Source organism: Brucella pecoris, assembly GCF_006376675.1.
GTDB classification, from domain to species: Bacteria; Pseudomonadota; Alphaproteobacteria; order Rhizobiales; family Rhizobiaceae; genus Brucella; species Brucella pecoris.
The window spans coordinates 1-56,535 of sequence record NZ_VEWK01000005.1 but is presented as its reverse complement, the minus strand read 5'-3'; the positions used below and the strand labels follow the sequence as shown (position 1 = coordinate 56,535).

Sequence of the window (56,535 nt, the reverse complement as noted above, 5' to 3'; positions counted from 1 at the left end):
GCACTCCAGACATTCGCTGCAACCTTCCCGAAACCCGGTGCACCATTGCGAGATAGACAGATATAGCCGGTCCATGTGTGTTCGACATTGACGCCGTGGAGCATCGGGAACCGCTCGTCGAAAAGGCGCTGATGATCCTGACGGATCGAAGCGCGACGCATATCCGACTGGCGCATACCAGGACAGAAATGGATATTCTGCCGGATGAGAATGCGACGATCATTGGTATAACGCATCGTGATGCCTGCAAAGGCGTTGGCAGGCGTGGATCCCCATGACCCGATATTGCCGAGAACAGCTTGTTCCTTTTCAGTCAGAGGTCTGGTGAAACTGGCATGAGCCGCAAAATTCAAAAGTCGGCCCTTCCAAAAGCCAAAGCGCATCGCGAAGCCATTCACTGCTACAATCGCCTTCGGGGCGGTGACAGTTCCGTCAGCGGTTCGCAGAACGACCTCGGCACCGAAATCAGCCTCCAGCACCGGTGATAATTCATAGAGCGTCACATTCTCCGGCAAGGTGTCACCCAATCCGCGATTAAGCGCAGCCGGATTAATCAGAACCGTGCCTGGTGTATAGATAGAGGCGGCGAAATGTGGTGTGCCGAGACGCTTGGTCGTTTCCTTGCCGTCCAGCCATTCATAAGGTTCGTTCAGCGTCTTCAGCATTTCCAGCGTCGGCTGTAAAATCTCTTCCGCGCCGCGCTCCGAAGAAGCTGTGTGATATTTGCCGTCTTCACTCCAGTCGCACGCAATACCATGCGCTTTAACGCTATCGCGCAAGGAGCCGATACCTGCGCGGGCTAACCTCAGATAAGCATGACTTTTTGCAAGCTCTTCCAGAGACGACCCCACATTGTGCGGGAGATCGATGGCAAAGCCTGAATTTCGCCCTGACGATCCTTCACCAAGCTGCTGCCCATCCAGCACGACGATCTTCGCATCCGGCTGCAGCTCTGCAAGACGACGGGCAGCACCAAGCCCGGCAAACCCGGCGCCGATGACAACGAAATCCGCGATGACATCGCCACGCAAGGACGGCTTTGGTGCGCGTGCCGGCAGAAGCGCGCTCCAGCCATTTGTCTTGTCATCCTGCGGCAGTAATCCGATCTTCTTCATGGTCTGCTTTCAAGCTGCTGCGCCCAATTGGACGGATAAAGGCTGTAAAATACCAGCGCGTTTTCAGCGAAATAGGTAAGCGCTGTCCCGGAAGGCAGCCAGATCGTATCGAAACGGCCCGCTTGCAGTGTCTCCCGCGCGGTTTCAATCGAGAGCTTTCCTTCAAGCACAAGGATGAGCTCGTCATACTGTACCTGCCAGGGAATACGCGCATTGTTGAAACGAGCAAAGCCGCCCGCAAGTTTGCTCCTATCCTCGACGCCAGCCACTTCAACGACATTCGCCATTTCAGGGAAGGCAAAGCGAGGCTGAAACTCCAAGGATGAAAACTGCATCACCCGGGGTGCTGTTTTAAAATCTTCCGCCAATGCCTTCTCACCCGCCAAGCCAACAATTTTGCCTGAAACACGCACTGTAAAGTACATAAGTGTCCACAATATGCAATCATTTATGATCGCGGACTCAGATTTTTGCTTCTCGGCCTGCAGAAGAAGAAGCACTTCATCTTTCAGGTATGCAAAAAATAATTTATTATCAAATACTTACGGAAATTAACCGCTCTCTCCGTTGCAAACCGCATGGGCGAAAGGACAATCATCCCTGTCTATGGGCAGAGCATCAAGATATAATATCGGAATGATCTTCCTGACGACGCGCCGCCGCTTTTTCAAGGGCAGCCATGTCTTCTGGAGTCGGCTCTATCCCGGAAAAGGTTTTGAGATAGTCCCTTACCCGATCCATTCGCATGGGAAGCGTCTCCTTCATCTGCAGCGTAAAGTGACCGATCTGCGTGAAGTAAAGCACTCTGGCACGCGTGCTCGCCTCATTTTCAGGATAGCCGAAGCGCGCAAACATGCGCGTGAGCGCCTCCATACGCTGGCGATCAGACTCATCCACGACCGAACGAATGCGTGGCTCGTGACGCCCCCAGAAACGCACCGCAACATCGAGGTCAGGCTCGAAGAGATTGTCATCAATCCAGCATTCGAAAACATTGCAGACCGCCTTGTTGATCGTTGGCGCAGGCCGCATGGCGCGCTCGATAATTGGCCCGGTATTCTTGCTCAACCAGTGATCCAACAACTGATCCTGCAAGTCCTGAATGCTTTCGAAAAACCAGTAGAAGCTTGAGCGCGAAACGCGAAGCTTCTTCGCCATCACCTGGATCTTGACCTGATCAATGCCTTCGCCGATCAACGTCTCCTTGGCAAGATTAAGCCAATCTTCCTTGGTGGAGCGACCACCGCCAGCCTCTTCCTGCAAATCGACCTGCTTCATCGTTTTAATTCCCCACCCAACGGCCGCGGGCCCCGAAATGAATTGGCAAGAACCCCAGACCCACAATGCATTCGATCTAACTCTATCAAAAGTGAAGCCGTAAAATCATCATAACGTATCAGACTTAATTCAGACCCCAGCGTGACGATAGACTTTCGCCGCAGGTCCGATTGCGTGACCAGAGTCAAATTCGCGCTACTGTTTCGTTTATCGTACACCAGATAATCCGTCCATACATAAATGTATGCACATTCATCGCTTACAAGATCGAAGACATATCGCCACGCGTCGTTTAGAAACCTCGCTTTCTTTCTGTTAATATATTGATATTACTATATATATCTCATCCTACGATTATAAGAATAATATTAGAAGACACCAAACTTAAAACAATAAAAAGCCGCCCACGAGTTTTGTACTGGACATAAGTGAACATGTATGTTTAGGTCAATCAACACCTATCAAGAAAATGGGAACGGCAGTCCCGCCAAAAGTCGAGCTCTCCAAAACCTGGCTTCGCATTTTCGCGCGGGCCTCGATGCGTGAGCTAGTGATCTGGTTTATTGCACGGGGGAGAGGGCAATGGGCGACACATCTAATGATCATTCGCTGCTATCGAGCGGCTTTAGTCGGCGCAACTTTCTGAAAGCTTCGATAACGACGGGTATCGGACTGACATTTGGACAATGGCAAACCGGGGCAGCCTTGGCGGATGAAACGCCCAAGCGAGGCGGTCACCTCAAGCTTGGACTGAGCGGCGGAGCGTCAACAGACTCTCTTGATTCCGCCACCTACATGCGGTTTCCTGGCTCAGCGCCAGATTTGGCCGGATGTATCGAAGCCTTCAAAACAGACCAGATGAAGCGGCTTGAACACATCCCATTTGATGAAAATTTTTATGAAAATCCGGCCAGAATATTAAACCGCGTCCGATAGAAAGCGCAGTAATAACCACCGGAGGCAATCGCATGAACACTATATTTGCATATACTGTGCGTCGTGAAAGCTTGAAATGGGCTGTCGCTGTTGTCGTTGGACTGTCAGTGTCATTGTGCCTGACGGCGGGCGCCGAAGCCAAGGACACCCGCAAGCAGAACAACGCCACGGTTTCCGTTTACCTCGCCAAGTACAAAGCGAATAGTGAAGCTCGCTTCAATAAGCCTGCATCGGCCAGGGTCATCAAGGTATCTGCCTCGCAATATGCGACCGGTACGCCCTATGTGTGCACACCAAGCGGCTTTGGGCAGAAATCCCGCTGCTTCATCCGCGATTAGTGGATTGAATTTGACGTTTGAACCCCAACCAACTGAAACGCTGTTTCAAACGTCAACTTCGAAAAATCCACTCGCTTCATAAACTTGCTAGAGCATTTCCTGTTTTGATTGAATCATTGGAAATGCTCTATCTGTTTGTTTTTACGCATGTCTTTATCCCGAAACCGGTTCCCACTTTCGGGAGACATGCTCTAGCGATCATCTCGCTTTGGCTTTCATATGCGCCAGTCCCGTGCTTATAAGGTCACCTCTTACGAGCTTGGCGGCCTCATCGGTCGGGCGCGGGGGATTGTTGCGGAAGACGTACCAGTCACCGCCCACCGAGCGCTTCTGATAGATGACGCCATCTTTCTCGCGATGGATGAAGCAAGTGGTATCGCCGCCGCCACTCATCTTGTTGACCCAGTAAGCCTGCAGGCAGAGCTTGCCGCGGTTGGTAGCATACCAGCGGCCCTGTCCGTAAGACCACGCCCTGCCCTTCTGCGACCAAGTAATGAAACGGTGCTTCTCGGCAGAGAAGAAGCCACCGCCGTCCTTCCATTTCCAAGTCTTGCCCGAATAAAGCGCCTCAAGCGCTTCGGCTGATAGTGGCGACGCTGCAGCAGCCTTGATTGCGGTTGCGTCCTCGGTTTTCTGCTGCGGCGCCGCATCGGCTGCTCCGGCCAGAAGAAGCACAGACAGCGCTGCGCTTATGGTTCTCAAATTGATCGAAAACATTGTCGTGTTCCTGTTCAGACGTTAGAGCATGATCCGACCGGGCTGAGATGAATGCCGGCCGGGCTATGCTTCCAGTAAAATCCCGGAGCGCCGATCTGATCGAGACGCAATCGAGCTTTCGGATCAATCAAGCGGATGGTTCGCAACCCTCCAGTCAGGCCGTCCGACACCGCGCGGCCACGGATAGACTTCTCGGTCGTTAAAGTAGACGGTCGCAGACAGAGCCGGAAATTCGGGTTGCGGCTTGTTGGTTTCCTGTGCCCAGGCGCGGACATAGGCATCGCTTCCCTCATAGCCAAGCTCAGCGACGACAATCGGCTTCTTGAAGCCCACTACCCGGTCGTATCCCGGCTTTGCCCGTTCGACGAAAGTGGATGCGCGTCCGAGTTCCAGCATATCGTAGGTTTCGTAGCCGAACACCGACAGGCCGATCACATCGACATAGCCATCGCCTGGATAATAGGCTTCAAGCCCGGCATCTCCCTTCGGCGACCACATATATTTGGCGTTCGGCAGGGACTTCCGGCAAACATTGACCACATGCTGATAGGCGCGGATATAGCTCGGCGCCGACCAATAGGACCAGGTGAACTGGCCTGTCTTGTCGTCCATTTCCTGTGCCCAGCGAATGGTAACAGGACTTTTCAGCTTCGAAGCAGCCGAGCAGACAGCGGCCATGTTTGTATCATAGTGACCACGCACGACGCCGCTCAGGAGATCATCCGGCGCAACACGCCAGTCGCGGGCCCATGACCACGGTTCCACTGTGATCAGCAGTTCGCGGCCTCGTTCCTGCGCATAGGCATCCGCGGTCGAAAGGCTCGTCAAATCCACATCTTCCCAGGGAAGGAACAGATGCTCGATGCGGGAATTGGGATCGTTGGTGAAATCCCCGTGCGGATCATAGGCCCCGAATTTTATGGATTGCGGGGTTATGACCGGGCGTTTGTCGTGGAACATGTTTCGGGTATCGACATTGGCACCCGAAACGCCGCTCGCCGCATAAACAGCAGTTGAAAGCAGTGCGCTGCAGAGAATAGCTGTAGCAATCTTGTATGAGTTTTTCATCGCCGCCTCCTTTATTGTGTGGGCGATTGGGAAACGGGCAACGCCAGATTCAGCGCCTCCGTTTTCGGCGTTAAGGCTTCGATGGATACGAGCTTGCGCGCCTCGTCATTTTTGTTTCCGCTAGCATGGCGGAAGACATACCAGACACCGTCAGGCTCTCGTTTCTGGTAGATCGTCCCATCGGCGATACGGTGGGAGAAACAGGTCTTGTTCGGAAAAATCCCCTGATCCATATGCCATTTCGCATCGAAACACATCTGGCCGGACCAGGTGACCCTCCAGCGGCCTTCAGCCCAGGCCTTGCCCTTTTCGCCCGCGACGCGGGCTGTGAAACGGCGGTTCAGGCTTTCCATCCGGCCAGCACCATCGGCCCACTGCCAGTTCTTGTCGCGATAGAGTACATAAAGCTCGGCAGGCGTCATCACGCGGGCCCCGTCAGGCAGGCTGTCCTTGGTGACCGATGCTGCACTGGCCGGAGCACTCAGCCCGGCAAGCACGACAAAGAGTGTCAGAAGGCGTTTGCCCCGATCTGGCCGGGACCGTTGGCCATCACACATCAAATGTTTCATTTGAACCTCCCACGACCTTCAGGTTGCGCGCACCCGCCAAGAGTTCTTGCGATTGACGGGTGCGCGCGTGCGGCAGAACATTTGTTGGTCTTATTTCCTGCCGCTGTTGAACGGGACGGCCGATTGTCGAAATCCGGAAACCCAGTTTCTCTGCAATCGGCGGTGAAAAGACATTGCGCAGGTCGATGAGTACGGCTTGCCGCATGGCCTGCTTCATCCGGACAAGGTCGAGTTTGCGAATGCTGTCCCATTCGGTCACGACCACGGCTGCATCAGCATTGCCAAGGCAGTCATAGGGATCGTCATGGAACTCGACGTCGCTGAGAAGGCGGCGCGCATTGTCCATCCCGGCGGGATCGTAGGCGTGAATGATGGCGCCGAAGCGCTGCAAGGTTTCGATGAGCGGAATGGATGGCGCGTCGCGCATATCATCCGTGTCAGGCTTGAAGGCCAAGCCGAGAACGGCAATCGCCCGCCCCTCGACGCTACCGCCCAGTGCATCCAGCACCTTTAGTGCCATACGGCGCTTGCGCGCTTCATTGACGGTGACCGTTTCCTCGACAATCCGCAGGGCAATCCCGTGATCCTGAGCGGTCCGCAACAGCGCAATCGTATCCTTCGGGAAGCAGGAGCCGCCATAGCCCGGTCCTGCATTGAGAAAACTGGTGCCTATGCGCTGATCCAGCCCCATCCCGAGCGCGAGCTCCGTGACATCGCTGCCGACTTCCTCACACAGGTCTGCCAGTTCGTTGATGAAGGTGATCTTGGTGGCAAGAAAGGCATTGGCCGCATATTTGATCAGTTCCGACGTGCGGCGCTGCGTGATGACGATCGGCGTTTTCCGGGCTTCAAGCGGCGGAGCGTAAAGTGCAACCAGCGCTGAACGCGCACGTTCATCTTCTACGCCGATGACGACGCGATCAGGCTCGAGGAAATCGCGAATAGCAACACCCTCGCGCAGAAATTCCGGATTGGATGCGACCGAGAAGGTGCCAGGTCTGCGCACAGAGCCGATAATCTTCTGCACGACATCGCCTGTGCCGACTGGAACGGTGGACTTGACCACGACGACCGTATTGTCGTCGATCAGCGGCGCAAGTTCGCGAGCGGCCATATAGACAAACGAAAGATCGGCATCGCCATGGCCGGCGCGCGCCGGTGTACCGACTGCGATGAAGACAAGCTCGGCCCCCTTGACGGCTTCCGTCAGATTGGTTGTGAAGCTGAGCCGGCCGAAAGCGAAATTGCGTTCAACCAGTTCGTCCAGCCCCGGCTCGTAGATCGGCACGATGCCGCGCTCCAGCCGGACGATCTTCTGGGCGTCCTTGTCGACGCAGACGACCTCATGTCCCCATGCAGCGAAACATGTGCCACTGACCAATCCGACATATCCCGTACCGATGACAGCGATCTTCATAATCGTCGCGCCTTTCCCGCTAGTTCGTTCCGCTAGTCGCATCCGTGCGCCAGCGTGGATTGAAAATTGTCCGGTGGAGATCGCGTCCGCCCACACCGGCACCGGCAACCGAGAAGCGATCATCAAATATCGTGAAGCTTTTCGTGCCCCAGCTCAGTGCCTCGATGCCGTCGCGTCCGCGTTCGACCGTGGTAACGCCAGTCAGTGCCACCAGCGCGGTAAAGCTGCATGCCAACACTGGTCGATAGAAGCGGCTCGTCATCCGCACGTGATTTTCGCGTGTGTGCTGGATCACGATCATCGCCATCAAGAAAAGGTAGGAACATGCATTGACGATGGCGAAAATGAAGAAGCCCCGCGTTTCATGGGCATCCCTGACGAAGAGTACCGGCAGGATGGAGAGACCGGAGATCAGCGCATAGGGAGCGATCACCCGCAGCGGCACCGGATCGACCTCGGATGAGCCTTTGGGCGTGACACGAAAATCGACAAAGGAACCGGTCAGCCAGTCGCGGAAGGCTGCGAAGGTGCCAGCCAGAGCCCAGGGCCACCGCGCCAGCAGGAACAGCATCGCTTCCCAACTGAAAATCCTGCCGTCGACCGGACGGAATGTCTTGCTCGACCGCCACCAGAATGCCAGCGCCAAAGTCACGAGCGATAGTGGCAAGAAATGCATAAGGAAGGCGGGATAGGTAACGCTGACGAAATTGTCGCCATAAGCCAGGATGGCTATCGGCAGAACGAATGCCAGCGCCAGAAAGAAGGCGTAGAGTGGATACCAGAGCTGCGAGAACAGAAACTGGAACTTAAGACGCAGCGGCAGCCGCCCGATCAGCTTCGGTGTATATTGCAGCAGGATCATCACAAGGCTGCGCGACCACTGGAATTCCTGCGTCACCAGATCGGCAAAGGTGCGCGGGCCATCGCCATGGGCGATGGCGTCCAGCGCATGAACACCGCGCCAGCCATGCGCATTCATGAACAGGGTCGTGGAATGATCCTCGGCCAGTTCCGGCCCAAGGCCGCCGATTTCCTTCAGCGCCGCCGTCCGCACGGCATAGTGCGAACCGATGCAGAGCGGAGCAAAGCCGCCGTTGTAACCGGCTTGCAGCGAGCCATGCATGCTGGCTTCCACATAGAGACGCCCACGAGCCGACCAGCTTTCATGCGCGTTGCGGTCGCAAATGCTCGGTGCCGAAACATAACCGACGGCAGGATCGGCGAAAGGCCGCAATATGTTGAAGAGATAATCCGGCTCAGGCACATGGTCGGCATCGAGCTGCGAGACGAAATCGTAGCGTTCATAGCCATAGTGATCATAGAAGAAAGCGAGATTGCCTTCCTTGCACCGGGTACGGCGCGGCCAGCTTTGCCGATGGTAATCGGCACGGCCCTTGCGCGTGGAAACGAACACGCCATGCTCACGGCACCAGGCGAGCGTCGAGGGCGACGGGTCTTCGTCGGCGAGCCAGGTATCATGCGGTACATCCTGCGCCAGCATGGCGCGCAATGTTTCAGCCACCACCTCGAAAGGTTCTGACGGGGCCTTGGTGACGACCATGGCAACCCGGCTTCCCGCAGGGATGCGAAGCGGACCCGTCGGGCGTGCCGCGTGGAAGAAAACGGTGATGAAGTAAAGCGGCAGGATCGTGATCCACGCCAGCAGCGCCGTCACCAGAATGGAGCCGAGAAGATTGTTGTGCTTTGCGCTGATGAACCACCATTGCCAGAAATAGGCGATAGCAAGCGCCCACAAGACAATACCCACCAGGTATTCCACCCGCTTGCGGCCGGTGAAGATGGGCGTAAGCAATGGTCCACTGTCGCCCATATCGCCATCAGGAGCTGGATGAAACACGCGCGTTTTCATGTCCGCATCTCCAGACCGAAGAAGGGGGCGGCTGTGCGGATAATCGTGTCGAGGTCGGAATGGAGCGTGCGAAAGCCAAGCTTCGCTGCGGCTTCTGCCGGATCGGCATAAAGGACCGGCGGATCGCCTGCGCGGCGTGGCCGCATTTCGACAGGCACCGTGCGTCCGGTCAGCCGGTCTATCGCATCCACGATTTGCCTGATGGATGTCCCGCGCCCGGTCCCCAGATTAAGGATGAGATTGTCGTCGCCATCGAGAAGGTGCTCGACCGCAAGCACATGCGCTCGCGCCAGATCGGCCACGTGAATATAGTCGCGGATGCAGGTGCCGTCCGGCGTATCATAATCGTCGCCGAACACTTCGAGACAGTCCGTCCTCCCTGCCGCAGCCAGCATGGCACGCGGTATCAGATGGGTTTCGGGATCGTGCTTTTCACCTAGTTCGCCATCCAGATCGGCACCGCAGGCATTGAAGTAGCGCAACGCCGTATAGGGCATGCCATAGGCTGCCGAATAATCGGCCAGCATATGTTCCGCGATCAGTTTTGTGCGGCCATAAGGATTGATCGGATTTTGTGTTTCGCCTTCGCGGATCGGCAGCACATCAGGAATGCCGTAGGTGGCACAGCTCGACGAGAAGATGACCGGGCGCCCGCCTGTCAGGCGGCTGGCTTCCAGAACGGATTGGATGCCGCCGACATTGTTGCGATAATATTTTGCCGGATCCGTGACAGACTCCCCGACATAGGCCGAGGCCGCAAAATGGATGATGGCTGCCGGATCAAAAGTCCTGATTGCAGCAATGAGCTGCTCTTGCGAAAGCGTGTCGCCTTCGACAAAATCACCCCAGCGCACGGAAGACCTGTGACCGGTCGACAGGTTGTCATAGACGACCGGCGAAAATCCGTTCTTATGCAGAAGCTTGGCCGTATGGCTGCCAATGAAGCCCGCGCCACCGGTAACGAGTATGTTCCGCCGGGTCATCTTGCCACCTCGAAAAGCTCACCCGAGGGTCTGGCCAACTGGCGTTCGAAATAGGCGATCGTCTGCTTCAGCCCTTCGACAAGTGCTATCTGTGGTTCCCAGCCAAGCTCGCGCTTTGCCAGCATGATGTCGGGACGCCGCTGGCGCGGATCGTCGGTGGGCAGCGGACGATAGACAATGCGCGACGCCGAACCGGTCAGCGCAATGATCTGCTCGGCCAGCTCGCGGACAGTGAATTCTCCCGGATTGCCGAGATTTACGGGCTTCTGAAGCTGGCTGTTCATCAACCGGCTGAAACCTTCGATAAGATCATCGACATAGCAGAAGGAACGGGTCTGCGAGCCGTCGCCATAGATGGTGATTTCTTCGCCCTTGAGGGCCTGTACGATGAAGTTCGACACGACACGGCCATCGTCGGGCCGCATGCGCGGGCCATAAGTATTGAAGATGCGCACGATACGGATATCGACGCCATATTGCTTGTGAAAATCGTAAAACAGCGTTTCGGCTGAGCGTTTGCCTTCGTCATAGCAGGACCGGGGACCGAAGGAGTTTACATTGCCCCAATAGGCTTCCGGTTGCGGATGCGTTTGCGGATCGCCATACACTTCCGACGTCGAAGCCTGAAAAATCCGGGCCTGATAATGCGCTGCCAGCTCAAGCAGATTGAGCGAGCCCATGACGCTCGTCTTCATCGTGTGAACCGGATCGGCCTGATAGTGCGGCGGTGATGCCGGGCAGGCCAGATTGTAGATCTCGTCTACAGGCAGATCGATCGGATGGACAATATCGTGGCGCACAAAGCTGAACGTGTCATAACGCAGCAGATTGCGGATGTTCTCGAGCCGTCCCGTCGAAAAATTATCGACACAAATGACGAAGTTTCCTTCATACAGAAGACGCTCGCAAAGATGAGAACCGAGAAATCCTGCGCCGCCTGCTACGAGAATACGCCGTGTTGCCATGCGATCCGCAGATATACCCGATGATCTGAAGTTTATACTCACGAGATCCTCCAACGCTAATACTTCACTTGCGCTATCTGGTAAAATGCAAAGCAATTCTGTCCGCACGTTCGAATTGAAGCGCACTGGTCAATGGTTCTTTGCTTGCTTTACTAGATGATTGAAGATAGCGGCGCCGGAGACATGAGTCGTTAGCGTAGAATCCGGAATCTTATCCTTGCGTCCATTTTTGACGCCATGCGGTACCGCTCGCTGACGAACCTATTCACAAGGTTTGATATGGATTGGCTTTTCCTCGGATAAGACCAGTCCCTGCGGCGTAACATAGTTTATGAATCGAGTGGATTTTTCGAATTTGACGTTTGAAACAGCATCTGCATCAGCCGGGATTCTAACGTCAAATTCAATCCACTAGCGCAGAATATCCGACAGACGCTTCTGCTCTTTATCGACACGCTCAAGGTTGAGACCCGCCAGCAGATCGAGAATATGGGTCTTCATCAAGACCGCAGCCTCGTCGCTCTTGTGCTTTTCAATCGCATCGACCAGCGCGTGATGCGCGTCGCACTGGCAGGTTGTCTCGCGCCGTTCCCAATAGAGCGAAATGATGAGCGAGGAACGCGGCAGCAGATCACCGACAAAACCCGCTAGGATCGAGTGCCCTGAAATCTCGGCCAGATGGGTATGAAAAAGTGCCGACAGCATGATAGCCTCGCTGTCGCGCCCGGCATGGAGCGCCTCGTGCTCATCGTGGAGATGCTGCCGCAACTGCCTGACCTGCTGGGGCTTGATGACCTTCGCCGCAAGTGAAGCCACCTCCGGCTCGATCAGCAACCGCGCCTCAAACACTTCGCGCGCTTCTTCGCGTGACGGCTCGGCAACGAAGGCACCCCGATTGGGTTCCAGACGCACAAGCCTGTCATGGGCCAGCGCCTGCAGGGCCGAGCGCACGAAAGCGCGGCTGACGGAATAGATCGTCGCCAGTTCGTCCTCCGGGAGCTTGGTGCCCGGAAGCAGACGATGGCTGACAACCGCATCGCGCAAACCGTTATAGACCGGAAGCCAGCGGAGATTCCCGCCGCCGTTTTGGTCTGTGATGTTCGTCTCAGCCAGGGTCATTGTCATCCAGTAGAAGCTATACAAATGGCAGATGCGATCAGGCGACACAGCATCCGCACATCCAAGTTTTTGCTCGCTTACATATCGAACACAGGTCCCACGAGTGTCAACAATTTCACCAACTTTGATGCACAAACTTCATTGAAATCATTCGATGGCGTGCACTTTCAGATCAGTTCCAACACCATTCGTCAGCTTCGCGGCGAAAAAGATTCAAAAATACCTTGAAAGCCCTTCATTCGCGGCAACTGATAGCCTCCGAGTTTCGATGTTTTCAAGCCAAGTCCCACGAGGCTTTCGCACAATTTCACCGCACAGGTCACGCCGTCGATAACGGGCAGACCGTGCTCTCTCGAAAGGGAAGCAGCAAGGTCGGCCATGCCTGCGCAACCAAGCACAATCGCTTCGGCATGGTCTTCCCGGATCGCCTTCGCGATCTCGTTCGAGACCTTGTTGCGGGCATCAGATCCCGGAATTTCGAGGTCGAGCACTGCCACATCACTGGCCCGAACACGGGCACAACGGGATATGAGCCCATAGCGGGAGAGGTTATGCTCGATGGCCGGCACCGAACGCGACAATGTGGTGACGACGCTGAACTTTCCGGCAATCAGGCTTGCCATGTGAAAGGCTGCCTCGCCGATACCGATCACCGGCATGGTTCCGGCACAGCGTGCAGCATCAAGGCCAGTATCGTCGAAACACGCGATGACACAGGCATCGGCAGTCGGGTGCTTCTGCATTTCCCCGATCATGCCGGGAATGGCAAAAACCTCGTCGAAATATCCTTCGATGCTCGGCGGACCATCAAGCGGATTGGTCGCGATGATTGTCGTATCGGCACCAGCCACGCTGCGCGCAGCCTCACCGATCTTGTGCGTCATCGATGCAGTCGTATTGGGGTTGATGACAAGTATTTCCATTTTTCCTCGAACCATCGAAATGTTTGTTTTCGTTCTGGATGGTCCAGAGCGTCAGGAACGACGCTCTGCCTAGTCGTAGCTCAGCCGGTCAGATTTCCCCGCCCAGATAGAGTTTCTTGACCCGGTCGTCCGTCGCCAGTTCTTCCGAATTGCCGGACAGGACAATCTTTCCGGTCGTCAGGGCATAAGCGCGCTGCGAAATGCGGAGCGCCATACGCGAATTCTGCTCCACCAGAAGAACGCTCACCTTTTCGTCGCGATTGATGGCAACGATTGAACGGGCGATGTCCTGCACCAGCTTGGGCGCGACCCCGAGAGACGGCTCGTCCAGCAGCAGGAGCTTTGGCTTGGCCATGAGCGCGCGCCCGATGACCAGCATCTGCTGCTCGCCGCCGCTCATCGTGCCCGCAGCCTGCGAATAGCGCTCTTTCAGGCGCGGGAACCGTCCCAGAACCATCTCCAGCGTATTGGCGATATCCGCCTTGCTGGAGCGGGTGAACGCTCCCATCATCAGATTGTCGCGCACGCTCATATAGGGAAAGACACGGCGGCCTTCTGGCACCATGGCAATCCCCATCCTCACGATCTCATCCGACCGCGTGCCGTCGATCCGGCGACCCTCATAATGGATTTCGCCCTTGCGGATCTTTTTCAGCCCTGTGATCGCCCGCAGGATCGAGGATTTGCCTGCACCGTTGGCACCGATCAGCGCGACCGTCTCTCCCTCCTGAACGCTGAGCGAAACACCTTTCAGCGCATAGACGTGATCGTAATAGAGTTCGGCATCGGAAACTTTGAGAAGCTCTGCCATGGTCAGTATCCAATCGTTTCGTCTTCTGCGCCGAGATAGGCTTCGATCACCTTCTCGTTCTCCTGGATTTGCTTCGGCGTTCCTTCCGCGATCTTCTGCCCGAAATTGATGACGACGATCCTGTCGGAAATATTCATCACCGCCGGCATGTCATGCTCCACCAGCAGCACCGTGACACCCCGGTCACGGACCGCGCGCACCATTTCCACGGCCTTGACGGTTTCGTCGTGGTTCATTCCGGCAAAAGGTTCATCCAGAAGCAATATCTTCGGTTCCGTCGCCAGACCAATGGCGATACCGAGCGCACGCAAATGGCCATGCGGCAGGTTTTGCGCAACTTCATCCCGCTGCTTCCACAGGCCCAGAAACTGCAAGATTTCATCGGCGGAACGCCCGAATTCCTCCTGATCCCGGCGGGCAAGGCTCGACCCCACATAACAACCGAGGAAACTCGCCTTGGCGCGCAGATGGTGACCGACAATCACATTGTCGCGCACCGTCATGCCCTTGAAGATCGTCGTTTCCTGGAAGGTGCGCACCACGCCCTTTCGCGCCACGATATGCGGTGCCAGACCCGAAATGCGCTCACCCTTGAAGCGGACTTCGCCGGTCGTGGGATTGAGAAATGAGGCGATCAGCTTGAATAGCGTGGACTTGCCCGCGCCATTCGGCCCGATGACCGACAGGATTTCCTTTTCGCGCACCGAAAAGGAGACATCGTTGACCGCCACCAGACCGCCGAAACGTTTGGTCAGGTTTTTGACTTCCAGAAGCTCGCTCATGATCCTGCTCCCTTTTTTCCGGTCAGTCTGAGGCTGAGAAGCCCGTTCGGCAGGAACAGCATCAGGATGATGAGGACGCTGGAGAAGATGAGAAGCTGGAACTTGCCGGTCTGGAACAGGAAGTCCCAGCCGAAATAGAGGACGAAGGTTCCGACGATCGGACCGAACACATAGCCGAGCCCGCCCAGGAAGCAGTTGAGCATGAAATTGACCGAATCCGTGACTGTGAAGCTCGACGGGTAGATCGACTGCGAGATAGCAACGAACATCGCACCACCGAGCCCGCCGAGGAAGGACGAAATCGCATAGGCCAGCACACGCAGATTGGTGATGTTGACGCCAATCGACGAAGCAAGTTCCTCATTCTGTTGCAACGACTGGCAAAGACCGCCGATGCGCGAATTGATGAGGCGATAAAGCCCCGCAAAGCACAGCACCATCAGCACGATGGAGACGAAATAGAAGGCCGCGCGCGGGTTCTGCAGCGTTGCGAAATCCGGCAGGATGGTCAGGCCGAACAGCGATATACCACCCGGCATCGGAATGCTGACCATGCCCTTGGCGCCGTTGGTGATGGGCAGTGCCATGGCCAGAAGACGGACAACTTCGGTCAGAACCAGTGTGACCATGGCGAAATAGACGCCGCGAAGTCGCAGGATCGGCAAGCCGATCAGGATGCTGGCGAAGGCGCAGAACAGCCCGGCAATGGGAAGCGTCAGCCAGAAGGAAACGCCATATTTCACCATCAGGATCGCCGAGACATAGCCACCCATGAGAGCATAAGCACCCTGGCCGATATTAATGCGACCGATATAGAAGGTGAGCCACACACCGCTGCTGGCGATGGAGAGAAGCGCCACCGAAGTCAGTGTGTAATAGAGATCGTGCCGTCCGGTTGCCTCGATCAGGACCGGAATACCGATGAAGATCAGGGCCAGAAAGGCAGCGACGCCGATAAGCTTTGTTGTCTTTGTCATGATTGCCCCCTCAACCCCAAGGCTTGCCCATGAGCCCGTTCGGACGGATGCTCAGGAAAACCATCAATGCGGCGAAGATGACGAGATAGGTGATGTCGCCATAGGAACGCAGCACCGTCAAACCGACGGATTCCATCATGCCCAGGATGAAGCCGCCGGCAATGGCACCGCTGACGACGCCAGCGCCACCGATCATCACCATCATGAAGGCCTTGATGGAAATGGCGCCACCAATGCCGGAATTAACGCCGGTAATGGCGACCAACAATCCACCGACCAGCCCCGCAAGCATTGCCCCCAGCGCGAAGCCTATCATGGAATAACGGTCGACATTCACGCCCATCAACTGCGCGGCCACGCGGTCCTGGGCGAGCGCGCGCATCGCGCGACCGGGTTTTGTGTACTGCATGAAAAGAACGAAGGCTGCGATGAACACCACCGCAAGCACACCGATCAGGATGCGGTCATAAGGCATGATCAGCCAGTCGGACACGAAGACGCCATTGACGATCTTCGGCACGCCGCGCTGTTTTTCGCCGAACAAAAGCAGGATCACCGCATCAAGGAAAAAGGCGACAGCGGCTGCGAGCAGCATCGTGCTTTCATCGCGCAGACTTCGCTTGATGACCGGTCTGAAGAGAAACTTTTCAATCAGCGCACCGACGATCATCAATGTGACGGCGGAAGCCAGAAGAGCGACAACAAACGGCAGGCCGAGCTGCCCGTAAACCGTATAGGTGACGAAGCCGCCCAGCACATACATCTGGCCGTGCGCAAAGTTAAGGACGTTCATGAGCGCGAAGATCAGCGTCAGTCCCAACGCGATCAGTGCATATTGCGCACCCAGATATAGCCCATTGGCTATCACTTGTTCCATGAAGGCAAACTCCCTCGTGCGAAGTGTCAGGCAAGCTCAAGGGCAAGCCCGAAACTTCGTAACAGTTCCTGACGATTGGGAGGCCCGAAGCGGAAATATTCCTGCTCCGCTTCGGGCTGTTCGGGCCTGTTGGCTAATCGACCTGGCCGACGAAAAGCGTTTCGAACTTGCCGTCCTTGTATTCTGTCACAACCATTGGAATGCCGATCTGGCGCTTCTGCGTGAAAGAAGAGGTGCCGACATAGGTCAGCTTGGAACCGTCGCCATCACCTTTGACGAAAGGATTGGGCGCAGAGAACGCGTCCATCGTCTTCTTGAATTCCTCGACATTGTCGATGGCCGCCGGATTGGCCTTGATTGTTTCGACGATATATTCGAGTGCATAGACCTTGGTATTGGACTCGTCGTTATATTCTCCATAGGCCTTGGTATAACGGTCGACAAATTCCTTCATGGTGTCAGATGCGATTTCCGGCGTGGAAGCGCCGCCGACCGAGATGAAGCCATTGGCGAGTTCGCCTGCACCTTCCTCCAGAACCTTGGCATCCTGCGCGGTTTCTGTGGAAATGAAGCCCTGATAACCAAGTTCGCGCGCAGCGCGGATGAGCAGCGGCGCATTACCAGGCGCAACGCCCGACAGCACCAGCAGGTCCGGCTTCTGCATGACGATCGGCGTCAGAACAGGTGTGAAGTCGCGCGTGTCATTCTGATAGGCATCGTTGGTCGAAACCACTTCGAGACCAAGCGCCTTGGCCGCCTCGATACCGCTGTCGCGCTGGCTGAGCGGATCAGATTCATTGGCCGCCACGAAGGCCACCGTCTTGATGCCTTTGTTTTCCTTGAGATATTTATAGATCGCCGGTCCTGACTGGTAATTGGCGATCATGCCGAGAACAGCATTGGATGCCGGCGGCGTATAGAGTTCCTTCGGGAAGGAATAAGGGAAATAGATGATGCCCTTGGCTTCCGCGACCGGGCGGACAGCAGCAGCGCCGTCATCGACATTCGGGCCGACCACGTAATGGACGCCTTCCTGAGCCATCTTTTCCATACCGGCGATGGCGCGCTTCGGGTCCTTCTGGTCGTCGAAGGTAACCACCTTGATCTTGTAGGTGTCATCACCGATCTTTACGCCGCCCTGCTCATTGAGCCAGTCGGCGCGAACCTGCATCGAGCGAACATTGGATGTACCCCAGGCCGCTGCAGGGCCGCTGGTGACACCGACGAAACCGATCTTCAACTCCTTGTCCGCAGCCTGGGAGGCCGATGCGGACATGAGCGCAAATATAGAAACGGCGCCTAGCGCCGCAGTCTTAACAACTGCGCGTCTATTGATCATTTTAGTTCCCCTTAATTAGCTTCACCTTTCCCTCATTTGGCGGAGAAAGGATATATTAAGCTAAACACGCACTCGAAATATTGTCAACAATCTGAATATTTTTAATGAACGATTTTGCGGCGACGCGTCGTCGATTCTGAAGGCCTCTGAATATAAAAAGGTGCGCCGGGGACGGGCGCACCTTGCGAATGGCAGGCTGGAAACAGGTTTAGAGCGCGTTTCGATCTGATTGCATCAGATCGGCGCTCTAACTTCTTCTATTTCTTCTAGCATAATCTTATCGATCCTCGTTTCACTCCGGTCGGATTATGCTCTAGCCCCGTGCTTGCAACCGCGCAAAATGGGCAAGCATCCGGTCCGGATCGGCCTTGATGCCGCTGAAGAGTTCGAAGGCACCGACCGCCTGAAACACGGCCATCCCGCCCCCATCGAGCACCCGACATCCCTGCTCTTTGGCAAGCAGAACCAGCGCCGTCTGCAAAGGAAAATAGACAATATCCGAAACCCAGAGATGCGACTGCACCAATGCTGGCGCAAGCGGCAGACCCGGATGCGCGTCCATGCCCGTCGGCGTTGCGTGGACCAGACCGGACGCGCCTGCCAGTGTTTCCGCCAGATCAGCCCCGGCAACGAAACTGCATTGCGGCTGCACGGAAACAAGTTTGCCGATTACCGCATCGACCTTCGTGGGGTCGAGGTCGAAGATATGGACCTCCCGCGCGCCCATTTCCGCCAGCGCATAGGCAACGGCGACACCTGCCCCGCCTGCCCCAAGCAGCACGACACGCTCTAGCGATGCGCCCGGCAGACCGCGGCGAAACCCTTCCGCATAGCCCCACCAGTCGGTGTTGTGACCGATGCGCCTGCCATCGGAAAACACCACCGTATTGATCGATTGCAAGGCCAAAGCATGGGGGGAGAGTTCATCGACCAGCGCCACCGCAGCCTGCTTGCAGGGATGCGTGATATTGAGCCCGGCAAATCCCGCAGCTTCAGCCTCTGCGACAAGGACCGGAAGATCACGTGCCGAACGTCCGTTTTCGGCGATATCGATAATATCGTAGCGATAGGCCAGCCCTGCGGCTTCGCCTTCCCGCATATGCATAGCAGGCGAGAGTGAACGCTGAATATTTGCGCCGATTAGACCCACATGCACACGACGCTTGGTCACTTCACTTCTCAATTCTTATTCTCCGCAGGATCGGACCACGCCGATCCCAAATCAAGCTTAGCCTGCCAATTATTCAGGGCTTTTCAAAAGGGCGATGATCGTGTCGCTGATCAGGCGGCGATGCCGAGCCTTCACGTCGGACGCCATCAGGTCGGTACCGAAGATCGCGCCGAACGTATGCCTGTTGGACACGCGGAAAAAGCACTGCGCGCTGATCAGCATGTGAAGGTCGAGCGCGGAAATGCGTCGTTGAAAAACGCCCTGCTCACGACCGCGCTCAAGGATTTTCTCGATCGTTTGCAGAATGGTTACATTCTGGCGCGACAGAACATCGGAGCGCTCCATATGTTCGGCGCGGTGAATGTTTTCCACCGCGACGAGCCGCACGAAATCCGGATTGGCATCATCGTGATCGAAAGTGCTTTCCACCAGACTGCGCATGGCAGATTCCGGGTCCTGATCGTCAAGCGACAACGAGCTTTCAAGTGTGCGTATCTTGCCGTAGGCCCGTTCCAGCACGGCAAGATACAGCCCGTCCTTGCTGCCGAAATAGTAGTAGATCATGCGCTTGGACGTGCGGGTCTGCGCCGCGATTTCATCCACGCGCGCGCCGGAAAACCCCGATGCCACGAACTCCCGCGCCGCAATGTCGAGAATGTTCTCGCGCGTTGCGTCGGGATCGTTCTTGCGCGGCTGCGCCTTGGCGAGTGCCTTTGCCATAGTCCCCCCCTTCAGCGTTCAGAGTGCAGCAGCACTTTTCGGCATGCCCGCCGGGCGCATGTAGCGTCGCAGCGCGGCAATGCGGAAGATCGCATTGGCTGCGCCATATCCCTTGTAACCTCGCCTCTGTACGACTTCGAAAAAGAAACCCTGATCGTCGGTCGGGCTATAAAGCTGGAAATATTCCCCGCTCTCGTCGCGATCATAAAGCACGTTCGCGGCCTTGAGCCGGTCAGTGAATTCGGGATCGAGACCAAGTCGCGCTTCCAGATCGTCATAATAATTCGGTGAGATTTCCAGCGTGTGGAAGCCGTTGTCGCGCAAGGCCGCAGCCGTCGCAAAGATATCATCCGTGGCAAAGGCCAGATGCTGGATGCCCGAACCGAAGGTTTCAGCAATGAAGCGACCTGCCAGCGTCCGGCGATTTTCCGCGCCGTTGAGCGTGATGCGTAGCGTTCCCTCGTCGTTTTCCACCACCTGACTGCGCACGACGCCGCCCGGATCGACGATATCGACCATGGGCGATTTCCGCGATTCCGTGAGCGAGGTATAGAAGAGCAGCCAGGTCAGAAGCTCATCGAACTTCATCGTCTGGGCAACGTGATCGATATGGGTGAGGCCGACGCCGGTCCCGGTATCATTTCCTGCAACCGGCTCGAACTCGATATCGAAGATGCGACCGAGATCGGTCTTCTCATCGAGGAAGTAAACCAATCCGCCGCCAACACCACGAATGGCGGGCATACCGATTTCGCCCGGATCGAGTGGTTGTTCAAAACTCTCCGCGCCCATGGCGACGGCGCGGACATGAGCTTCAGCCGCATCGTCCACGACCAGCCCCATTGCGTAGGCAGCAGTGCCATGAACGGCATAGGCCGAGCTTGCGAAGCCGCGCGTATCCGTATTGATGACGAGGTTGATGTCGCCCTGCCGGTAGAGCGCGACCTCTTTCGAGCGATGCTTTCCGGCCAGCCGAAAACCCAGTGCACCAACGGCGGAAACCAGCCTTTCGGCATCATCGGCATGGGTGGCAAACTCGACAAAGCCCACACGATGCACCTTTGCGCGGGGCGGCATGGCGGCAACCGTCAGCTTGTTGTCCGGCTCGATCCGGCGAACCTGATCACCGAGATAGACCAGCGAACGGCGTCCGTCCGCAGCGATCGTGGCTGGCGATCCGCCACGGAACTGGTCGTTGAAGATTTCGAGCGAGAAATAGCCGTCATAGCCGGTCGCAGCCACGGCACGCATGAAATCCAGCACCGGCAGGTCGCCCTCGCCCGGCATGTTGCGATAATGGCGGCTCCAGTAAAGCAGATCCATGTCGATCAGCGGCGCATCGGCCATCTGGATGATGAAAAGCTTGTCCTTCGGAATGGAGCGGATCGAATTCACGTCGATCTTGCGTGCCAGCGTATGAAAACTGTCGAGGATGAGGCCGACATTGGGATGATCGGCACGGCGCACGATCTCCCACGCATCGCGGTGGTCGCTGATATGGCGTCCCCAGGCGAGCGCTTCATAACCGACGCGCAGATTGCGCCGCGCCGCCCTTTCGCCAAGCTCGCGAAAATCGTCCGCAGCGCGGTCGATGCCGCCAATGGCGGCTGGCGACACGTTGGAGCAGACCAGAACGAGATCGGTGCCCAGCTCCTGCATCAGGTCGAACTTGCGTTCCGCCCGGTCGAAAGTGCGGCTGCGCAAAGGTTCCGGCATGCCCTCGAAATCACGGAATGGCTGGAAAAGCGTGATCTCCAGACCGAGGTCGCGCGCCATCTGGCCCACCTGACGCGGGCTTTCGTCAAAGGTGAGAAAATCGTTCTCGAAAATCTCCACCCCGTCGAACCCAGCTTTGGCGATGGCCCCCAGTTTCTGCTGGAGATCGCCACTGATGGAGACGGTTGCTATCGAAGTCTTCATATCACGCTCCTGTCTCCGGCCAGACCGGAGTTTTCTGCTCAGAACCGGGCAGACCTGCCCGGAACCATCTTGTTTCGTATCGGCCCGAATATAGAGCCATACCGGCTTAATTCCCGCCGCGCACCTTCTTCAATTCGGCAAAGAGTTCATCAACCGTTTCCGCACCGATTTCGGCGGTAAACTTTTCGATGATCGGCTTCACCGCATCGCGCAGGCGCACGGTTTCTTCCGGCGTCAGTTCGGTAACCTGCATACCGGTCTTCTTGATCTCATCGAGCGCCGTCGCATCCTGCTCACGCGAAACCTTGCGCTGATAATCCCGTGCCTCGACCGCTGCCTGTTCAATCACCGCCTTTTCCTCATCGTTGAGGCGATCCCAAAACTTCTTGCTGATCATGACGATCTGCGGATTGTACTGGTGGCGGGTCAGCGTCAGATATTTCTGCACTTCATAAAATTTGGCGTTGATGATGTTGGCATTGGGGTTTTCCTGCCCATCGACCGTGCCGGTTTCAAGCGCCGTGTAAAGCTCGGTATAGGGCAGCGGCACGGCATTGGCGCCGAGCGCATTGAACAGGGCAACCGGAACCGGCGATTGCAGGGTGCGGATCTTCAGCCCGGCAATATCCTCCAGTTTCGCAACCGGATGGCGATTACTGGTCAGGTTGCGGAAACCGAGCTCCCAATAGGCAAGCCCCACCAGCCCCGTATCGGGCAGGCGTTTCATCAGATTGGTGCCGAAAGGGCCATCCATGACCTTGTCGGCTTCCTCACCGCTATTGAACAGGAACGGCAGATCGACCGCTTCGAATGCCTTGACGGTGCTGGACAGGATGCCCGCATTCATCACCGTCATTTCCACGACGCCGCCCTGCAAGCCGGAAAGCGTCTGCGGATCGCTGCCCAGAACACCGCCGGGGAACAGTTTCACATTGATCTGCCCATCGCTCTTTTCCTTCACCAGCTCCGCAAATTTCTCCATGCCCGTGACCTGCGGGTGGCCCTTGCTGTTGGCGGCAGCAAACTTGATCGTCTGCGAACGGATTTCAGCCATGGCCGTGGTGGTCATCAGGGCCAAGGGCAGCACCATTCCCAGTGCCGTCGTCTTCAGTATTTTCTTCATGTCTTCCTCCCACTCAAAAATTCAATGTTTCCAGGGCCGCTTCACGCTGCGCCCGCCTTTGACTTAATGGAACCAACCCATTGGCACCGTCACCAGTTGCGGGAACAGCACCATCAGGAAAAGCACCACCAACTGCGCGAACAGGAACGGCAGCACGCCTGTCATCACCTTTTCGAACGGCAGGCGCGCGACGCCGCACACCACATTCAGCACCGTGCCGACGGGCGGGGTAATGAGGCCGATGGAATTGTTGATGATGAACAGCACGCCGAAATAGACCGGATCGATTCCCGCCTCCTTGATGATCGGCATCAACACCGGTGTCAGGATCAGGATTGTCGGAGTCATATCCATTGCCATGCCGACAAGAACAACCATGAGCATGATGGCAAGCAGCAGCAGCGTCTGGTTATCCATCAAAGGCCGCACCAGTTCAGCCAGTTCACCCGGCACATCGGCGACCGTAATCATCCAGGCCGAAACGCTGGCGCTGGCAACGAGGAACATCACGACGGCGGTCGTCTTGGCCGCATCCACCATGGCCGGATAGAGCCGCGAAAGAGGCAATTCCCGATAGATCACGGTTGCCACGAACAGCGAATAGACGGCGGCAACCACACCCGCTTCCGTCGGCGTGAAAACACCGAAGCGAAGGCCGACAATGATGATGACCGGCAGCATCAAGGCCCAGATACTGTCGAGGAAAGCCCGCATGCGCGCACCGGGTTCGGCCTTCTTTGGCAGTTCGAACTGTTCGCGACGCGCGAGGATGAACCATGTCACGCACAGCGCGACGGCGATCATCAGGCCGGGGAAAATGCCTGCCAGAAACAGCTTGGTGATCGAGACCCCGCCGATCACACCAAACAGGATGAAACCGATGGATGGCGGGATGATCGGCGCGATGATCGATGCCGAGGCGATCAGCCCGGCAGCACGCCCCGGTTCGTGTCCGGCATTGCGCATCATCGGAAACAGCAATGCACCGAGCGCCGCCGCATCCGCGACCGCCGAACCCGAAAGGCTTGCAATCACACAGGCCGCAAAGATCGCGACGAAACCGAGACCGCCGCGCACATGCCCCACCATGACCAGCGCTAGATTGACAATGCGACGCGACAGGCCGCCCGCATTCATGATTTCCCCGGCAAGCAGGAAAAAGGGAACGGCCATCAGCGGAAAACTGTCGGCGCCGTTCAGCACGTTCTGAGCCACGATCTGTGCGTCGAACAAATCCATATACATCATCAGCGCCGCACCGCTGATGATGAGCGCAAAGGCAACCGGGACGCCAAGCGCCATCGGAACCAGAAGGGCGGCAAGAAAGATGAGCAAAGTCATGGTCGGCGCGCCCTATTTGCGATCTTCATCGGTCGAAACGGGCGTGACATGCTCCTCGCTATCCGTCACGAAATGCGTCCCGGCGACATCGATCCGCCCGGTTGCGATACCGAAACCGTTCCACGCGACGATCAGGAGTGCGGGCACTGCAAAGGCCAGTCCTGCGCCATAAAACCAGCCCATCGACATGCCCGTCGCCGGGGCCAGCGTCGGAATATTGATGAGTGTCTGCGTCCAGCTTCCCGAAAGAACGAGCCATGTTGCGCCGAACATCATGATATGACCGGCAACCAGCGCGATGCGTGCGCCTGCGGGCGACAGACGGCGCACCAGCGAATCCACGCCCAGATGCGCATGGTCGCGCATGGCGACCACCGCGCCAAGAAAGGTAAGCCAGATAAAGAAGATGCGCGACAGTTCTTCTGAAACCGTTATGCCCTGATTGAAGGCATAGCGCAGCACCACATTGCCGAACACAAGTACGACCATGCAGCCAAGAAGGCAGGCAATGGCGAACCGTGCCGCCGTAAAATAAAAATCGACTAAAGCTTTCACAGTTCCTCCTCCCGGCCTCCTCCAGGCGCATCTCGTTTGCAGACTGCTGCCCCTTTTCGGGTTTCGGGTGAAAGCGTTGCGGCATCACCGGCAGGATGCGCCGTGCATCCGAGGTGAAACTTCGCCGTTCCCACAGTCCTTGCCGACCATTGCAATGAAGCCCCTGTCAGAAAACCATTCCGGCTTCCGGCAGCGCCTCATCGCAACCTGCAATCCATCCCTCCTCTGCCCGTCCCACTCGAGAACGGAATCGCATCGGTCAGCCGCATCATTTTCCTAAAATGTACTAACTGGTTAGGAAGTCAATAATTTCTGTTTGAACAAACGCAGAATGGCCTTTATTCCATGGATTTCAGAAATGTTCCATCTGGTTCAAAGTGGCCGATTTTTCCGCTGGGTACGAAAAATGCAACGGTAGTGCTAGCCGCCGTTCACCAGCGCCAGAATGAGCTGTTGAACATTGCCGCCATTGCCCATTTCTATCCTGTCGAAGGCGCGGCCCTGAGCACGCTGGACGTCCACCATATCGGTGATTTCCTTGATCAGCACCTTGCGGATTTTCTGGCATTTCGGGTCGTTTGGAACCGACAGGCCAACAGTCCGGCGCACGATCTCGCGTGTCATGTCCTTGGCATGGTCGCCATGCACAAGCTCGTGCTTGCGGATGCCTTCGAAGAACGTCTCCCAATGCTCTTTCACCGGGGAGGCAAGTTTCTGCGACGGCTTCGGCAGCGTATAAGTGATCTTCAGCTTCGGCGTTGCCGACAGGATCGTGCAGGCATTGTTGGAACGGTCGAACTGCCGGTTCCAGGTCAAAACATAGCTGGTATGGGCGATAACGCGGGTTTTGCCGCCGCCGATCTTCGGGCCGCGCTCGCCGATGGATTCATAAAGTTGCGGACCGGTTTTCCCGGCAATGGCGTAGGTCTTGATTTCCTCGACGGCTTTCCAGTTGTCTTCTGCAAGTGCAGGTGCTGCTGTCATAACTCCAAGTAATGCGAATGCTGCCGCTTTTTTCACGCTTGCCCCGATCCATCGATTTGCCCGGATGATTTGCGGGCAAGCTACAATATCGGCAGACGATGCGTAAGCGGTTTTCCGGCAAAAAGCCCGCCCCCGTTTCCCAAGGCGGGCTTCTTCAGAACGGGTCGCCGATCTTACTTTTCGATGGTGCGGTTCCAGCGGCTGTTGAGCTGCTGGCGGCCTTCATTGACTGCATCCCAGTCGAGCGTCTGGGCTGTTTTCATGTAACCATTGAAAGCGTCGAGCTTGGCCTGTGCATCCGGCGAACCGGCTTTTGCCTTCTGGTTCGACGGGATAACGTTGCCATGATCGAGCGCCTTGCTCTGCGCATCGGCGGAAAGCAGATAGTGAGCGAGCTTCTGGCTCAGTTCCGGTTCGCTGTTTCCTGCGAGCACGCATTCGGTCACGGCGAGGACAACGGAGCCTTCCTTCGGCTGTGCATATTCAACCGGAATGCCCTTGTCCTTCAGGTTGTTTACACCGGTTGGTGTCAGCGGGAAGATCGCTGCTTCGCCGGTCTGGACCATTTCCGAAATCTTGGCCGATGACGGGATGAATTCCAGAACGTTCTTGCCGATAGTGTCCGGGAACTTTTCGAAACCTGGTTCGAGGTTCTTGTCGTCACCACCCTGAATGCGGTTGAACATCAGGAAAGCATGGAGGCCGAAAGTCGAAGCGGAAGCCGACTGGAACACAACGGCGTTCGCATATTTTTCGTCGGCAAAGTCCATCCACGAGGTTGGAGCTGCCCAGCCCTTTTCGTCGAAAAGCTTCTTGTTATAGGCAATACCGGTCATGCCCATATCGACGCCGATGGCCATGTCGTCCTTGAGACGCGCGGCAGGCTGAATGTCGGCAAGAACCGGATCGTCGGAGATTTTCTGGCAAAGGCCACCATTGATCGCGCGCACCATAACGCCGTCGTCAAGCAGCATGACATGCATCTGCGGCTTGTCTTTCTGCGCGGTTGCCTTGGCCAGAATATCAGCCGAAGTGCCCGGCACGACAACAACCTTGACGTCGTTGGCCTTTTCGAATTCCGGCAGGACGTGCTCGGTGTAAGCGCGCTCCATGTTGCCGCCATTCATGCCGATATAGAGCGTCTTGGTTTCAGCCGATGCGCCCGTTACAAAAGCGACCGACAGGCCGAGTGCCATTGCCGTCATTGCGGTAATATGTTGATTTTTCATGCTTGGTTCCCTTCGTGGTTAAGTTTTAGATTGAAGCGATTGATCGAAAACGCATCGATCGGAGTTTCTGTCTCGCCGTTCAGTGCAAGGTCTGCGAGCACGGCGCCGACAGCCGGGCCAGTCTGGAAACCGGCCCCATTAAAACCAAAGGCGTGATAAAGGTTCTTGACACGGCTGCTTGGCCCGATCACCGGATTATCATCCGGCATTTCAGCCTCGGTTCCTGACCAGAAGCGGATCACCTGCGCATGTTCGAGATGCGGAAACAGTTCGATTGCGCGCAGCATCACCGAGGATGCCGCATTGACCGAAGGCCGCGAAAAATCCGGGTTTTCAAGCGGCGTACCGCGTCCGCCACCCATGACATAATTGCCGCGTGTGACCTGACGGCCGTAGAAACCGCCGCCTTCTTCGCCGAGGCTCATCGGCAAGCGAAACGGCATCGGCTCGGTGACAACCATCGTCGGATAAATCCGCGTCAAAGGAACCGGCTCGCCGAACGAGGCCGCAAACTGATCCGACCAGGCACCGGCGCAATTGAACAGAAGGCGCGAGCGGATTTCAATGCTGTCGCCCGTGGGATTGCCCCCCGCCAGAATGGCAAAGCCGTCGCCAGTTTCACGCGCTTCGATGACCGGCGTGTTTTCCAGTACGGTGGCACCCGCAGCCAGTGCGGCGCGGGCAAAAGCAGGCGAAACCAGACGCGGATTGGCATTGCCATCTTCCGCACAAAGCGAGGCACCTGCGACATCGCCCGGAAGCCATGGGAAACGTTCCCGCACCGCGTTGCCGCCAATCAGCTCGACATCGAGCCCGAGCGGTTGCACCAGGGCAGCATAGGCCTCAAGCTTGGCGAAATGCGCTTCCGTGCGGGCAAGTTTCAAATGGCCGCTACGGATATATTCGCCATCGATGCCGATGAGTTCCGGCAAACGCGCCCACAATTGATGCGAACGCTGCGCAAGTGGAAGCTGTTCCGGCGCGCGACCCTGCCTGCGAACGCCGCCATAATTGACGCCGCTTGCCTGCGCACCACAAAAGCCCTTGTCGAGCAGGATGACCGACAATCCGGCCTGACGCATGAAAAGCGCAGCCGATCCGCCAACAATCCCGCCGCCAATAATCACCGCATCCGCCTGAAGATGTCTTGTCATGACGAAGCGCCTTCCTTGGACGGAGCGCCAAAGCCGAGCGGGATCGGCTTGACCGGTGCCTGAGCGCGGATGCGCCCTGCTTCGGCGGGTGTCTTGTCTTGCATCGACACTAGGAGTTCTGCGGCGGCAGCGGTACACATGCGCCCCTGACAACGGCCCATGCCCACACGGGTCAGCGCCTTGAGCCGGTTGATCTCGCGCGTATCGCCGTTGCTGATGACAGCCTTCGCATCGCGCACCGCGATTTCTTCGCAACGGCAAAGCGTGACATCGCCAGCAATCGTTTCGAACCAGTCGCGCGGGAACGGGAAGGCTTTTTCGACGATCAGCCGCTCGCGATAGATATGATCGAGCTTTGCGAGAAGGCGGCGTTCCGTGTCTTGGTCAAACGGCAGGCCCCTGTCGCGCAGCAAGGCAATCGCGGCCAATGACCCACGAATTTCAGCAGCATCCGCACCGGCAATGCCTGCACCGTCACCCGCCACATAAACACCTTCGCGGCTTGAACGGCCAAGCCCGTCTGCGGCAGGAAGCCATGCGCGGTCGCGTTCTTCAAAGCGGAATTCGCAACCGGCGAGATCGGCAAGCTGGGTTTCAGGGCGCAGCGCAAAACCATAAGCCAGCGCATCGCATTGAGCCTCGCGCACGCGCTTGCCCGTGCGAAAGCGAATGGCTTCGACATGGCCTTCGCCCAGAACCTCATCAGGACGAACATTATAATGGATCGGCACGCCACCAAGCTTAAGACGCAGACCATAATAAGCGCCGAGCGCCACAATGCGCGGCGCATAAAGCGCAAGATGTGCCAGATGAAACTTGGAGGTGAAGGGTGCCGTGTCGAGAACCGCTACGACCTTTGCACCTGCATGATGATACTGCCAGGCCACCAGATAAAGCAGCGGACCCGACCCCATGAACACCACGCGTTCGCCAACCGTACAGCCTTGCGCCTTGAGCGCCGTCTGCGACGCACCGAGCGTATAGACGCCCGGCTTGGTCCAGCCTTTGAACGGCAGAACCCGGTCCGTTGCGCCGGTCGCGAGAATGAGATGGGTATAGGGCAGTTGGCTATGCAAGCCGTTGCTCAGGAGATCGAGACGATCGCCATCACTCCGGGTGATATTCCAAACGAGCGTTTCCGGGCGATAATCGATTGCGCCGCGCAATGTGTCGAAGGTCTTGTGCAACGCTTCGGCCTTATGCGCTTCCGACCCGTAACGGCTGCGATAGCTGCGTCCGTCATCAAGTGGCGGGCGACGATAAATCTGGCCACCTGAGCGAAAGCCTTCATCAAGCACGATGGGCGTAAGACCCGCCTTGACCAGCGTTTCGGCAGCGCGAATGCCCGCAGGACCAGCGCCGACAATAACCGGATTGAGCAACGCGCTCATCGTGCTGGCTCCGTTACAAATGCCATACCGTCTTCCAGAAGCGTGGTGCAGGCACGAAGCTTGTAGCCCTGAGCCGTCATGACATGACAATCCTGACACGCGCCGATCAGGCAAAAGCCCGCACGCGGTTCGCCGGTAAATTCGGTATGACGCAGCTTGCCCTGCACGGAGAGAATGGCGGTCAACACGGTATCGCCACGGCGGCCCACAAAAGGCACGCCGTCAAGCAAGAAGCTGATCGGCTGTTCAGTCAGCCGATACCGTCTGCGGAACTGAGCCGCGGCAGACAAAACCGGGAATGTCATGATCTGCCTGCTTAGCCCTTGCCCACCAGCAGTCGGTCGAGACCGAACATGCGATCGATAATAATCATGGTCACGGTAGCAACGAGGATCATCAGGGCCGACACAGCCGCCATCATCGGATCGATGGATTCGCTTGCATACATATACATGCGGACCGGCAGCGTAACCGTGGACGGCGAAGTGACGAAGATCGACATGGTCAATTCGTCAAACGAATTGATGAAAGCGAGCAGCCAGCCCCCCGACAGACCCGGCAGCAACAGTGGCAAGGTGATGCGACGGAACACCGTCCATTCGCCAGCACCCAGAGTGCGTGCCGCGTTTTCCGCATTGCGATCCATGCTGCCAAGCGAAGCCAGGATCAGGCGCAACGCATAAGGCGTGACGACAATCGTATGTGCCGCGACCAGCCAGCCAAATGTGCCGGTGAAGCCCATCAGCGTGAAAAGACGCAGGAACGCGACGCCCAGAACCAGATGCGGGATAATCAGCGGCGACAGGAACAGCGCGTTGAGCGCATCGCGGCCACGGAATGCATAGTGTGCGATTGCCAGCCCCGATGGCACGGCCAGTGCCGTTGAAATCGTTGCCGAGAACAGAGCAAGCTTCAGACTGTTGCCAAAAGCGGTCATGAAGTCGTTATGCGCGAAAACTGCCTGAAACCAGCGAAGCGACAATCCGGCGTTTGGGCCAGCCCACGGCATGGTCAACGTGTTTTCCGGTGTGAAAGCCACCAGACACACCACAACCATCGGCGCCAGCATGAAGATGACGATCAGCGTGTGAAAGAATAGAGCGAAAGGACCGTTCTTGACCATGGCGCTTATCCCAGCTTCTTCTTGGCCTGCCCTTCGAGCAGACGGTTATAGGCAATCATGATCACAAGATTGGCGACCAGAACGATGATGGCGATGGCAGCACCCAGCGGCCAGTTCAGCTCGATCAGGAACTCGTCATAGACGACGGTGGCCGCCATCTTGAGACGACGCCCGCCAAGCAGACCCGGAATCGCAAACACGATGAGACTGCCCGACAGGATGCCGAGGACTGCCTGCGGAAACACCACGCGGCGAAGCGCTGTCAGGCGCGATGCGCCTAGCGTCAGCGCTGCTGCTTCCACCGACGGGTCGAGCTTCTGCAGCACAGTCCAGACCGGGATCACCATGAATGGCAGCATGATATGCACCAGACCGATGACGATGGCCGTTTCGCTGTAAAGGATCTGCGTGGTCGGCAGGCCGATCATGTCGAGCGCGCTGTTCACAAGGCCATTGCGACCCAGCAACATGCTCCAGCCAAATGTGCGGACCACCACGGAAACCAGAAGCGGGCCGATGATGACCAACAGAAAGATCGAGCGCCATGGCTTGCGCATGTTGGACAGAATATAGGCTTCCGGCACACCGATCAGCACCGTGACGACAGTCGTAATCAATGCCAGTTTGAGCGTGCGCCAGAAGATCGAAAGATAATAGGGGTCTTTGAGAACCTGCGCATAATTGGCAAGCGTGTAGACGTTCTCGATGCCCTTGTCATAGCTGTAGCTGTTGAAGGAAAGCAGGACCGTGAGGCCGAGCGGCAGCAGTACCAGCGCAAAGAATAAAAGCGTCGATGGTCCGACGAGAAAGAGCGGCGTCAGATCGCGCTGCCGCTTGGGCGCGGCGGATATATCCTGTGAGGTGACAGCCGACATGCTCAGTTCACCCCTGCGGTGAGGATGCGGCAATCCTCATGATTCCAGCTAAGACCAACAGAAGTGCCTTCCGATGGCGGCGGGTTGCCGAGATTGGGCAGGGCGACCGAAAGCTGACCGGCAGGCGTCGTCACGCCGAGCAACCACTGCGCACCCATGAAGTAGCGGGTCGAGACTTCGCCAGCGATATGACCTTCGCCCGCTGCAACAAGCTGCACCTTTTCAGGACGGATGAAGACGGAAAGCGCGCCGGAAACCTGTTTGCCATTTGCGGGAAAGCGGATCGCGGTTTCAGCCAGCGCGATCATATCGCCTTCGGCGCGCGCCTTCAGGAAATTCGACTTGCCAACGAAGTTGGAAATGAAGTGGTTATGCGGATGCTCATAGAGCTTGTAGGGGGCATCGACCTGCGTGATGACACCCTTTTCCATGACCACGATGCGGTCGCTGATCGAAAGCGCTTCAGCCTGATCGTGCGTCACCATGATGGTTGTGATGCCAACAGTGCGCTGAATGCGACGCAGCTCGAACTGCATTTCTTCACGCAACTGCGCATCAAGATTGGAGAGCGGCTCATCGAGCAGCAGAACCGGCGGATTGATAACGAGCGCACGGGCAATCGCCACACGCTGACGCTGACCACCCGACATTTCACGCGGATAACGATCCGCAAGAGCGCCCAAATGCACCAGTTCCAGCACGTCGCGAACACGCTTTTCGCGCTCTGCCTTGGGAACATTGCGCATTTCAAGGCCGAAGCTCACATTCTGCGCAACCGTCATATGCGGGAACAGTGCATAGCTCTGGAAAACAACGCCCAATTCGCGCTTGGCCGGCGCAAGGCGCGTGATTTCGCGGCCATCAAGCGTGATCGTGCCAGCGGTTGGCGGCACCAGACCGGCGATCATCTGCAAGGTTGTGGTCTTGCCACAGCCGGAAGGGCCGAGAAGCGAAATGAACTCGCCCTTTTCAATCGTCAGATTGAAATTGTCGACGGCCGCGAACTTGCCGTAGTGACGGGAAATTCCGGAAAGGGTCAAAAAGCTCATTGCATCTCCCTCTCGGCATGACTTCCGCCTGAATTTGCGGGGGAGCGGAAGCGCCGTGATGTTGTCTCACGTCGCCTCTTCGATAGGACTAGCTGGCGGGAGCGGCTCGACCGCGCATAAAGCGCTGATCAGACTTGGGTCGTTTGAACGCGTGTTTGTCCGGTCACTGATGCAACCGTGGCGTTCCCCTTACTTCAAGTTAAAACCGCCGACCCGCTTAAGGCATCCTCTGGACACCTTGCCGGACCTTCCCATTGGCGACGGATTTTAAATGGCAGAAAATTTTGAACAATTACAAATTATAATTTTCAATTTCGGAAGAAATTATATATTTCTTTCAAAATGCAGAATTTGGAAGCAACTTTATGGATGATATATCAGAGAATATGAAATCCGGCGCCGCGCTTAACTCAAGTCTGGTGAAGGCCATCCATATTTTGAAAGGTCTCGCTGCCAGTACGGATGACGGTGTGCGGCTCATCGATCTGGCGCGCGACCTCGACCTCAGCCAGCCGTCTGCACATCGTTTGCTGAAGACACTGATTGCGGAAAACCTTGTCGAGCAGCTTCCCGACAAGAAAGCCTATCGTCTGTCGCTGGAGTTTTTTGCAATGGCTGCACAGGCACGCCAGCGCGACGGCATATTGAGTATTGCGCGTCCGTCACTGCTGCGGCTTTCGACCACGTTCAACGATACGGTTTTCCTGCTGGTGCGCAGCAATTTCGATGCAGTCTGCCTCGACCGTGTGGAAGGGCCGTTTCCAATCCGCTCCTTCACCGGCGACATCGGCGGCAAGGTGCCGCTCGGCATTGGTCAGGGCAGTCTCGCCATCCTCGCCTTCCTGCCGGAAGAAGAGCGCGAAGCGATCATTCGTTTCAACATGCCCCGCATTCTCGACAAATCCGCCGTCGATGAAGTCGATCTGCGCATCATGATCGAGGAAGTGCGCAACACAGGCGCCGCCACGTTCAACTTCAACATGATCGATGGCATGGCGGGCCTCGGCGTGCCTGTGTTCAACCGCGATGGTGAAGCCGTGGCAGCACTCAGCATCGGTACATTAGCGGCCCGCCTGACCGAAAAGCGCCAGGAGACGGTGACGGAACTTCTGCGCAGGGAAGCGGCGATCATCTCACAAAAGCTCAATCCGTTCGACCCGACGCTGCGGCACCCCAATCAGGCTTTGTTGAAATAAACGAAAGCTTTAGCTCCATTCGGCGCAACAGACCTGCTTTGTCCACAGCGAGCAAAAAGTTTGGCGATTGACTCACACACGCCGTCAGCGTTTGATCGCTCCCCAGGTGTGGGGGTTCTGTGGGCGGAGGCAAATTATCCAAAGCAGAAAATCCATCTCTATAACGCTACAGTATTGGAGTTCTGTTGTGATCAAATCCACCAGACGGGGAATAATCCACCTTGCCTTTGCCCTTGCCGCCACCACGGCAATGGGCACGTTCACCACCACGGCGGCACAGGCTCAGGACAAGATCCTGCTCATCATCAATGGCGCGCTCGGCGACAAGTCGTTCTTCGACAGCGCCGCCAAGGGCATGAAGATGATCAAGGACAAGTATGGCGACGACGTCGAGACCAAGATTCTCGAAATCGGCGACGATCCGACCAAATGGGAGCCGGTGTTCCTCGATGCGTCCGAACAGGACTGGGACCTGATCATCGGCGGCACCTACCAGATGTCGGAAACCGTCGGTTCGGTCGCGCAGCAATATCCGGACAAGAAATACATCCTCTATGATGCAAGCGTGCCTTATGAAGAAGGCGGCTACGACAACGTCTATTCCATCCAGTACAAGCAGAACGAAGGTTCCTATCTCGGCGGCATGCTGGCGGCTTCGCTCCTGAAGGAAGGCAAGCTCGGCGATACCGGCAAGAATCTCGGCTTCCTCGGCGGCATGGACATTCCGGTCATCAACGACTTCCTCGTCGGCTATATTGCGGGTGCGCAGTCGATCATGCCCGATACCAAGATCGCGATTTCCTATGCCGGTTCCTTCATGGATGCCGCGAAGGGCAAGGAACTCGGTCTCGCGCAGTATCGTTCCGACGTTTCGCTCGGCTTTGTCGTCGCTTCGCAGACCGGCCTCGGCCAGCTTTCGGCTGCCAAGGAAACCGGCAAATATGTTCTGGGTGTCGATTCCGATCAGGAAGCGATCTTCAAGGACAGCGATCCGGCGATTGCCAAGCAGGTTGTCAGCTCCGTTCTGAAGAATGTCGATGTCAGCCTCCTGCAGGCCTATGAACGCTTCAAGGCTGGCGACCTGCCATTCGGCAAGGCCGAAGCACTCGGCCTCAAGGAAGGCGCTGTCGGCATCGTGCAGGACGGCAACATGGCTTCCATGGCCACGCAGGAAATGAAGGACGCCATCAAGAAGGCTTCCGACGAGATTTCCGAAGGCAAGATCACGGTCCCGACCGCATTCGGCATGAGCACCGAGGATCTCAACACGATCCGCAACAAGGTTCGTCCCTGATCGTGGAAAATCCAGCTCAAAATATTGAAGGCGGCGATGCTATCGTCGCCTTCCGCCCAATCGTCGCCTTCCGCGATGTGAGCAAGGTCTATCCAAACGGCACGAAGGCGCTTCGCGACGTGTCGTTTTCGATCCGCGCAGGCTCCATCCACGCCATTTGCGGTGAGAACGGCGCGGGCAAATCCACCCTCATGAAAATCCTGTTCGGCATCGAAAATGCCACGGCAGGCGAAATTATCGTCGATGGACAGCCTATTGCGTCCTGGTCGCCGGAAGATGCTGCGGCACAAGGCGTCGGCATGGTGCACCAGCATTTCTCGCTCGTGCCGATGCTGACGGTCACCGAAAATATCATTCTCGGTCATGAGCCGGTGAAGGCAGGGCTGATCGACCGTGCGGGCGCGCGCAAAATGGTCGACGCGCTGATGCAGCAATATGATCTGCACGCCGACCCCGACGCGATTACGGGTGCGCTTTCCGTCGCCGCCCAGCAGAAGGTCGAAATTCTGAAGGCGCTGGCGCGTCGTACGCGGCTTCTGATCCTTGATGAGCCGACCGCCGTTCTCTCTCCGCCGGAGATTGAGGAACTGATGCGCAAGCTGAAGTCGCTTCGCGACGACGGCATTACCATCCTCTTCATTTCCCACAAGCTGAACGAAGTGCGTGAGCTGGCCGAAAGCGTGACCGTATTGCGCGCTGGCGCTGTCGCAGGCACGGAAAAGCTCGCCGACGTACCAGACGACGCCATCATGCAGATGGTGATGGGTCATGCGGTCGACATTCCGCAGCGCGCCCACAAGCACGGTGCAATGAAAACCGTTCTCGACATGAAGGGCGTCACGACCAAAGCAGCCGATCCGGCAGACCGCATCAAGGATGTGAATCTGACCATCGGCGCAGGCGAGATCGTCGGCGTCGCCGGTGTCGACGGCAGCGGCCAGCGCGGCCTTGTATCGGTGCTTTCCGGCCTTGCTGATGCGGCCAGCGGCACGATCAGCCTCAACGGTGAGGATATGCTGCGCGCTGACACGGCAAGCTGGCGCAGACAAGGTCTCGCTCACCTGCCAGCCGACCGCTTTTCGCAAGGCGGCGCTCCCGGCCTGTCTCTCGCCGAAAACGCGATAGCCGGAGCGGGATCGATTACCGCCGACAAGCAGATCTTCTGGGGACCGTTCCTGCGCTGGAGCGCGATCAAGGCGCGTGTCAGCGGGATGATCAAGCAATATTCGGTACGCGCAGGCGCGATTACCGAAAGGCTCGATTCCCTTTCCGGCGGCAATGCGCAAAAGCTCATCGCCGCGCGCGAACTCGCCACCAATCCGAAGTTCCTGATCGCCGATCAGCCGACGCGTGGCATCGACGTTTCGGCGGCAGCCTTCCTGCACCGCCGCATCGACGAAGTGGCGCAGGAAGGCTGCGCCGTGCTGCTCGTCAGCGCCGATCTCGACGAACTGCTGCGCCTGAGCGATCGCATCGTTGTTCTCTTCAACGGGCGTATCGTCGCCGTTCTGGAAAACGGACCAGACATAACACCGGCTGTGCTTGGACCTTATATGCTGGGGACACGAGCATGATCCCAAAAAGTGTAACGCGGTTTTTGGATGAGATCATGCTCAAGCAGAGAGTTGCAGCGTAATGCGCAGACTGATTTCCTACCTCATACCTTTTTTCCTGACCGTGCTTGTCATCGCCGTCATCATGGCTGTGCTGCTGGTGCCGTTGGCGCTGATGCAGGACAACCCGGCTGCGGTCCTGAAAACCTTCTTCCTCGGACCATTCGGCAGCATTCGCCATATGGGCAATGTGGTGGAAGCGGCAACGCCCATCATGCTGACCGGCCTTGCGATCACTATTCTTTTCCGTTCCGGCCTGTTCAATCTGGGGGCGGAAAGCGGCTTCTTCCTCGGCGCGCTTGGCGCGGTGGCGGGTGCTGTTCTGCTCCCTTCGCTTGGCTGGTTCTCGCTGCCGGTGGCGATCCTCTGCGGCGCGGTTGCAGGCAGTTTCGCCTGCACCATTCCGGCAGCGCTGCGGCTGCGTTTCGGCGCATCGGAAATGGTGACATCGCTCGTTTTGAACTATGCCTTCCTGTTTCTCGGCCTGTTCGTCCTCAACTATGTCATCCGCGACCCGGCTGCGGGCGGGATGATGTCGCTCAAGATTCCACCCGATGCCAAGCTTGACCGTCTGCTTGCCGGTACGCGTCTCAACAGCGGTTCGATCATCGCCATTCTGGCCTGCATCGCTGGCGGCATCTGGCTTTACTGGACCCGCTCAGGTCTCAATATCCGTATCGCAGGTTCCAGTCCGGGCTTTGCCAATCATCTCGGCCTGCCGCTGAAGGGCATCATCATGCGTGCCCAGATTGTCGGCGGACTGGTAGCAGGCATGGCCGGTGCGCTGGAAGTGCTCGGCCTTCATGCCCGCTTTGCCTGGCTCGATCTGCCCGGCTATGGCTGGACCGGCCTCGTCGTCGCCATCCTGGCGCGCGAAAATCCGTTCCTGCTTATTCCCTCGGCTCTCTTCCTCGGCTTCGTGCAGATCGGCGGCGATCTACTGGCGCGCAACATGAACATCCCGACCGAAGTGGTGGGGCTTGTAACCGCCGCCATCATGGTAGGCGCGACGGCAAGCGTCATTCACAATCATCCGACCATATTGCGGCTGATCCGCAACCTTCGCAATCGCGAAGGAGAACAAGCGGTAGTGCAGGCCGGAGTACAACCATGAGCATGGTTCTCGCACAAATCCTCGATCCGTCCTTCATCGGCACCATTTTGCGCGTGGCCACGCCATTGCTGCTGGCAGCACTCGGCGTGATGATTTCCGACCGCGCGGGCGTCCTCAATATCGGCATGGAAGGCATGATGCTGTCGGCAGCACTCATTGCCGTTCTGGCCAGTGCCGCAACGGGAAGCCCCGCCATCGGCCTGCTGGCCGCGCTCATCACAGGTGCGGCTCTCGGCTGGCTGATGTCGCTCTCGGTCAATCGGCTTGGCACCGATCTCATCATGACGGGCATCGCGCTCAACATCGCCGCTGCGGCGGCAACGACGCTCGGGCTATTCCTTGCCACCGGCGACAAGGGCATGTCGGGCGCGTTGAAAAGCGGCGCACTGCCAAGTCTTCCCGTACCGTTCATCGGCAATATCCATGTGCTGACTTTTGCGGCCCTTCTCGCCGTCCCGGCGGTCAGCCTTTTGATGATGCGCACGCGCTTCGGCCTGCATCTGCGCGCCACGGGCGTCGATCCGAAATCGGCGCGCGCTGCCGGTATCCATACGGGCCGGGTGCAGATGATGGCGCTTGTCCTGTCTGGTCTCTTCGGCGGGGCAGCCGGTGCTTATCTGTCGCTCGGCTATGTCACCTGGTTCGCCCAGAACATGACTGCGGGTCGCGGTTTCATCGCCATAGCGGCAGAAGTGATGGGGCAAGGAACCGCATGGGGAACGCTCGTGGCAAGCCTGGTTCTTGCGGCGGCAGAATCCTTCGCCATCACGCTTCAGAGCCTCGGACTGCCGTTCGAACTGATGCAGATGATCCCCTATCTCGTCCCGGTCGTCGTGCTGACGATCCACGCAGCGCGCCGTCAGCGGCGCGCAAAGCAACTGAAAAACTCCTGAAATGCATATCCAAAATATTGAAATGAGCATGAAATGAAGGCTTGGGAACTGACCCGCGATCTGCTGCGCGACACGAAACCGGTGGTGCGTACGGCGGAAGAACAGACTTGGGATGCAAGCGCCGTCATGAAGGCGCAGGACGATCTCATGGCCATGTTCTGGAAAAGCAATGTGCCGGGATCGGCAGCACCTGAATGCCTGATGGCCGGTGCGCTGCAATCGCTGGAAAACAAGGGCTTCGTCCTCGCCCCCTACGAAGAACTTCTTCGTGACGGACTGGCAGCACTTGAACGCGGCGACTTTGAAACGCTCTACCGCATCGACATGCGCCTGCGTGTCCTGATGCGCGCAGCACGGCCTGATCCGGATCATCCATCGCAAAAAACAGTGCGCTATGGGTCGTGGGACGAATTCGACGCCGCCGTTCAATGGCCTGACGATGTGCTCTATGCCGTCCAGTCCGATGATTTCCGCGACCGCACCGCAGCCGCCTGGATGGCACAGCTTGTCGGAGCTGCGGCTGGCACGGCGCTCGAAGGCTATACGGCGGAAAACATCATGGAAGTTTTCGGACCGATCCGCGATTATGTGCGCGAGCCCAACACCTATAATGACGACATCACCTTCGAGATCGCATTTCTCGAAGCCTTTGGCGACAAGGGTTCTGCTGTGACCAGCGCCGACATTGCCGAACGCTGGACCTCGCTGATCCCGCTTGGCTGGTCGGCAGAGGCAATCGCGCTTTCCAATATGCGGCGCGGCCTCACCCCGCCGGAAACCGGGACATCCAACAATCCATTCGATGAATGGATCGGCGCGCAGATGCGCGGCACAATCTGCGGCATGGTCGTGCCGGGCCGCGCCCGCGAAGCTGCCCGCCTCGCCTGGATGGATGCAGAAATCTCCCATGCCGGAAACGGTATCCTGGGTGAAGTCTTCAATGCTGTCATGGCGGCGCGCGCCTTTGCAGTTCAAGACACACGCGAATTGCTCGTCTCGACGGCAGCGCTTTTCTCGACCGATACCGAATATGGCGCGGTTCTGGCTTTCGCACTCGATGCCTGCCGTTCTGCCGATAACTGGCAGGACGCTTGGGCGAAATGCGATGCGGAATATGCCGAATATAACTGGATTCACGTTTATCCGAATGCAGCGGCGCAAGTGATTGCCCTATGGTTCGGCGAAGGCGATTTCGACCGCACGCTCGAAATCGTGTGCGGTATCGGCCACGATGTCGACTGCAATGCCGCGCAAATTCTGAGCATGATCGCCATTCAGCACGGATCCGGCATCATCGCCGAACGCTGGTCGAAGCCGCTTCTGGCCGACGACATCGTCACCTATATGCGCCGCCCGGCGAAAATCTCCTTCGACGCGCTCGTCGACCAAACGGTCGATGCTGCGCGCAACGCAGTTTAATTTGCAGAAAGACCCCATCATGGCCCGTAAAATCATTATCGATACCGATCCCGGTCAGGACGATGCAGTCGCCATTCTTCTGGCGCTGGCCAGCCCGGAACTCGACATTCTCGGCATCACCGCCGTTGCAGGCAACGGCCCGCTGGCACGCACGGAAATCAACGCCCGCACCATCTGCGAAGTGGCGAAGAAGCCGGAAACCAAGGTTTTCGCAGGCTCCATCCGTCCGCTGGTGCGCCCGCTGGTGACGGCTGAAAACGTCCACGGCAAGACCGGTCTCGACGGCTATGACCTGCCCGTCCCGACCATGCCGCTCCAAGGGCAGCATGGCGTCGATTTCATCATCGAAACGCTGATGAAGGAAGAACCGGGCACCGTTACGCTCTGCCCGCTCGGACCACTGACCAACATCGCATCCGCACTGATCCGCGAGCCGAAGATTGCCGAACGCGTCAAGGAAATCGTGCTGATGGGCGGCGGCTATTTCGAGGGCGGCAACATCACGCCATCGGCGGAATTCAACATCTATGTCGATCCGCATGCTGCTGCGGTCGTGTTCAAATCCGGCATCAAGATCACCATGATGCCGCTCGATGTGACACACAAGGTTCTGACCACCGAGAAGCGCATCGCCGCCATTCGCGGCATCGGCACCCATGTCGGCGAAGTGGTTGCGGCATGGCTGGAATTCTTCGAGCGCTACGACGAAGCCAAGTACGGCACCGATGGCGGCCCGCTGCATGACCCGAACGTCATCGCCTATCTCATCAAGCCGGAACTCTATTCCGGTCGCCAGTGCAATGTGGAAATCGAGATCAACTCGGAGCTGACCATCGGCGAAACAGTTGTCGACTGGTGGGAGGTGACAGACCGTCCGAAGAACGCGCTCTTCATCAAGGATGTAGATGCAGACGGCTTCTTCAGCCTGCTGACCGAACGTCTCGCAACGCTATAAGCCATATTTTTGCCACAAAAAAGCCGCGAGTGTCATATTCTCGCGGCTTCTTCGCCATCTTTGGCAGGGTGTTTTTGCGCAGTTTTCCGCTCAAATTGAGCGAAATTGGCACAAACTGCCCTCAATCTTCACTTCGTCACAATTTGCAAAGCCGGGATCAGTTCTGGCTTTGCAGAAGTGCCGCCACTTCCTCGGCGGTCGGCGCAGCCGCGCCCGCGCCAACTCTTGTGACCGCAATCGCACCCGCTGCCGAACCATACCGCACGCAATCATGCAAGGACTGGCCCTGCGAGAAGGCGACCGCGAAACCACCGTTGAAACTGTCGCCGGCGGCAACCGTATCCACCACCTTGACCTTGAACGGCGCGAAGTGTTTCACCTCATCTGCCGTCACCAGTAGCGCACCACGGCTTCCAAGCTTGACGATGACGATCTTCGGCCCGCGCTCCAGAAGATTGCGCGCGGCAGCTTCCGCCGAGGCAAGATCGGTCGGCTCGATGCCGGTGATTTCAGCAGCTTCAGTCTCGTTGGGAGAGATGATGTCGCTGAGCGAAATCAGGTCTGCCATGCGGTTTGCATCACCGACCGGAGCCGGATCGAGCAAAACGCTGCCGCCTGCCGCACGCGCCGCCTTTGCCACAGCCAGATTGGCTTCATGGGGAACCTCACGCTGCAACAGCGTAATCTTCGCTTTGGTAATGTCGGCAGCATAGGCGTCAATGTCGGCAGCCGACCAGCGCGCATTGGCACCGGCACAAACCGCAATCGTGTTCTGCCCCGCTTCCTCGACCTGAATGATCGCCATACCCGTATCGACCCCGTCAATCGCGCGCACGCTTTCGGTGTTGAGGCCAAATTCCTGCATCTGTTTCAAGGCGAGTTCACCGAAGGCATCGTTGCCGACGGCTCCCACAAAGCGAATGTCGCCGCCAAGCTTGGCAACCGCAACGGCCTGATTGGCACCCTTGCCGCCAAGACCGATGCCGTAGCCCGATGCATTCACGGTCTGCCCCGGACGCGGCAGCGCGGCCATCCGGGCGCTGACATCCACATTCACACTGCCGAAAACGAAAATCTTCAATGCCGCGTCTCCATCAACACAGACGCGTTTCCGGGAAGTCTACCGCTGGAAACGCTTAAAAAGAAAGGTTGAGGCAACATAATCGCGACCGGACCGGAATTCTATGCCGTAGCGTTGGTGATGCACAGATTGGATCGGGTCGCAGATTCGCTTCATTTCCCGAACGTACTGCAAGTAACTTAATTAAGCCCCATTTCTGCATTTTATAACGTTATTGTTTAATGATATTAATTCTAAACATATCGGAGATAATTCATGCGTATTTATACTTATGCTATTTTTACTTCACTCATTATTGCCAGTGGATCTTTTGCGGCCTATGCCAGCCCCCAGAAAGAAGTCAAGGAGCCTGGCTTTACAATCAATGCGGACAAGCTTGAGCAGGTAACAGACGACCATACAAAGGCATCCGGCAATGTTTCCATCAAGGTAGACAATACGGAAATCAAGTCGGATAAAATGGATATACGTATCTATCCCGACAAGATCGAACTGACCGACGGGAAATTCAAGGCGACCGTCGCCAAGTAAGCGTATTCAAGTAAGCGTATTTCGGCATTTTCAGCCTTTTTGCTTTGGAACCCGCGGGAAACTGTCTCCCGCGGGTTCCCTCGCAAAAGACTTATACCAGGGTCAGCACCTTGGTATAAAGCGAAAGGCCCCACAATATCAGCGGGGCACATGAGCTGGAGGATTGAATCGCAAGGGACGGCTGACCCCTTCTTTCAACAGGCGTCGATATACCTCCAGAATACGACCGACCAGCCTGTCTATGTCGGCATCCGCGCTTTGAACCGACATTGGATAGACAACCAGAGAGCCCGCTGGCGCTTTGGACCGGGTAGAATTCATCTGTGGCAAATATCTGAGTACGACAGCTTCTCCGCCATCAACGGGATGGGCCAGCTCATCAAACAAATGGAAAACAAAGCGGTTGGACGCTTCGATTTCGTCGGCAGTTAATTCCAGAAGTGCTTGAAACGTCGGCGCCGCTGCAAGATTTTTTGGATAGATTGCCGTCGCGAGCCCGATGGATGGATCGTTGAGTATTTCGAATTCCGTTTGCCTGAATGCTTCCTTGAACCGCCGGCTGAGTTCCATAAGGCGTGCAAGATAAGATCGTATTCCGGCCAAACCCAGCGTTTGAAGTGAGGTCCAGGCCGCTGCAATGGGTCCAGTCGGACGTGTATGTTCAATCGTGTAATGATGGACGAAGTTGTTGCCATAAGGCTGCCAATCGTGAACACTCACTTCGTCTTTCAGTACTGACCGAAACTCGTGCTGATCGCGCGCGATAAAACAACTCGAACTGATCGGTGTCAGGGCCGTCTTGTGAAAATCGCAGCCGAAACCGTCGACGCCGGAAACGGCAGCGAGAATAGAAACAAATTTCTTGATTGAGTGTAGTTCTGGTTCCGGTAGTTTCAGCGGATTGTTGTCAAAATCATAGTCAAAATAACTAAACCATGCCCACCCGACGACAGTGTCGAAATAGACAAACGGACGATAAGAAAGATTTGCCCGATCACATTCAAAATCAATTATCGATTGCATCTCGGCGAGAGGATCGATTGCCAGATCCATCGCGTTTCCGCCAGAAGCTATTATTGCAGCGATTGGCGTTCCATCATCAATAGCTTCCCTCAGCTTTCGGTGAAACAAATCCAGATCCATAGATGCTGTCGCACAGCCGGGAATGCGCACCGCAGCAGACCGCCCCAAACCAAGAAGGGAACATGCATGCTCGACCGAATAGTGGTTGACTTCACTGGTGAAAACGACAGGCGCTCGTGTCGATTCGAGCCCTGTTGAAGAGATACCAGGAACACATCTGTTCAAGCCAAGTCGAATTGCGTAATTGATGCAACTTCTCCCCCCGGACGTGAATGCACCTCCCGCCTGATTTGAAGGCAGTTTCGCCAGAGCAGCGATCTGTTCTATGATATGGCGCTCCAGTTCGAGCGTGTTTCCGCTAACAAAGTCCCAAAGGGCGTTGCCATTGTACAGGCTGGAGATAGCCACAGCCGCTACCGCGTTCGGCAAGGGCGCCGGAGTTATATTGAACAATACATTCGGACTATGCCAGGAGTGCTGGCCCGTCAGGATTTGCAAAGCATCCTTCAAAGCTTCAGACGGAGACTTTCCACTTTCTGGAATCTCTCCCCAAACTGACGTGGCATCCAAATCAAGCTGCTGATTATCAGAAGAAAAGCAAATGCCTTCTTCAATGAAATTTTGCAACTTTTCTTCTGGTGAAGGTTGAAACATGGATTTTAAACTTATCAACGATTCTTTATAACAATAAAAATATTTTTGTTTCTCACCCATAAACAATCACCAATAATGTGTTTTTGATTTTTATTTCTAAAAATACTCTGAGTTCAACAAAGTTTGTTATTAATTAATACTGAATATTATTAATACTTATACCGCGTAACTTATACAATCCCAATTTCAGCAAGAAATAGAACTCATCTCCCATGCCGCGAAGCTCGGTTTGAAGAAATTTCTTCTCAATCGCAGAATGATTTTGCTGGAAAATAAGCTTTCGGATAAAACCATTCCGATTTATGGCCCGATTTATAGATTGAGGGGTTGGTAATGACCGACACGACAACCGCGCGGCGCAATATTGTTGTCCTGACGATGGCACAGGCACTTGGTGCTTCCAGCCCGCCTATCGTGATTTCGCTTGGCGGTCTGGTGGGCCAGAAACTGTCTTCCGATCCGGCGCTTGTCACGCTTCCCGTCAGCCTGTTCAATCTCGGCCTTGCGCTCGGCACGCTGCCTGCTGCCTTCTTCATGCGCCAGTTCGGGCGCCGCAATGCCTATATGCTGGGCGCACTTGTCGGCGCTTCGGCGGGCGTGATCGCAGCCGCAGGTATTTTTGCGGCCTCCTTCCTCATCTTTTGTCTGGGCACACTGACAGCCGGTTTTTACGCCGCCTATGTTCAGAGCTATCGTTTTGCGGCCACCGACGCGGCAACAGGCGACATGAAGGCACGCGCCATATCATGGGTCATGGTGGGTGGGCTCGTTGCGGCAATCGTCGGGCCACAGCTCGTCATCTGGACGCGCGATAGCATTCCGGATGCGATGTTTGCGGGCAGTTTCCTGAGCCAGGCGGTTCTGGGTCTTCTCGCCCTCCCCGTCCTTTTCATGCTGCGTGCGCCGAAGATCCGCAAAGACCCCGGCACTGTCCATGATACAGGCCGTCCTCTTGGCGAAATTCTCCGTTCACCGCGCTTCATTCTTTCGGTGGCTGCCGGTGTCTGTTCCTATGCGCTGATGACATTCGTGATGACGGCAGCGCCTATCGCCATGGTCGGCCACGGCCATTCCGTCGATCATGCAGCACTTGGCATCCAATGGCACGTTCTAGCCATGTTTGCGCCGAGCTTCTTCACCGGAAAGCTCATCACCCGTTTCGGCAAGGAAAAGATCACCGCGCTCGGACTGGTGTTGATCGCCTTCTCCGCTATCATTGCTCTGGGTGGTTTCGATGTCGGCCATTTCTGGGGCGCGCTGATCTTCCTCGGTATCGGCTGGAATTTCGGCTTTATCGGCGCGACCGCCATGATAACGGACTGCCACACACCGGCTGAACGCGGCAAGGCACAGGGCGCCAATGATTTCATCATGTTCGGAACCGTGGCCTGCGCTTCGTTCTTTGCAGGTTCGCTGCTGCATTCTTCAGGCTGGGAAACCATCAACTGGCTCGTCTTCCCGATCGTCGCCCTGGTTCTGGTGCCGCTTATCCTCCGTCTGAAGCCGAAAGGGGCGACAGCCGAAGCCTGATCGATCAGAAACCCTGTTCCTTCATCCAGAGCCTGCCGCCTTCGGACACTGCGTCGTAAACAGCGCCACCGAGGGCGGCACCGATGTCCGTATGCAGGCCCGCATATGATGCCGCCTCTCCAGTCTGCCCATGTGGAGCTGAAACGGCGATGCAATCCGTTCCGGTTCCGGTTGCGGCTCTGCCGCCGACAGTGAGACCAAGTTCGATAATGGCAGCGGTGCGGGCTTCGGCTGCAATCGACATTGCCTCTATATGGGCTGCAACCGACAATGGATTGTTGATGTGAACCAGAAGATTGATTGTTCCGGCTGGCATCTTCATCTGCGAGAACTCACCAACCCTCCCCGCATTCGACAAGCCGACAGTGGCAAGACAGGCAGCATAAGTTTCGCCGGAGCGCCGCGTTGCGACATGATGCTTCTGCACGCTACGCGAGGTCATCATCTGCACCGCTTCGCCATAACCGGCCTGTGCCAGTCTTTCCTGCAATAAGACTACCGGATCGACATCCAGCGTCAGATCGTCATTGCGCACTTCCAGCCAGGCGACGGACTGCGCCGAGACGAAACCCGGACGTGTCAGTGACCAGCTCAGAATGTTTTGCCGGTGTGAAAATTCGGCCGCAAGCACCCGGCCGGAACAATGGATCGTGAAAGGCAGCATGAACGATCTATTACAGATCGGCACAGAAATCGCGACCAGCGCCTGCCAGCCATCCACAGGACTGCCGTGTTGATGTGGCGATAAAGCACGGCTTCGTGACTTGGCCACAGTTTCACAAGAAGATATTCATCTTGGAAAATTGTTTCGCGTGTCACGGGAACGGACAAGCGGTTTTGCTCTGGATTGCATCATGATCAACGATCTCACCGATGAGATATTCTGGATATTCACCATCGGGTGCTGCATCCTCTTTATCATGCGCCTTCTTTCGCCTCCCCCGCGTCATAAGGCCGACCAGGCGCAAGACCTGAACACATTGCGCCCTCGCCGGCGCTCGCGGCGGCGTCGCTTTCAGGCACTGGACTGAGTTCGGAACGGCGCGTCTCAACTGTTTGTTTTAGAGCATAATCCGACCGGAGTGAAACGAGGATCGAAAAGATTATGCTTGAAATAGAAGAAGTTAGAGCGCCGATCTGATCATATCAGATCGGCGCTCTAACGTGCATCATGTTCCGAGGACCGTTTCACACTTTTCGGGATGCGTTCTAATCTGCCGTGCGGATGACCCAGAACTTTTCCAGATCAACCGGATTATCCCATGCGGCCACGGCACCGGAGCAAACGAGGAAAATTTCGCCTGCGGCAAATGTCGCACTTCCCTCATCGGGGTTGGAGAGCGTGACTTCGCCCTTGCGCAACATCATCAATTCCGAAAATGAATAGGTGATCGGACGGCGGGCATATGGGGTCGTGGCCCAGGTGCCCCATGAGAGCAAATCCTCGCCGTGGAATTCGTGCCGGACAGTTTGCGGCGCAGACGTGGTCAAAAGTGCCGCATTGGGTGCGCCGCCGGGCGTCATCGGGTGATCAAGATCGAGTTTGGCCAGGGATAGTTGCGGATTATCCTGATGCAGAACAAGAATGACGCAATCCGCCGATTTTGCATCCCACGAAAATACACCCGCCGGCAGGCTGGCCACTTCGCCCTTGGTCAGCGTAATCTCGGCGCCGTTGCTGTCCTGGATCGTTAAAGTGCCGTCGCGCAGCATTATGATGGACGAGAAGCGGCTTTCCGCTTCTTTTCCATTCCCCGAAAGGACGGCACGACCGAAGCCGAAGTGTTCAGTCGCCAGTTCGTTCAGGCCGATGGTTTGAAAGGCCGTTTTCAGGTCCGAGGCGCAAGAAGGTGCGGTGCCCAGATTGATTACGTTTTTCAGCACGTTGGATTCTTTCTATATGGGGAATTATTTCGATGCGAAGCCGAGGCTGTCCTTGATCCAGTACCAGCGGATGCCGAGATCCATCACCGGCTTGCGGATAACATGCCAGGCAAGGCGCGGAATGTTGGTGGTCGGATAAACCATGGGGCGGCCTTCGGCGATATATTCCGCGTACATCTTGCCAAAGGCAGTGGCCATAGCCACGCCCCGGCCATTATAGCCAAGCATGACGTGCAAGCCTTGGGCCGGATTGTGCAGGTGTGGCAGGCCGTCCATGGTCAGCGCCACATGGCCGGACCAGTGATAATCGATGCCGATCCCGTCCAGTTGCGGAAACAGCCTCACCATCCCGGCCTTCAATGCATCCATCAGGGCTTTCTTCTCGGTCATTCCGACGGCGCCACGTCCGCCAATGAGAAACCGCCCGTCTTCGGATTGACGCATATAAAAAGCGATCTTGCGCGTTTCGGACAGGACTACTCCGCCCGGCATGACCTCGCGGCGCTGCTTTTCCGAGAGCGGAGCGGTCGCAATCAACATGCTTTGCACAGGAAGAATGCTTTGAGCGAGCCCCGGCACCAGATTGCCTGTATAGGCATTGGTCGCGACAAGCGCTTCACGCGCGCGAACTGTCCCGTTTGCGGTCTTTGCGATCCAGTCGCCGTTTTCCTGTGCCAGAGCGGTAACGGAGGAATCTTCGAAAATCTGAACCCCGCGCGCCGTGGCAGCGCGCGCAAGCCCACGAGCATAGTCCAGCGGTTGCAGGGCACCGGCACGCGGATCGCGCCACCCGCCGAAATAACGATCCGTGCCGGAAAGCGCAGCAACCTGCGCGCGATCCAAAATCTCGACCTCGACGCCCTGCGCCTGCCATTGCCGCGCACGCTTATAGACAGCAGCAGTCGCAAGCTGGGAATGCGCGGCCTGAATCCAGCCGGTACGCACAGGCGCGCATTGGATGTCATGGTCCCGTATAAGGTCGAAAACGAGATCGCCCACGCCGCCGACCAGATCGATCATACGCCTGCCGTGTTCTGGCCCAAAGGTCGCCAGAAGGTCTTCGGGATCGTGCTTCAGCCCGGGAATCACCTGTCCGCCATTGCGTCCCGATGCACCGAAGCCGACATGGCGCGCCTCTAGCACCACTACCGTCTTGCCGCGTTCGGCAAGGAATAATGCGCTTGAAAGGCCCGTAAAACCGCCGCCGACTATAACGACATCCGCCTCATGCACGCCGTTCAGTCTGGGATGGTTCGGCTTGGCCTCGCCAGCTTCGTTCCACCATAATGAGCGCGAGAAGCTCTCAGGGCTGCTTGCCATTTTCATCTTCCTCCAGCGTGTCTAGAGCATTTCCTGTTTTCCTGAATCATTGGAAATGCTCTATCTTTTGCTTTTGCGCGCATCTTGTTCCGAAAACCGTTTCACACTTTTCGGGATGCGCTCCAATCGGCCTGCCAGGCGGTCTCACTCGGGTTTGTTCACCCAGAGCACAAAAGCTTCGGCGTCGCCGTTATTGAAGAACCGGTGGCGGGTCGTTGAAGGCAGTGCGAATCCGTCTCCTGCCGAAAGCAGGTACTGAGCATCTTCGATCTGCAGTGTGAAACTGCCCGAAATCACATAACCCAGTTCCTCGCCTGAATGCGTGTAGCATTCTTCACCAGAGCTTCCGCCAGGGATGATCCGCACCGCGAAGGACTTCATCGTCTCGATGAGTTCAGGCGAAGCGCGGTGCTTGATGACGCCACCAGCGTTCAGCACTTCCGGCTGCTCGCCCCCGCGCAGCACATAGGGATTGGCGCGGGCGGCCGCTGCAAAGCCTTGCGGGTCGATGAGTTGCGCCGGGCTCATCGAGAGCACGTCCGCAATCGTATAGAGGGTGCGTACCGTCGGTGATACAAGGCCGCGCTCGATTTGCGACAGCGCTCCCGTCGACAGGCCGGACACTTCCGATAGATAACCCAGTGTGAGACCCAGCGTCTGTCGTCGCAGGCGAATGCGCGCTCCAATTCCCCCCGCATCGTTGGAAGCAGGTTCGCTGGCGGGGGCGGTCTGGGACATTTCTGCCTTGTTCACTTTTGGCATCCTTTGATGGCTCTCGCTACGAACAGGATTGAATCGGGGTTGATTAGTTTTCACTATTCTGCTTCATATTTGATCCACGTTCAATAAACTAAAAACAAAATCCATCCAAAACATGGAGGGGACAGATCGGACATGGCTCACAAGGACACACCTTATTGGTGGGAAGCAGCCCCGCCGCGCAGCGCCGAGAAAACCGCGATCGAGCCGAATTGCGATGTTGCCATTGTTGGCGCGGGCTATGCGGGACTTTGTGCTGCCCTTCATCTTGCGCGAGCGGGGCGAAGGGTCCAGGTCTTCGAGCGGGAACAACTGGGCTATGGCGCCTCCAGCCGCAACGGCGGCTTTACCAGCGGCAATATTCGTCCGGACGACAAGACGCTGATCCGCAAATTCGGCATGGAACGCGCGGTCAAGATTGCTGCCGAAGGCCATGAAGCGCGCCGCTTCATGATCGATTTTCTGGCCAAGGAAGGGATCGACGCGGATTTCCAGCTCGTGGGACGTTTCAGCGGTGCGATGACGCGCGCCGAATATGACGTCATGGCCCGAAGCTCGGAAGCTATCCAGCGCGCGACCGGTATCGAATCATATGCTGTGCCCTTGAGCGAAGTGCACCAGCATATCGCGACGGACCTCTATGCGGGCGGCAGCGTGCGTATGGATATAGGCGGCCTGCATCCAGCCAAGTTCCATGCGGAGCTGGTGCGGCTTGCACTCGCCGAAGGCGTGTCGATCCACAGCGAATGCCGCGTGGAAACTATTGATAACAAAACGGTAATTACCGAACACGGGCGCACTCAGGCAGGCGAGGTTCTTGTCTGCACGAACGGTTATACCGACCATTCTGACCGTTGGCTGCGTCAGCGTTTGGTGCCCTTGCGTTCGCGAATCATCGCAACCGAAGATCTGGGTGAGGAACGTGTGCGGGAACTGGTGCCGGGGCTGAAAATGCTCACCGACACCCGCGCGATGACTTACTATTTCCGTCCGTCGCCGGATGGACGGCGCATTTTGTTCGGTGGTCGCGACGTAACAAGCCGGGGCGATCCTGATAGTGCGACGCTCCGCAATTATACGGAAATGTGCAGGATTTTTCCTCAGCTTGAAGGCGTGGGTATCTCCCATAGCTGGTTTGGCTACGTTGCAATGAACCGGGACATGGTTCCCCGAATTTTTCAGCGCGGAGCCGTTCACTACGCAACCGGGTTCTGTGGATCGGGTGTCGTCTGGGCACCTTGGCTCGGCCTCAAAGTCGCACAGAAGATATTGGGTGTTCCCAATAGTGAAAGCAGCTTTGATTTCCGCCCTCCACGTTTTGTCCCCACCTGGCGCGGAAATGCCTGGTTCATGCCTCTGGTTTTTGCCGATCTCGAACGCAAGGACCGCAAGCTGGAAGCAATGGCATCACGGGAACGGGCATCGAGAAACAGTTCGGATTCCCACGGTGGTCGCAAATGAGAAAACTCGACGTGAACACCGGCTATGACAAATTTCATTTTAACGAACACGGCTTCATAGCCAGTATGACGAACAACAAGCTTATCGCTGCATTTAGGAAGGAGAATGTTATGCGTCTCAAGAAAATTTTCGGCCTGGCGGCCATGGCAGCCATAATTGGAGGCGCGATGCCCGCTTCGGCACAGGAAGTCGTCAAGGTAGGTTCTTCGCCCACCGGTTTGCCGTTTACTTTTATGAACACGGAAACCAAGGCGATGGATGGCGTACTGATTGATGTGGTCAAGGCCATTGAACCCGATATTGGTATCAAGCCGGAATTCGAGGCAGTGCAATTTTCGGCGCTCGTGCCGTCGCTCACCTCGAACAAGATCGATATGATTGCGTCTGCTATGTTCATCACCGAGGAACGTGCAAAAGTCGTGGACTTTTCCGATCCGGTCTATGGCTATGGCGAAGGGGTCTTCGTACCGGTTTCCGACGATACTGCCTACAAAACCTACGCCGATCTTAAAGGCAAGACCGTCGGCGTGCAGGTGGGGACTACCTTTGTCGATCTCTTCAAGAAGAGTGGCCTGTTCAGCGATGTGAAGGTCTACAAGGGCATTCCCGATATCATCGCTGACGTGAATGCCGGGCGCATCGACGCCGGTTTCGCGGATGGACCGATGGCTGCCTATTATCTCACGCAGGGCCGGTTCCCGAAGGTGAAGATGGTCGAGAGCTATGAAGCTTCGGCTGGCGGCGAGTTCGGCATTGCCCTGCGCAAAGGCGATGAACGCATGCCAAAGATCAATGCGGCTATCGCCCGCATCAAGTCGGACGGCACGCTCCAGAAAATTCTCGCAAAATACGGACTGAAATAATTCCGATGCGAGCGCGGGGATTGCTCCTCGTGCTCGAGATTTCTGGTGTGCTCCACGCGCGCATCCATGCAGAAGCTTTTCATGCTTTACGGGTGCGCGCGCAACGGGGCCAGCCGGCCGCAGGGCCTACTTCCCCGTTTGATCGCCGCCAAAAAAGACAGAGTTAAAACCAATGCAAAATTTTCTCACGGACATTAGCGAGTTCTTCCCGATCTTGCTGGAAGGCGTGAAATACACGCTTCTCGTGACCCTGGGTTCCCTTGTCCTGTCGACCCTTCTGGGGCTTGTCTGGGCGCTGATGCGGGTGTCCGGAATTCGCTGGCTGTCGGCCATCGCCTCAACTGTCGTCAATGTGATCCGCGGCATCCCTATTCTGGTGCAGCTATTCTATATCTATTTCGTTCTACCGGAATTCGGCATTTCACTTTCCGCCCTTCAAGCCGGCATCATCGGCCTCGGCATCGCCTACTCGGCTTATCAGGCGGAAAATTTCCGCGCCGGTATCGAAGCCATAGATCATGGACAGACGGAAGCCGCGCAATCCATCGGCATGGGCTGGTTCATGACAATGCGTCGCGTGATCCTGCCGCAGGCCGTTCGTGTGATCCTGCCGCCCTACGGCAACATCATGGTCATGCTTTTGAAGGACAGCTCGCAGGCGTCGGCCATCACCGTTGCTGAACTGACCCTGCAAGGCCAGCTTCTCGCTTCCTCGACCTTCAAGAACATGAGCGTCTATACGCTGGTTGCGATGTTCTATCTCTGCCTGAGCCTTCCGCTGATGATGGCTGTCGGGCGTCTCGAAAAGCACTTTGGTAAAAGAAACGGACACTAGCCATGGCGATGATTGAATTACAAAACGTCACCAAATCCTATGGTCCGCTTCAAGTACTCAAGGGCATCAGTGCCGAAGTGCAGAAGGGTGAAGTCGTCTGCCTGATCGGGCCTTCGGGTTCGGGAAAGTCCACGATGCTGCGCTGCCTGAATGGGCTGGAAACTTATCAGGGCGGCGACATTCTGATCGATGGCCAGCGGGTCAGTGCTCAGGACCGCTCGATCCGCGACATCCGCACGCGGATGGCGATGGTTTTCCAGCGGTTCAACCTGTTTCCACATCGAACCGCGCTTGAGAATGTCATCGAAGGGCCGGTGTATGTCAAAGGCGAGAAGCCTGCCGAAGCGCGCAAATATGGCGAGCATCTGCTTCAGCGCGTCGGTTTGGGCGATCGGGCCAACCATTATCCAGGCCAGCTTTCCGGCGGCCAGATGCAGCGCGTTGCAATTGCCCGCGCCCTGGCGATGCGACCACAGGCGATCCTGTTCGATGAGCCGACGTCCGCGCTCGATCCCGAACTGGTGGGCGATGTGCTTGATGTCATGCGCAGCCTCGCCGACGAGGGCCTCACCATGCTGGTCGTGACGCACGAAATGGGCTTTGCCCGCGACGTAGCGGACCGTGTGCTTTTCCTGGATGGCGGCGTGATCGTTGAACAGGGCAAAGCAAAGGAGGTGCTCGGTTCGCCGCAACATCCGCGTACACAGGACTTTCTGCGCCGCGTTCTCAATCACTGATCTAGAGCGTGTTTCGATCTGATTGAATCAGATCGAAATACGCTCTAAGTATTTGTTTTAACGCACATCTTTTCCGAAAACCGTTTCACACTTTTCGGGATGTGCTCTATATTTTCGCAAGACACGCACGGCGTGTCTTGCTGGGGGGAGCTCATGGCTTTTTATTGTTATCTGGACGCCGCGCGCACCGGGCAGATTCGCGACGTGTTTGCACATGAATTGCCGGAACTGGAATTTCTCTCCGGTGATCTGGACGAAGCTGCTGCTGCCAAGGTTCGCTATCTTCTTTGCTGGCAAACACCGGCACGGCTGGCGGAGCGTTTTCCCGCGCTTGAGATCATCTTCTCGAGTGGAGCGGGTGTAGAGCAATTTTTTGAAGCAGATATCCCCTCAAACGTCCGCATTGTCCGCATGACCGAGCCGGGTCTTGCACGAATGATGCAGGAATATGTTACGCTTGCCGTCCTGTCGCTTTTCCGCCAGTTGCCCGCCTATCTGGAGCAGAACCGCAATGAAATCTGGCAGGCCTTGCCTCAGCCAGATGCGCCGCGCCGCCGGGTCGGCGTGATGGGGCTCGGCTATCTTGGGCAGGCCGCCTTGACGGTGCTCAAGCCATTCGGGTTTCCACTTTCCGGCTGGAGCAGAAGTGAAAAGAGCATCGCGGACGTGCATTGCTTTTCCGGCGAAGACGGTCTTCACGCATTTGTCTCACAAACAGATATTCTGGTCTGCCTTCTGCCGCTAACTGCGGAAACGGAAGGCATGATCGATGCCGCGTTTATTGCGCGTCTGCCGGTGGGCGCGAGTGTTGTTCTGGTCGGTCGCGGGGCACATACGGACTACGATGCCCTTCTGGCGGCTCTCGATAACGGACAGTTGTCCTCGGCCTTCATCGACGTAACGGCACCCGAGCCGCTTCCAACGAAACACCCCCTCTGGTCACATCCAAAGGTAATCCTTACCCCACACATCGCTTGCGTGACCGACAGTCATGGTGCTGCCGGTGTACTCGTCGACAATCTGCGGCGACTGTCTGGAGGCGACGCGCTCATAGGCGAGATCGACCGCAAACGAGGTTATTGAAACAGCGGGCGTCAGCGTGTTGAAATAATCCTGATCCGGCGGTTTTCCGGCAAGCGAGAGCCGTTATGGCGGCGCTTGCCGAATAGCAAAGTCAGGATAGCAAGGTCAGGATATACGTGCAGGCAGTCTCGAAAAGCCACTTGCCGGATAGACCGCGAGCACTGGCGCCAAGCCGGAAACAAGGTCGAGTTTGCGGGTCCCTCCCAGCAATTCCTCCATCAGAACACGCAGTTCCATCCGTGAGAGTTCCGCCCCCGGACAGACATGAATGCCACGCCCGTAGAGAAGATTGAGCGCATGATCGCGATTGAGGCGCAATTCATCAGGCTTATCGAACACGGCTTCATCGCGGTTTGCAGAAGCCCACATCAGCGTGATTTTTTCTCCGGCGGGAATTTCGCGTCCGCCAATCGTAACTGAGCGGGTCGTGACACGGCGGTTCGAGATCAGCGGCGCGTGTAACCGCAATATTTCGTCGATAGCTGCCGGCAGAAGGTCCGGGCCGCCCCGCATCAAGGCTTGCGTCTGCCGGTTGTTGGCCAGGTGATGACACAGGATACCGACACAGGCGGTGATGGTCCCAAGCTCACCCACCGTCCAGTTACGCAGGATACTCACGATTTCCTCGTGCGAGAGCGCGCGTCCATCGATCCTGTCCCGCAGAAGGCTTGTCGTCACATCGTCCGGTGCATCCATCCCAAGCCTGCGTCGTTCGTCCAGAAGCGCACGAATATATTCATCGAATTCAAGCGCGATCACCGCCATCGCTTTGGTGTCGCGGGCAAGTGTTGCCTTGTGGTTCTTGCGCACCCAGTCAAGTAAAGGTACCTGCAGACTGTCCGGCCAGCCCAAAAATGCGCACTGGATGTGCACGGCATAAGGCTGTGCGAATTGCGCCACCAGATCAATTTCGGCATCGCGGGGCAATTCGGAAACAAGCTTCTTCGAGATCTCCCGACAGACTGGCTCGAAAGCTTTGACCCGCTCCGGCTCGAAATAACGTTCGATCAATTGCCTGAAGGCAGTGTGCTGCGGCGGATCCATGCCGCTTGGCACCGAGAGATGAGTTGAAACGACGCTGCTGAAGCTCTCGTGATCGTCCAGAACGCGGACCACATCGTCATGCGAAAACAATGACCAGCCGAGATAATCGCTATGGGCAACCGGGCATTGATGGCGCATGCCGTCATAAGCGCCGATCTGATCGGAAAGGACGGCCTCCGACCTGGGGTCCCAATCCTGCTTTGGCCGTTCAGTCGATGAAGTCATAATCCCCCCTGCATGCAATCGAACCGGAACTTGCCGCGTTATAGGGGTTTTATCGGCTGCGGTTCTTGTGCTGGCGCAAAAAGGATCGTGAATTCGTCCTATACTAAAAACCTATGAGTATGACTCATGGGTTTTTGGTTAAGCCTGTGCGGCGATTGAGCATTTTGTCCGACATCAGGGCCTTTGAGACAAAACTGGTTTAATTAAGAAGAGAGGATTTTCGGCTCATCATAGCTTTATCA

At 56.8% G+C, this 56,535-nt stretch carries 55 protein-coding genes (1 of these 55 only partly in view); 17 read left to right on the top strand and 38 right to left on the bottom strand.

The annotated features are described in order from the left end of the window. From FIB18_RS11430 to FIB18_RS11420, 3 genes are all read right to left on the bottom strand, one after another. Positions 1-1,115: the 5' portion of an NAD(P)/FAD-dependent oxidoreductase gene (locus FIB18_RS11430; RefSeq protein ID WP_140020824.1), read on the bottom strand. 205 nt of this gene lie to the left of the window's left edge; 1,115 of the gene's 1,320 nt are visible here — the first part of the coding sequence; its start codon is at positions 1,113-1,115; its stop codon lies off the left edge, out of view. Beyond that, on the bottom strand, positions 1,112-1,450 hold the full coding sequence (locus FIB18_RS11425) for an ethanolamine utilization protein EutQ (protein ID WP_140020823.1): 339 nt from the start codon (positions 1,448-1,450) through the stop codon (positions 1,112-1,114). Before FIB18_RS11425 ends, FIB18_RS11430 begins: the two co-directional genes overlap by 4 nt. A 283-nt stretch (positions 1,451-1,733) precedes the next feature. Continuing rightward, on the bottom strand, positions 1,734-2,393 hold the full coding sequence (locus FIB18_RS11420; RefSeq protein WP_140020822.1) for a TetR/AcrR family transcriptional regulator: 660 nt from the start codon (positions 2,391-2,393) through the stop codon (positions 1,734-1,736). A 582-nt stretch (positions 2,394-2,975) separates the two neighbouring features. Here FIB18_RS11420 and FIB18_RS11415 point away from each other — a divergent pair. Both FIB18_RS11415 and FIB18_RS11410 read left to right on the top strand, forming a co-directional pair. After that, positions 2,976-3,329, top strand: a complete 354-nt coding sequence (locus tag FIB18_RS11415) for a hypothetical protein (protein ID WP_140020821.1) — start codon at positions 2,976-2,978, stop codon at positions 3,327-3,329. Between the two features lie 32 nt (positions 3,330-3,361). Next, positions 3,362-3,667, top strand: a complete 306-nt coding sequence (locus FIB18_RS11410) for a hypothetical protein (RefSeq protein WP_140020820.1) — start codon at positions 3,362-3,364, stop codon at positions 3,665-3,667. Positions 3,668-3,865: 198 nt separating this feature from the next. Here the strand turns inward: FIB18_RS11410 and FIB18_RS11405 are convergent, their stop codons facing one another. The 28 genes from FIB18_RS11405 to FIB18_RS11270 all read right to left on the bottom strand — a co-directional run bounded on the left by FIB18_RS11405 (position 3,866) and on the right by FIB18_RS11270 (position 32,719). After that, complete coding sequence (locus FIB18_RS11405; protein WP_140020819.1) at positions 3,866-4,384, bottom strand: DUF995 domain-containing protein; 519 nt, start codon at positions 4,382-4,384, stop codon at positions 3,866-3,868. A 123-nt stretch (positions 4,385-4,507) separates the two neighbouring features. Beyond that, positions 4,508-5,452: a glycoside hydrolase family 26 protein gene (locus FIB18_RS11400; protein ID WP_140020818.1), complete on the bottom strand. Its 945-nt coding sequence runs from the start codon at positions 5,450-5,452 to the stop codon at positions 4,508-4,510. 11 nt (positions 5,453-5,463) lie between these two features. Next, positions 5,464-6,021, bottom strand: coding sequence for a DUF995 domain-containing protein (locus tag FIB18_RS11395; protein ID WP_168436661.1), 558 nt, complete (start codon positions 6,019-6,021; stop codon positions 5,464-5,466). Next, on the bottom strand, positions 6,002-7,438 hold the full coding sequence (locus FIB18_RS11390) for a UDP-glucose dehydrogenase family protein (protein WP_140020817.1): 1,437 nt from the start codon (positions 7,436-7,438) through the stop codon (positions 6,002-6,004). Before FIB18_RS11390 ends, FIB18_RS11395 begins: the two co-directional genes overlap by 20 nt. Positions 7,439-7,457: 19 nt before the next feature. Further along, positions 7,458-9,269 carry a glycosyltransferase family 2 protein gene (locus tag FIB18_RS11385; protein ID WP_174977421.1) on the bottom strand — a complete coding sequence of 604 codons (1,812 nt, stop codon included), beginning with the start codon at positions 9,267-9,269 and terminating at the stop codon, positions 7,458-7,460. A gap of 35 nt (positions 9,270-9,304) precedes the next feature. Continuing rightward, a complete protein-coding gene (gene galE, locus FIB18_RS11380; RefSeq protein ID WP_140020815.1) occupies positions 9,305-10,291 on the bottom strand; it encodes a UDP-glucose 4-epimerase GalE in 987 nt (328 codons plus the stop codon). Beyond that, positions 10,288-11,256, bottom strand: coding sequence for a UDP-glucuronic acid decarboxylase family protein (locus FIB18_RS11375; RefSeq protein WP_140021015.1), 969 nt, complete (start codon positions 11,254-11,256; stop codon positions 10,288-10,290). The genes galE and FIB18_RS11375 overlap by 4 nt, the downstream gene beginning before the upstream one ends. A 411-nt stretch (positions 11,257-11,667) precedes the next feature. Then, positions 11,668-12,375, bottom strand: a complete 708-nt coding sequence (locus FIB18_RS11370) for a GntR family transcriptional regulator (protein WP_140020814.1) — start codon at positions 12,373-12,375, stop codon at positions 11,668-11,670. 191 nt (positions 12,376-12,566) lie between these two features. Further along, positions 12,567-13,298 (bottom strand): aspartate/glutamate racemase family protein, encoded by a 732-nt coding sequence (locus FIB18_RS11365; protein ID WP_140020813.1) that lies wholly within the window; start codon positions 13,296-13,298, stop codon positions 12,567-12,569. 88 nt (positions 13,299-13,386) lie between these two features. Beyond that, positions 13,387-14,109, bottom strand: a complete 723-nt coding sequence (locus FIB18_RS11360; RefSeq protein WP_112584845.1) for an ABC transporter ATP-binding protein — start codon at positions 14,107-14,109, stop codon at positions 13,387-13,389. Positions 14,110-14,111: 2 nt separating this feature from the next. Further along, on the bottom strand, positions 14,112-14,891 hold the full coding sequence (locus FIB18_RS11355; RefSeq protein ID WP_140020812.1) for an ABC transporter ATP-binding protein: 780 nt from the start codon (positions 14,889-14,891) through the stop codon (positions 14,112-14,114). Beyond that, the gene (locus FIB18_RS11350) at positions 14,888-15,868 is read right to left on the bottom strand and encodes a branched-chain amino acid ABC transporter permease (RefSeq protein ID WP_140020811.1); all 981 of its coding nucleotides are present in this window, start codon (positions 15,866-15,868) and stop codon (positions 14,888-14,890) included. The genes FIB18_RS11355 and FIB18_RS11350 overlap by 4 nt, the downstream gene beginning before the upstream one ends. Positions 15,869-15,878: 10 nt before the next feature. Beyond that, on the bottom strand, positions 15,879-16,745 hold the full coding sequence (locus FIB18_RS11345) for a branched-chain amino acid ABC transporter permease (RefSeq protein WP_061347536.1): 867 nt from the start codon (positions 16,743-16,745) through the stop codon (positions 15,879-15,881). 133 nt (positions 16,746-16,878) lie between these two features. Continuing rightward, positions 16,879-18,084 (bottom strand): ABC transporter substrate-binding protein, encoded by a 1,206-nt coding sequence (locus FIB18_RS11340; RefSeq protein WP_140020810.1) that lies wholly within the window; start codon positions 18,082-18,084, stop codon positions 16,879-16,881. 313 nt (positions 18,085-18,397) lie between these two features. After that, positions 18,398-19,267: a shikimate dehydrogenase gene (locus tag FIB18_RS11335; protein ID WP_140020809.1), complete on the bottom strand. Its 870-nt coding sequence runs from the start codon at positions 19,265-19,267 to the stop codon at positions 18,398-18,400. Between the two features lie 57 nt (positions 19,268-19,324). Next, positions 19,325-19,975 (bottom strand): TetR/AcrR family transcriptional regulator, encoded by a 651-nt coding sequence (locus tag FIB18_RS11330; protein WP_140020808.1) that lies wholly within the window; start codon positions 19,973-19,975, stop codon positions 19,325-19,327. Between the two features lie 18 nt (positions 19,976-19,993). Further along, entirely contained in the window at positions 19,994-21,895 is a 1,902-nt protein-coding gene (locus FIB18_RS11325) for a bifunctional sugar phosphate isomerase/epimerase/4-hydroxyphenylpyruvate dioxygenase family protein (protein WP_140020807.1), read from the bottom strand. Positions 21,896-22,001: 106 nt separating this feature from the next. After that, a complete protein-coding gene (locus FIB18_RS11320) occupies positions 22,002-23,018 on the bottom strand; it encodes a TRAP transporter substrate-binding protein (protein ID WP_140020806.1) in 1,017 nt (338 codons plus the stop codon). Between the two features lie 63 nt (positions 23,019-23,081). After that, entirely contained in the window at positions 23,082-24,359 is a 1,278-nt protein-coding gene (locus FIB18_RS11315) for a TRAP transporter large permease subunit (protein ID WP_140020805.1), read from the bottom strand. A 12-nt stretch (positions 24,360-24,371) separates the two neighbouring features. Beyond that, positions 24,372-24,914, bottom strand: a complete 543-nt coding sequence (locus tag FIB18_RS11310) for a TRAP transporter small permease (protein WP_140020804.1) — start codon at positions 24,912-24,914, stop codon at positions 24,372-24,374. 420 nt (positions 24,915-25,334) lie between these two features. Beyond that, positions 25,335-25,898 carry a DUF922 domain-containing Zn-dependent protease gene (locus FIB18_RS11305; protein ID WP_210296110.1) on the bottom strand — a complete coding sequence of 188 codons (564 nt, stop codon included), beginning with the start codon at positions 25,896-25,898 and terminating at the stop codon, positions 25,335-25,337. Positions 25,899-26,071: 173 nt separating this feature from the next. Next, complete coding sequence (locus tag FIB18_RS11300; RefSeq protein WP_174977419.1) at positions 26,072-27,127, bottom strand: ABC transporter substrate-binding protein; 1,056 nt, start codon at positions 27,125-27,127, stop codon at positions 26,072-26,074. Then, the gene (locus tag FIB18_RS11295) at positions 27,124-28,281 is read right to left on the bottom strand and encodes an NAD(P)/FAD-dependent oxidoreductase (RefSeq protein WP_140020802.1); all 1,158 of its coding nucleotides are present in this window, start codon (positions 28,279-28,281) and stop codon (positions 27,124-27,126) included. The genes FIB18_RS11300 and FIB18_RS11295 overlap by 4 nt, the downstream gene beginning before the upstream one ends. After that, positions 28,278-29,672 (bottom strand): FAD/NAD(P)-dependent oxidoreductase, encoded by a 1,395-nt coding sequence (locus tag FIB18_RS11290; RefSeq protein WP_140020801.1) that lies wholly within the window; start codon positions 29,670-29,672, stop codon positions 28,278-28,280. The genes FIB18_RS11295 and FIB18_RS11290 overlap by 4 nt, the downstream gene beginning before the upstream one ends. Beyond that, positions 29,669-29,977, bottom strand: coding sequence for a (2Fe-2S)-binding protein (locus FIB18_RS11285; protein WP_140020800.1), 309 nt, complete (start codon positions 29,975-29,977; stop codon positions 29,669-29,671). Before FIB18_RS11285 ends, FIB18_RS11290 begins: the two co-directional genes overlap by 4 nt. An 11-nt stretch (positions 29,978-29,988) precedes the next feature. After that, positions 29,989-30,795: an ABC transporter permease gene (locus FIB18_RS11280; RefSeq protein WP_140020799.1), complete on the bottom strand. Its 807-nt coding sequence runs from the start codon at positions 30,793-30,795 to the stop codon at positions 29,989-29,991. Positions 30,796-30,800: 5 nt separating this feature from the next. Next, a complete protein-coding gene (locus FIB18_RS11275; protein ID WP_140020798.1) occupies positions 30,801-31,670 on the bottom strand; it encodes an ABC transporter permease in 870 nt (289 codons plus the stop codon). Between the two features lie 2 nt (positions 31,671-31,672). Continuing rightward, entirely contained in the window at positions 31,673-32,719 is a 1,047-nt protein-coding gene (locus FIB18_RS11270; RefSeq protein ID WP_140020797.1) for an ABC transporter ATP-binding protein, read from the bottom strand. A 365-nt stretch (positions 32,720-33,084) separates the two neighbouring features. On the opposite strand from FIB18_RS11270, the gene FIB18_RS11265 reads away from it, so the two are divergent. From FIB18_RS11265 to FIB18_RS11235, 7 genes are all read left to right on the top strand, one after another. Further along, entirely contained in the window at positions 33,085-33,915 is an 831-nt protein-coding gene (locus tag FIB18_RS11265) for an IclR family transcriptional regulator (RefSeq protein WP_140020796.1), read from the top strand. A 187-nt stretch (positions 33,916-34,102) separates the two neighbouring features. Beyond that, positions 34,103-35,209 (top strand): BMP family ABC transporter substrate-binding protein, encoded by a 1,107-nt coding sequence (locus tag FIB18_RS11260; protein ID WP_140020795.1) that lies wholly within the window; start codon positions 34,103-34,105, stop codon positions 35,207-35,209. Positions 35,210-35,211: 2 nt separating this feature from the next. After that, complete coding sequence (locus FIB18_RS11255) at positions 35,212-36,783, top strand: ABC transporter ATP-binding protein (protein ID WP_140020794.1); 1,572 nt, start codon at positions 35,212-35,214, stop codon at positions 36,781-36,783. Positions 36,784-36,844: 61 nt separating this feature from the next. Further along, positions 36,845-37,936, top strand: coding sequence for an ABC transporter permease (locus tag FIB18_RS11250; protein ID WP_140020793.1), 1,092 nt, complete (start codon positions 36,845-36,847; stop codon positions 37,934-37,936). Continuing rightward, positions 37,933-38,829, top strand: a complete 897-nt coding sequence (locus FIB18_RS11245) for an ABC transporter permease (protein ID WP_140020792.1) — start codon at positions 37,933-37,935, stop codon at positions 38,827-38,829. Before FIB18_RS11250 ends, FIB18_RS11245 begins: the two co-directional genes overlap by 4 nt. Before the next feature lie 33 nt (positions 38,830-38,862). Then, positions 38,863-40,248 (top strand): ADP-ribosylglycohydrolase family protein, encoded by a 1,386-nt coding sequence (locus FIB18_RS11240; protein WP_140020791.1) that lies wholly within the window; start codon positions 38,863-38,865, stop codon positions 40,246-40,248. Between the two features lie 19 nt (positions 40,249-40,267). Further along, positions 40,268-41,203 carry a nucleoside hydrolase gene (locus FIB18_RS11235; protein WP_140020790.1) on the top strand — a complete coding sequence of 312 codons (936 nt, stop codon included), beginning with the start codon at positions 40,268-40,270 and terminating at the stop codon, positions 41,201-41,203. A 157-nt stretch (positions 41,204-41,360) separates the two neighbouring features. Here the strand turns inward: FIB18_RS11235 and rbsK are convergent, their stop codons facing one another. Next, positions 41,361-42,236 (bottom strand): ribokinase, encoded by an 876-nt coding sequence (gene rbsK / locus FIB18_RS11230; RefSeq protein ID WP_235894885.1) that lies wholly within the window; start codon positions 42,234-42,236, stop codon positions 41,361-41,363. 303 nt (positions 42,237-42,539) lie between these two features. On the opposite strand from rbsK, the gene FIB18_RS11225 reads away from it, so the two are divergent. Continuing rightward, the gene (locus FIB18_RS11225; RefSeq protein ID WP_140020788.1) at positions 42,540-42,815 is read left to right on the top strand and encodes an LptA/OstA family protein; all 276 of its coding nucleotides are present in this window, start codon (positions 42,540-42,542) and stop codon (positions 42,813-42,815) included. A gap of 138 nt (positions 42,816-42,953) precedes the next feature. Here the strand turns inward: FIB18_RS11225 and FIB18_RS11220 are convergent, their stop codons facing one another. After that, positions 42,954-44,612, bottom strand: coding sequence for a pyridoxal phosphate-dependent decarboxylase family protein (locus FIB18_RS11220; protein WP_140020787.1), 1,659 nt, complete (start codon positions 44,610-44,612; stop codon positions 42,954-42,956). Positions 44,613-44,885: 273 nt separating this feature from the next. Between FIB18_RS11220 and FIB18_RS11215 the strand changes: the two genes are divergently transcribed. Then, positions 44,886-46,082: an MFS transporter gene (locus FIB18_RS11215; protein ID WP_140020786.1), complete on the top strand. Its 1,197-nt coding sequence runs from the start codon at positions 44,886-44,888 to the stop codon at positions 46,080-46,082. 4 nt (positions 46,083-46,086) lie between these two features. On the opposite strand, the gene FIB18_RS11210 is transcribed toward FIB18_RS11215, so the two are convergent. Next, positions 46,087-46,803, bottom strand: coding sequence for an adenosylcobinamide amidohydrolase (locus FIB18_RS11210; protein ID WP_235894880.1), 717 nt, complete (start codon positions 46,801-46,803; stop codon positions 46,087-46,089). A gap of 133 nt (positions 46,804-46,936) precedes the next feature. Between FIB18_RS11210 and FIB18_RS24985 the strand changes: the two genes are divergently transcribed. Further along, positions 46,937-47,113 (top strand): hypothetical protein, encoded by a 177-nt coding sequence (locus FIB18_RS24985; RefSeq protein ID WP_168436666.1) that lies wholly within the window; start codon positions 46,937-46,939, stop codon positions 47,111-47,113. Between the two features lie 178 nt (positions 47,114-47,291). On the opposite strand, the gene FIB18_RS11205 is transcribed toward FIB18_RS24985, so the two are convergent. The 3 genes from FIB18_RS11205 to FIB18_RS11195 all read right to left on the bottom strand — a co-directional run bounded on the left by FIB18_RS11205 (position 47,292) and on the right by FIB18_RS11195 (position 50,048). Beyond that, the gene (locus FIB18_RS11205; RefSeq protein WP_235894879.1) at positions 47,292-47,966 is read right to left on the bottom strand and encodes a cupin domain-containing protein; all 675 of its coding nucleotides are present in this window, start codon (positions 47,964-47,966) and stop codon (positions 47,292-47,294) included. Between the two features lie 24 nt (positions 47,967-47,990). Beyond that, positions 47,991-49,286 (bottom strand): NAD(P)/FAD-dependent oxidoreductase, encoded by a 1,296-nt coding sequence (locus FIB18_RS11200; RefSeq protein WP_140020785.1) that lies wholly within the window; start codon positions 49,284-49,286, stop codon positions 47,991-47,993. A gap of 144 nt (positions 49,287-49,430) precedes the next feature. After that, positions 49,431-50,048: a cupin domain-containing protein gene (locus FIB18_RS11195; RefSeq protein ID WP_140020784.1), complete on the bottom strand. Its 618-nt coding sequence runs from the start codon at positions 50,046-50,048 to the stop codon at positions 49,431-49,433. Between the two features lie 132 nt (positions 50,049-50,180). Between FIB18_RS11195 and FIB18_RS11190 the strand changes: the two genes are divergently transcribed. The 5 genes from FIB18_RS11190 to FIB18_RS11170 all read left to right on the top strand — a co-directional run bounded on the left by FIB18_RS11190 (position 50,181) and on the right by FIB18_RS11170 (position 55,024). Next, complete coding sequence (locus FIB18_RS11190) at positions 50,181-51,506, top strand: NAD(P)/FAD-dependent oxidoreductase (protein ID WP_140020783.1); 1,326 nt, start codon at positions 50,181-50,183, stop codon at positions 51,504-51,506. A gap of 110 nt (positions 51,507-51,616) precedes the next feature. Beyond that, positions 51,617-52,369, top strand: coding sequence for an ABC transporter substrate-binding protein (locus tag FIB18_RS11185; RefSeq protein ID WP_140020782.1), 753 nt, complete (start codon positions 51,617-51,619; stop codon positions 52,367-52,369). Positions 52,370-52,541: 172 nt separating this feature from the next. Then, a complete protein-coding gene (locus FIB18_RS11180) occupies positions 52,542-53,204 on the top strand; it encodes an amino acid ABC transporter permease (protein ID WP_140020781.1) in 663 nt (220 codons plus the stop codon). Positions 53,205-53,212: 8 nt separating this feature from the next. Continuing rightward, positions 53,213-53,941, top strand: coding sequence for an amino acid ABC transporter ATP-binding protein (locus FIB18_RS11175; RefSeq protein WP_140021012.1), 729 nt, complete (start codon positions 53,213-53,215; stop codon positions 53,939-53,941). Positions 53,942-54,094: 153 nt separating this feature from the next. Beyond that, positions 54,095-55,024: a 2-hydroxyacid dehydrogenase gene (locus FIB18_RS11170; protein ID WP_140020780.1), complete on the top strand. Its 930-nt coding sequence runs from the start codon at positions 54,095-54,097 to the stop codon at positions 55,022-55,024. Between the two features lie 105 nt (positions 55,025-55,129). On the opposite strand, the gene FIB18_RS11165 is transcribed toward FIB18_RS11170, so the two are convergent. Continuing rightward, entirely contained in the window at positions 55,130-56,293 is a 1,164-nt protein-coding gene (locus FIB18_RS11165; RefSeq protein ID WP_140020779.1) for a cytochrome P450, read from the bottom strand. Between the last annotated feature and the right edge of the window lie 242 nt (positions 56,294-56,535).

What these genes read in the sequence shown, in the direction of transcription:
- FIB18_RS11425 (WP_140020823.1), bottom strand. Translation starts at nt 1,450, where the DNA reads ATGCAGTTTTCATCCTTGGAGTTTCAGCCTCGCTTTGCCTTCCCTGAA.
- FIB18_RS11420 (WP_140020822.1), bottom strand. Translation starts at nt 2,393, where the DNA reads ATGAAGCAGGTCGATTTGCAGGAAGAGGCTGGCGGTGGTCGCTCCACC.
- FIB18_RS11415 (WP_140020821.1), top strand. Translation starts at nt 2,976, where the DNA reads ATGGGCGACACATCTAATGATCATTCGCTGCTATCGAGCGGCTTTAGT.
- FIB18_RS11410 (WP_140020820.1), top strand. Translation starts at nt 3,362, where the DNA reads ATGAACACTATATTTGCATATACTGTGCGTCGTGAAAGCTTGAAATGG.
- FIB18_RS11405 (WP_140020819.1), bottom strand. Translation starts at nt 4,384, where the DNA reads ATGTTTTCGATCAATTTGAGAACCATAAGCGCAGCGCTGTCTGTGCTT.
- FIB18_RS11400 (WP_140020818.1), bottom strand. Translation starts at nt 5,452, where the DNA reads ATGAAAAACTCATACAAGATTGCTACAGCTATTCTCTGCAGCGCACTG.
- FIB18_RS11395 (WP_168436661.1), bottom strand. Translation starts at nt 6,021, where the DNA reads ATGAAACATTTGATGTGTGATGGCCAACGGTCCCGGCCAGATCGGGGC.
- FIB18_RS11390 (WP_140020817.1), bottom strand. Translation starts at nt 7,438, where the DNA reads ATGAAGATCGCTGTCATCGGTACGGGATATGTCGGATTGGTCAGTGGC.
- FIB18_RS11385 (WP_174977421.1), bottom strand. Translation starts at nt 9,269, where the DNA reads ATGGGCGACAGTGGACCATTGCTTACGCCCATCTTCACCGGCCGCAAG.
- galE (WP_140020815.1), bottom strand. Translation starts at nt 10,291, where the DNA reads ATGACCCGGCGGAACATACTCGTTACCGGTGGCGCGGGCTTCATTGGC.
- FIB18_RS11375 (WP_140021015.1), bottom strand. Translation starts at nt 11,256, where the DNA reads ATGGCAACACGGCGTATTCTCGTAGCAGGCGGCGCAGGATTTCTCGGT.
- FIB18_RS11370 (WP_140020814.1), bottom strand. Translation starts at nt 12,375, where the DNA reads ATGACCCTGGCTGAGACGAACATCACAGACCAAAACGGCGGCGGGAAT.
- FIB18_RS11365 (WP_140020813.1), bottom strand. Translation starts at nt 13,298, where the DNA reads ATGGAAATACTTGTCATCAACCCCAATACGACTGCATCGATGACGCAC.
- FIB18_RS11360 (WP_112584845.1), bottom strand. Translation starts at nt 14,109, where the DNA reads ATGGCAGAGCTTCTCAAAGTTTCCGATGCCGAACTCTATTACGATCAC.
- FIB18_RS11355 (WP_140020812.1), bottom strand. Translation starts at nt 14,891, where the DNA reads ATGAGCGAGCTTCTGGAAGTCAAAAACCTGACCAAACGTTTCGGCGGT.
- FIB18_RS11350 (WP_140020811.1), bottom strand. Translation starts at nt 15,868, where the DNA reads ATGACAAAGACAACAAAGCTTATCGGCGTCGCTGCCTTTCTGGCCCTG.
- FIB18_RS11345 (WP_061347536.1), bottom strand. Translation starts at nt 16,745, where the DNA reads ATGGAACAAGTGATAGCCAATGGGCTATATCTGGGTGCGCAATATGCA.
- FIB18_RS11340 (WP_140020810.1), bottom strand. Translation starts at nt 18,084, where the DNA reads ATGATCAATAGACGCGCAGTTGTTAAGACTGCGGCGCTAGGCGCCGTT.
- FIB18_RS11330 (WP_140020808.1), bottom strand. Translation starts at nt 19,975, where the DNA reads ATGGCAAAGGCACTCGCCAAGGCGCAGCCGCGCAAGAACGATCCCGAC.
- FIB18_RS11325 (WP_140020807.1), bottom strand. Translation starts at nt 21,895, where the DNA reads ATGAAGACTTCGATAGCAACCGTCTCCATCAGTGGCGATCTCCAGCAG.
- FIB18_RS11320 (WP_140020806.1), bottom strand. Translation starts at nt 23,018, where the DNA reads ATGAAGAAAATACTGAAGACGACGGCACTGGGAATGGTGCTGCCCTTG.
- FIB18_RS11315 (WP_140020805.1), bottom strand. Translation starts at nt 24,359, where the DNA reads ATGACTTTGCTCATCTTTCTTGCCGCCCTTCTGGTTCCGATGGCGCTT.
- FIB18_RS11305 (WP_210296110.1), bottom strand. Translation starts at nt 25,898, where the DNA reads ATGACAGCAGCACCTGCACTTGCAGAAGACAACTGGAAAGCCGTCGAG.
- FIB18_RS11300 (WP_174977419.1), bottom strand. Translation starts at nt 27,127, where the DNA reads ATGAAAAATCAACATATTACCGCAATGACGGCAATGGCACTCGGCCTG.
- FIB18_RS11295 (WP_140020802.1), bottom strand. Translation starts at nt 28,281, where the DNA reads ATGACAAGACATCTTCAGGCGGATGCGGTGATTATTGGCGGCGGGATT.
- FIB18_RS11290 (WP_140020801.1), bottom strand. Translation starts at nt 29,672, where the DNA reads ATGAGCGCGTTGCTCAATCCGGTTATTGTCGGCGCTGGTCCTGCGGGC.
- FIB18_RS11285 (WP_140020800.1), bottom strand. Translation starts at nt 29,977, where the DNA reads ATGACATTCCCGGTTTTGTCTGCCGCGGCTCAGTTCCGCAGACGGTAT.
- FIB18_RS11280 (WP_140020799.1), bottom strand. Translation starts at nt 30,795, where the DNA reads ATGGTCAAGAACGGTCCTTTCGCTCTATTCTTTCACACGCTGATCGTC.
- FIB18_RS11275 (WP_140020798.1), bottom strand. Translation starts at nt 31,670, where the DNA reads ATGTCGGCTGTCACCTCACAGGATATATCCGCCGCGCCCAAGCGGCAG.
- FIB18_RS11270 (WP_140020797.1), bottom strand. Translation starts at nt 32,719, where the DNA reads ATGAGCTTTTTGACCCTTTCCGGAATTTCCCGTCACTACGGCAAGTTC.
- FIB18_RS11265 (WP_140020796.1), top strand. Translation starts at nt 33,085, where the DNA reads ATGGATGATATATCAGAGAATATGAAATCCGGCGCCGCGCTTAACTCA.
- FIB18_RS11250 (WP_140020793.1), top strand. Translation starts at nt 36,845, where the DNA reads ATGCGCAGACTGATTTCCTACCTCATACCTTTTTTCCTGACCGTGCTT.
- FIB18_RS11245 (WP_140020792.1), top strand. Translation starts at nt 37,933, where the DNA reads ATGAGCATGGTTCTCGCACAAATCCTCGATCCGTCCTTCATCGGCACC.
- FIB18_RS11240 (WP_140020791.1), top strand. Translation starts at nt 38,863, where the DNA reads ATGAAGGCTTGGGAACTGACCCGCGATCTGCTGCGCGACACGAAACCG.
- FIB18_RS11235 (WP_140020790.1), top strand. Translation starts at nt 40,268, where the DNA reads ATGGCCCGTAAAATCATTATCGATACCGATCCCGGTCAGGACGATGCA.
- rbsK (WP_235894885.1), bottom strand. Translation starts at nt 42,236, where the DNA reads ATGGCCGCGCTGCCGCGTCCGGGGCAGACCGTGAATGCATCGGGCTAC.
- FIB18_RS11225 (WP_140020788.1), top strand. Translation starts at nt 42,540, where the DNA reads ATGCGTATTTATACTTATGCTATTTTTACTTCACTCATTATTGCCAGT.
- FIB18_RS11220 (WP_140020787.1), bottom strand. Translation starts at nt 44,612, where the DNA reads ATGGGTGAGAAACAAAAATATTTTTATTGTTATAAAGAATCGTTGATA.
- FIB18_RS11215 (WP_140020786.1), top strand. Translation starts at nt 44,886, where the DNA reads ATGACCGACACGACAACCGCGCGGCGCAATATTGTTGTCCTGACGATG.
- FIB18_RS24985 (WP_168436666.1), top strand. Translation starts at nt 46,937, where the DNA reads ATGATCAACGATCTCACCGATGAGATATTCTGGATATTCACCATCGGG.
- FIB18_RS11200 (WP_140020785.1), bottom strand. Translation starts at nt 49,286, where the DNA reads ATGGCAAGCAGCCCTGAGAGCTTCTCGCGCTCATTATGGTGGAACGAA.
- FIB18_RS11195 (WP_140020784.1), bottom strand. Translation starts at nt 50,048, where the DNA reads ATGCCAAAAGTGAACAAGGCAGAAATGTCCCAGACCGCCCCCGCCAGC.
- FIB18_RS11190 (WP_140020783.1), top strand. Translation starts at nt 50,181, where the DNA reads ATGGCTCACAAGGACACACCTTATTGGTGGGAAGCAGCCCCGCCGCGC.
- FIB18_RS11185 (WP_140020782.1), top strand. Translation starts at nt 51,617, where the DNA reads ATGCGTCTCAAGAAAATTTTCGGCCTGGCGGCCATGGCAGCCATAATT.
- FIB18_RS11180 (WP_140020781.1), top strand. Translation starts at nt 52,542, where the DNA reads ATGCAAAATTTTCTCACGGACATTAGCGAGTTCTTCCCGATCTTGCTG.
- FIB18_RS11175 (WP_140021012.1), top strand. Translation starts at nt 53,213, where the DNA reads ATGATTGAATTACAAAACGTCACCAAATCCTATGGTCCGCTTCAAGTA.
- FIB18_RS11170 (WP_140020780.1), top strand. Translation starts at nt 54,095, where the DNA reads ATGGCTTTTTATTGTTATCTGGACGCCGCGCGCACCGGGCAGATTCGC.
- FIB18_RS11165 (WP_140020779.1), bottom strand. Translation starts at nt 56,293, where the DNA reads ATGACTTCATCGACTGAACGGCCAAAGCAGGATTGGGACCCCAGGTCG.